At 69.7% G+C, this 57671-nt stretch carries 50 protein-coding genes (2 of these 50 only partly in view); 26 read left to right on the top strand and 24 right to left on the bottom strand.

The features are described 5' to 3' along the window. The 5 genes from HNR30_RS43080 to HNR30_RS43060 form a co-directional block, all read left to right on the top strand. Positions 1–368: the end of a xanthine dehydrogenase family protein molybdopterin-binding subunit gene (locus HNR30_RS43080; protein WP_181615984.1), read on the top strand. It extends 2014 nt beyond the left edge of the window; the window shows 368 of its 2382 coding nt (coding positions 2015–2382); the start codon falls outside the window, past its left edge; its stop codon occupies positions 366–368. Beyond that, positions 365–1207 carry an FAD binding domain-containing protein gene (locus HNR30_RS43075; protein ID WP_181615983.1) on the top strand — a complete coding sequence of 281 codons (843 nt, stop codon included), beginning with the start codon at positions 365–367 and terminating at the stop codon, positions 1205–1207. The genes HNR30_RS43080 and HNR30_RS43075 overlap by 4 nt, the downstream gene beginning before the upstream one ends. Positions 1208–1291: 84 nt before the next feature. Further along, on the top strand, positions 1292–1981 hold the full coding sequence (locus tag HNR30_RS43070) for an SRPBCC family protein (protein WP_181615982.1): 690 nt from the start codon (positions 1292–1294) through the stop codon (positions 1979–1981). Between the two features lie 92 nt (positions 1982–2073). Beyond that, positions 2074–4746 carry a bifunctional glycosyltransferase/CDP-glycerol:glycerophosphate glycerophosphotransferase gene (locus tag HNR30_RS43065; RefSeq protein ID WP_181615981.1) on the top strand — a complete coding sequence of 891 codons (2673 nt, stop codon included), beginning with the start codon at positions 2074–2076 and terminating at the stop codon, positions 4744–4746. After that, positions 4743–5753 carry a glycosyltransferase gene (locus HNR30_RS43060; protein ID WP_181615980.1) on the top strand — a complete coding sequence of 337 codons (1011 nt, stop codon included), beginning with the start codon at positions 4743–4745 and terminating at the stop codon, positions 5751–5753. The genes HNR30_RS43065 and HNR30_RS43060 overlap by 4 nt, the downstream gene beginning before the upstream one ends. Here the strand turns inward: HNR30_RS43060 and HNR30_RS43055 are convergent. Genes HNR30_RS43055 through HNR30_RS43040 form a run of 4 tightly spaced genes read right to left on the bottom strand, consistent with a single transcriptional unit; the run spans position 5738 to position 9305 of the window. Then, positions 5738–6784 (bottom strand): sulfotransferase family protein, encoded by a 1047-nt coding sequence (locus HNR30_RS43055; protein ID WP_181615979.1) that lies wholly within the window; start codon positions 6782–6784, stop codon positions 5738–5740. The genes HNR30_RS43060 and HNR30_RS43055 overlap by 16 nt on opposite strands. 4 nt (positions 6785–6788) lie before the next feature. Next, positions 6789–7574, bottom strand: coding sequence for a CDP-alcohol phosphatidyltransferase family protein (locus tag HNR30_RS43050; protein WP_181615978.1), 786 nt, complete (start codon positions 7572–7574; stop codon positions 6789–6791). Continuing rightward, the gene (locus HNR30_RS43045; protein ID WP_181615977.1) at positions 7574–8581 is read right to left on the bottom strand and encodes a sulfotransferase family protein; all 1008 of its coding nucleotides are present in this window, start codon (positions 8579–8581) and stop codon (positions 7574–7576) included. The genes HNR30_RS43050 and HNR30_RS43045 overlap by 1 nt, the downstream gene beginning before the upstream one ends. 4 nt (positions 8582–8585) lie before the next feature. After that, the gene (locus tag HNR30_RS43040; protein WP_220134646.1) at positions 8586–9305 is read right to left on the bottom strand and encodes a CDP-alcohol phosphatidyltransferase family protein; all 720 of its coding nucleotides are present in this window, start codon (positions 9303–9305) and stop codon (positions 8586–8588) included. Between the two features lie 322 nt (positions 9306–9627). On the opposite strand from HNR30_RS43040, the gene HNR30_RS43035 reads away from it, so the two are divergent. Together HNR30_RS43035 and HNR30_RS43030 are read left to right on the top strand one after the other, a co-directional pair. Then, positions 9628–11295, top strand: a complete 1668-nt coding sequence (locus HNR30_RS43035; protein WP_181615976.1) for a CDP-glycerol glycerophosphotransferase family protein — start codon at positions 9628–9630, stop codon at positions 11293–11295. Between the two features lie 109 nt (positions 11296–11404). Then, on the top strand, positions 11405–12829 hold the full coding sequence (locus tag HNR30_RS43030) for an SDR family NAD(P)-dependent oxidoreductase (RefSeq protein WP_312895044.1): 1425 nt from the start codon (positions 11405–11407) through the stop codon (positions 12827–12829). 54 nt (positions 12830–12883) lie between these two features. On the opposite strand, the gene HNR30_RS43025 is transcribed toward HNR30_RS43030, so the two are convergent. Then, on the bottom strand, positions 12884–14737 hold the full coding sequence (locus HNR30_RS43025; protein ID WP_181615974.1) for a glycosyltransferase family 2 protein: 1854 nt from the start codon (positions 14735–14737) through the stop codon (positions 12884–12886). Positions 14738–14819: 82 nt separating this feature from the next. Between HNR30_RS43025 and HNR30_RS43020 the strand changes: the two genes are divergently transcribed. From HNR30_RS43020 to rfbD, 3 genes are read left to right on the top strand one after another with little or no spacing between them, the layout of a single operon-like run. Beyond that, positions 14820–15887 (top strand): glucose-1-phosphate thymidylyltransferase, encoded by a 1068-nt coding sequence (locus HNR30_RS43020; RefSeq protein WP_181615973.1) that lies wholly within the window; start codon positions 14820–14822, stop codon positions 15885–15887. Beyond that, a complete protein-coding gene (gene rfbB, locus HNR30_RS43015) occupies positions 15884–16864 on the top strand; it encodes a dTDP-glucose 4,6-dehydratase (RefSeq protein ID WP_181615972.1) in 981 nt (326 codons plus the stop codon). Before HNR30_RS43020 ends, rfbB begins: the two co-directional genes overlap by 4 nt. Beyond that, positions 16861–17739, top strand: coding sequence for a dTDP-4-dehydrorhamnose reductase (rfbD, locus tag HNR30_RS43010; protein WP_181615971.1), 879 nt, complete (start codon positions 16861–16863; stop codon positions 17737–17739). The genes rfbB and rfbD overlap by 4 nt, the downstream gene beginning before the upstream one ends. On the opposite strand, the gene rfbC is transcribed toward rfbD, so the two are convergent. From rfbC to HNR30_RS42995, 3 genes are all read right to left on the bottom strand, one after another. Next, positions 17625–18290 carry a dTDP-4-dehydrorhamnose 3,5-epimerase gene (gene rfbC / locus HNR30_RS43005; protein WP_181615970.1) on the bottom strand — a complete coding sequence of 222 codons (666 nt, stop codon included), beginning with the start codon at positions 18288–18290 and terminating at the stop codon, positions 17625–17627. The genes rfbD and rfbC overlap by 115 nt on opposite strands. 6 nt (positions 18291–18296) lie before the next feature. Beyond that, positions 18297–20246, bottom strand: coding sequence for a glycosyltransferase family 2 protein (locus tag HNR30_RS43000; RefSeq protein WP_181616028.1), 1950 nt, complete (start codon positions 20244–20246; stop codon positions 18297–18299). Between the two features lie 170 nt (positions 20247–20416). Further along, entirely contained in the window at positions 20417–21481 is a 1065-nt protein-coding gene (locus HNR30_RS42995; protein WP_181615969.1) for a class I SAM-dependent methyltransferase, read from the bottom strand. A gap of 91 nt (positions 21482–21572) precedes the next feature. Between HNR30_RS42995 and HNR30_RS42990 the strand changes: the two genes are divergently transcribed. From HNR30_RS42990 to HNR30_RS42970, 5 genes are read left to right on the top strand one after another with little or no spacing between them, the layout of a single operon-like run. Further along, positions 21573–22637, top strand: a complete 1065-nt coding sequence (locus HNR30_RS42990) for a DegT/DnrJ/EryC1/StrS family aminotransferase (RefSeq protein WP_181616027.1) — start codon at positions 21573–21575, stop codon at positions 22635–22637. Next, a complete protein-coding gene (locus HNR30_RS42985) occupies positions 22634–23644 on the top strand; it encodes a Gfo/Idh/MocA family protein (RefSeq protein ID WP_181615968.1) in 1011 nt (336 codons plus the stop codon). Before HNR30_RS42990 ends, HNR30_RS42985 begins: the two co-directional genes overlap by 4 nt. Next, complete coding sequence (locus tag HNR30_RS42980; protein WP_220134643.1) at positions 23637–25172, top strand: glycosyltransferase family 4 protein; 1536 nt, start codon at positions 23637–23639, stop codon at positions 25170–25172. The genes HNR30_RS42985 and HNR30_RS42980 overlap by 8 nt, the downstream gene beginning before the upstream one ends. After that, the gene (locus tag HNR30_RS42975) at positions 25169–26671 is read left to right on the top strand and encodes a glycosyltransferase family 2 protein (RefSeq protein ID WP_181615967.1); all 1503 of its coding nucleotides are present in this window, start codon (positions 25169–25171) and stop codon (positions 26669–26671) included. The genes HNR30_RS42980 and HNR30_RS42975 overlap by 4 nt, the downstream gene beginning before the upstream one ends. After that, positions 26668–27951: a nucleotide sugar dehydrogenase gene (locus HNR30_RS42970; protein ID WP_181615966.1), complete on the top strand. Its 1284-nt coding sequence runs from the start codon at positions 26668–26670 to the stop codon at positions 27949–27951. The genes HNR30_RS42975 and HNR30_RS42970 overlap by 4 nt, the downstream gene beginning before the upstream one ends. Positions 27952–27996: 45 nt before the next feature. Here HNR30_RS42970 and HNR30_RS42965 read toward each other — a convergent pair whose 3' ends face one another. After that, a complete protein-coding gene (locus HNR30_RS42965; protein WP_181615965.1) occupies positions 27997–28587 on the bottom strand; it encodes an acyltransferase in 591 nt (196 codons plus the stop codon). A gap of 144 nt (positions 28588–28731) precedes the next feature. On the opposite strand from HNR30_RS42965, the gene HNR30_RS42960 reads away from it, so the two are divergent. Genes HNR30_RS42960 through HNR30_RS42945 form a run of 4 tightly spaced genes read left to right on the top strand, consistent with a single transcriptional unit; the run spans position 28732 to position 32564 of the window. Then, positions 28732–29418, top strand: coding sequence for a class I SAM-dependent methyltransferase (locus HNR30_RS42960; protein ID WP_181615964.1), 687 nt, complete (start codon positions 28732–28734; stop codon positions 29416–29418). Continuing rightward, positions 29418–30110: a class I SAM-dependent methyltransferase gene (locus tag HNR30_RS42955; protein ID WP_181615963.1), complete on the top strand. Its 693-nt coding sequence runs from the start codon at positions 29418–29420 to the stop codon at positions 30108–30110. The genes HNR30_RS42960 and HNR30_RS42955 overlap by 1 nt, the downstream gene beginning before the upstream one ends. Positions 30111–30145: 35 nt before the next feature. After that, a complete protein-coding gene (locus tag HNR30_RS42950; protein ID WP_181615962.1) occupies positions 30146–30820 on the top strand; it encodes a polysaccharide deacetylase family protein in 675 nt (224 codons plus the stop codon). A 43-nt stretch (positions 30821–30863) separates the two neighbouring features. Then, the gene (locus tag HNR30_RS42945; protein ID WP_181615961.1) at positions 30864–32564 is read left to right on the top strand and encodes a hypothetical protein; all 1701 of its coding nucleotides are present in this window, start codon (positions 30864–30866) and stop codon (positions 32562–32564) included. On the opposite strand, the gene HNR30_RS42940 is transcribed toward HNR30_RS42945, so the two are convergent. Then, positions 32491–32910, bottom strand: a complete 420-nt coding sequence (locus HNR30_RS42940; RefSeq protein ID WP_181615960.1) for a winged helix-turn-helix transcriptional regulator — start codon at positions 32908–32910, stop codon at positions 32491–32493. The two genes, HNR30_RS42945 and HNR30_RS42940, sit on opposite strands and share 74 nt — an antisense overlap. A gap of 77 nt (positions 32911–32987) precedes the next feature. Between HNR30_RS42940 and HNR30_RS42935 the strand changes: the two genes are divergently transcribed. Beyond that, positions 32988–34376: an MFS transporter gene (locus HNR30_RS42935; RefSeq protein ID WP_181615959.1), complete on the top strand. Its 1389-nt coding sequence runs from the start codon at positions 32988–32990 to the stop codon at positions 34374–34376. A gap of 12 nt (positions 34377–34388) precedes the next feature. On the opposite strand, the gene HNR30_RS42930 is transcribed toward HNR30_RS42935, so the two are convergent. The 6 genes from HNR30_RS42930 to HNR30_RS42905 form a co-directional block, all read right to left on the bottom strand. After that, entirely contained in the window at positions 34389–34568 is a 180-nt protein-coding gene (locus HNR30_RS42930) for a hypothetical protein (RefSeq protein ID WP_181615958.1), read from the bottom strand. 87 nt (positions 34569–34655) lie between these two features. After that, the gene (gene guaA, locus HNR30_RS42925) at positions 34656–36203 is read right to left on the bottom strand and encodes a glutamine-hydrolyzing GMP synthase (protein ID WP_376771784.1); all 1548 of its coding nucleotides are present in this window, start codon (positions 36201–36203) and stop codon (positions 34656–34658) included. A gap of 51 nt (positions 36204–36254) precedes the next feature. Next, a complete protein-coding gene (locus HNR30_RS42920) occupies positions 36255–37085 on the bottom strand; it encodes an SDR family NAD(P)-dependent oxidoreductase (RefSeq protein ID WP_181615956.1) in 831 nt (276 codons plus the stop codon). Positions 37086–37118: 33 nt separating this feature from the next. After that, positions 37119–38594, bottom strand: coding sequence for a DUF885 family protein (locus tag HNR30_RS42915; RefSeq protein WP_181615955.1), 1476 nt, complete (start codon positions 38592–38594; stop codon positions 37119–37121). Between the two features lie 38 nt (positions 38595–38632). Beyond that, complete coding sequence (locus tag HNR30_RS42910) at positions 38633–39883, bottom strand: MFS transporter (protein WP_181615954.1); 1251 nt, start codon at positions 39881–39883, stop codon at positions 38633–38635. 158 nt (positions 39884–40041) lie between these two features. Next, positions 40042–41040, bottom strand: coding sequence for a LacI family DNA-binding transcriptional regulator (locus tag HNR30_RS42905; protein ID WP_181615953.1), 999 nt, complete (start codon positions 41038–41040; stop codon positions 40042–40044). A gap of 49 nt (positions 41041–41089) precedes the next feature. Between HNR30_RS42905 and HNR30_RS42900 the strand changes: the two genes are divergently transcribed. Next, positions 41090–41788, top strand: a complete 699-nt coding sequence (locus tag HNR30_RS42900) for an alpha/beta fold hydrolase (protein ID WP_181615952.1) — start codon at positions 41090–41092, stop codon at positions 41786–41788. On the opposite strand, the gene HNR30_RS42895 is transcribed toward HNR30_RS42900, so the two are convergent. Both HNR30_RS42895 and HNR30_RS42890 read right to left on the bottom strand, forming a co-directional pair. Continuing rightward, complete coding sequence (locus HNR30_RS42895) at positions 41785–42624, bottom strand: NAD-dependent protein deacetylase (protein ID WP_312895042.1); 840 nt, start codon at positions 42622–42624, stop codon at positions 41785–41787. The two genes, HNR30_RS42900 and HNR30_RS42895, sit on opposite strands and share 4 nt — an antisense overlap. Further along, the gene (locus HNR30_RS42890; RefSeq protein WP_181615951.1) at positions 42621–43997 is read right to left on the bottom strand and encodes a pyridoxal phosphate-dependent decarboxylase family protein; all 1377 of its coding nucleotides are present in this window, start codon (positions 43995–43997) and stop codon (positions 42621–42623) included. The genes HNR30_RS42895 and HNR30_RS42890 overlap by 4 nt, the downstream gene beginning before the upstream one ends. A gap of 91 nt (positions 43998–44088) precedes the next feature. Here HNR30_RS42890 and HNR30_RS42885 point away from each other — a divergent pair, with 91 nt between their 5' ends. Continuing rightward, a complete protein-coding gene (locus HNR30_RS42885) occupies positions 44089–44835 on the top strand; it encodes an N-acetyltransferase (protein ID WP_181615950.1) in 747 nt (248 codons plus the stop codon). Here the strand turns inward: HNR30_RS42885 and HNR30_RS42880 are convergent. Together HNR30_RS42880 and HNR30_RS42875 are read right to left on the bottom strand one after the other, a co-directional pair. Next, entirely contained in the window at positions 44790–45110 is a 321-nt protein-coding gene (locus HNR30_RS42880; RefSeq protein WP_220134641.1) for a hypothetical protein, read from the bottom strand. The genes HNR30_RS42885 and HNR30_RS42880 overlap by 46 nt on opposite strands. Further along, positions 45107–45541, bottom strand: a complete 435-nt coding sequence (locus HNR30_RS42875; protein ID WP_181615949.1) for a VOC family protein — start codon at positions 45539–45541, stop codon at positions 45107–45109. The genes HNR30_RS42880 and HNR30_RS42875 overlap by 4 nt, the downstream gene beginning before the upstream one ends. Before the next feature lie 70 nt (positions 45542–45611). Between HNR30_RS42875 and HNR30_RS47085 the strand changes: the two genes are divergently transcribed. Beyond that, on the top strand, positions 45612–47654 hold the full coding sequence (locus HNR30_RS47085; RefSeq protein WP_220134640.1) for a serine/threonine protein kinase: 2043 nt from the start codon (positions 45612–45614) through the stop codon (positions 47652–47654). Between the two features lie 15 nt (positions 47655–47669). After that, positions 47670–49616, top strand: a complete 1947-nt coding sequence (locus HNR30_RS42865) for a beta-propeller domain-containing protein (protein WP_181615948.1) — start codon at positions 47670–47672, stop codon at positions 49614–49616. Here the strand turns inward: HNR30_RS42865 and HNR30_RS42860 are convergent. Next, positions 49600–50811 (bottom strand): MFS transporter, encoded by a 1212-nt coding sequence (locus HNR30_RS42860; protein ID WP_312895041.1) that lies wholly within the window; start codon positions 50809–50811, stop codon positions 49600–49602. The genes HNR30_RS42865 and HNR30_RS42860 overlap by 17 nt on opposite strands. A 111-nt stretch (positions 50812–50922) precedes the next feature. On the opposite strand from HNR30_RS42860, the gene HNR30_RS49775 reads away from it, so the two are divergent. Next, positions 50923–53820: a M36 family metallopeptidase gene (locus HNR30_RS49775; protein ID WP_181615946.1), complete on the top strand. Its 2898-nt coding sequence runs from the start codon at positions 50923–50925 to the stop codon at positions 53818–53820. Positions 53821–54230: 410 nt separating this feature from the next. Here HNR30_RS49775 and HNR30_RS42850 read toward each other — a convergent pair whose 3' ends face one another. Then, positions 54231–55517 (bottom strand): aspartate aminotransferase family protein, encoded by a 1287-nt coding sequence (locus HNR30_RS42850; protein WP_181615945.1) that lies wholly within the window; start codon positions 55515–55517, stop codon positions 54231–54233. A gap of 86 nt (positions 55518–55603) precedes the next feature. On the opposite strand from HNR30_RS42850, the gene HNR30_RS42845 reads away from it, so the two are divergent. Next, positions 55604–56551, top strand: coding sequence for a GntR family transcriptional regulator (locus HNR30_RS42845; RefSeq protein ID WP_181615944.1), 948 nt, complete (start codon positions 55604–55606; stop codon positions 56549–56551). Positions 56552–56570: 19 nt separating this feature from the next. On the opposite strand, the gene HNR30_RS42840 is transcribed toward HNR30_RS42845, so the two are convergent. Together HNR30_RS42840 and HNR30_RS42835 are read right to left on the bottom strand one after the other, a co-directional pair. Next, on the bottom strand, positions 56571–57041 hold the full coding sequence (locus HNR30_RS42840; protein ID WP_246380201.1) for a GNAT family N-acetyltransferase: 471 nt from the start codon (positions 57039–57041) through the stop codon (positions 56571–56573). 55 nt (positions 57042–57096) lie between these two features. Then, positions 57097–57671, bottom strand: partial view of a glycerol-3-phosphate dehydrogenase/oxidase gene (locus HNR30_RS42835; RefSeq protein WP_181615943.1) — the final stretch only. 1168 nt of this gene lie beyond the right edge of the window; 575 of the gene's 1743 nt are visible here — the last part of the coding sequence; its start codon lies beyond the right edge, outside the window — the gene reads right to left on this strand; its stop codon occupies positions 57097–57099.

Genomic DNA, 57671 nt, shown 5'->3' with positions numbered 1-57671 from the left:
CCGTGGACGACGTCGGCCGGGTGGTCAACCCGCTGATCGTCGAGGGTCAGGTGCACGGCGGCATCGCGCAGGGCATCGCTCAGGCCCTGTTCGAGGAGGCCGTCTACGACGCCGAGGGCAACCTGCTGACCAGCACGATGGCCGACTACCTGCTCCCGAGCGCGGCGGACCTGCCCACCTTCGTCACCGACAGGACCGAGACCCCTGCCACCAGCAACCCGCTGGGCGTCAAGGGTGTCGGCGAGGCGGGCACGATCGCCTCCACTCCCGCCGTCGTGAACGCCGTCGTGGACGCGCTGCGCCCGCAGGGTGTGCACGACATCCAGATGCCGTGCACACCCGAGCGAGTCTGGAGGGCCCTGCAGTGATCCCGGCCCAGTTCGACTACGTGAGACCGACCAGCGTGCAGGAGGCGAGCCAGGCGCTGGCAGGCGACGACGACGCCAAGGTCATCGCCGGCGGCCAGTCGCTGCTGCCGCTGCTGCGCCTGCGCCTGACCTATCCGACCCTGCTGGTGGACGTCGGCAGGCTGAGCGAGTTGCAGGGGGTGCACGACCGGGGTGACCACGTCTTCATCGGCGCCGCGGTCACCCACGACGAGGTCGTGCGCTCGGGCGTGATCCGTGACGCGTGCCCGCTCGTGGCTCTGGCCGCCGCCACCGTGGCCGACCCCGCCGTACGGCACCGCGGCACGTTCGGCGGCTCCCTGGCGCATGCCGACCCGGCGGGAGACCTTCCCGCGGTGGCACTCGCCCTGGACGCGATCCTGGTCACCTCGGAACGCGAGATCCCGGCCTCGGAGTTCTTCGTCGACTACCTGGAGTCGGCGATGCACCCGGGCGAGATCCTGGTCGGGATCAAGGTGCCCAAGCTCGGTCCTGGCTGGGGGTTCCACTACGAGAAGTTCCACCGTACGGCCCAGGCCTGGGCGATCGTCGGCGTGGCGGCGGCCGTACGCCGCTCCAACGGATCGATCGCCGAGGCGCGCATCGGGCTGACGAACATGGGCTCGGTCCCGGTCCGCGCCCGAGAGACCGAGGCCCGCCTGCGGGACCTCGACCTGGGCGAGGCGGTGCGGCAGGCGTGCGCGCACGCGGCCGAGGACACCTCGCCCCCGTCCGACCTGCACGCGCAGGCGGACTACCGGCGCCATCTGGCCCAGGTGCTGACCCACCGGGCGGTCCGTGCCGCCGCCGGGTCGCCCTGATCGCGGGAAGGGGCATCCGGGCGGGCATCCCTCCCGGATGCCCCTTCCACAGCGTAATGTCGCACTTAGGCAGAAGGAGCGGTCATGGCGATGAGGTTCGAGCACGAGTTCTCGGTCCCGGTTCCTGTCGAGCAGGCCTGGGCGGTGCTGCTGGACGTCGAGCGGGTGGCGCCCTGCCTGCCCGGCGCGGCACTCGACATCGTCGAGGGCGACGAGTTCACCGGCAGGATGAAGGTCAAGGTCGGGCCGATCACCGTGACCTACCGGGGGTCGGCGCGCTTCGAGGAGATCGACAAGGACTCCTACAGCATCCGGCTCAAGGCCGGGGGCAAGGAGGCCAGGGGTTCGGGTACGGCCGAGGCCACCGTCAACGCCCGGCTGGCCCCCGACGGCGACCGGACGGCCGTCAAGGTCGAGACCATGTTCAACGTCACCGGCCGCCCCGCTCAGTTCGGCCGCGGCGTGATGCAGGAGGTCGGGTCGAAGCTGATCGACCGCTTCGCCGCCAACCTGGCCGACCTGCTGGCGGGCAACCAGGAGAACGACGTCGAGGCCCTCGCGGCCGAGCCGCAACCCACAGCGACGGCCGACGAGGGCGAGCGGCACCTGACGGCGGTCCCTGGCACGCTGCGCACCTCGCGCACCCCCGACGAGGAGGCGCTCGACCTGCTGGAGATCGCCGGAGCCCCGCTGATCAAGCGGGTGGCGCCGGTGGTCGGCGCGCTGGCGGTCGTGGCGTTGCTCATCTGGGTCATCAGGCGGCTTTTCCGGTAAAAGTCCCGGCAAGTCGCGGCAAGTCCGGACACTTCGCCCGACGTACGGGAATGCCTTTCCTCGAAGAGTGAACGATTCGGGGGGAATCAGGCATGCCGGACTGCAGCGTTGTCGTGATCGCCCACAACGACGCGGCCCGCCTGCCCAGGGCCGTGCGTTCCGTCCTCGACCAGTCGTTGCGCAACCTCGAAGTGATCATCGCCGACGACGCGAGCACCGACGGCACCGAGCAGGTGGCGCGGCAGCTCATGGCCGAGGACAACCGCGTGCGCTACCTGCGCAGGAAGGTCAACAGCGGCGGCTGCGGAGCCCCGCGCAACGACGGGATCGACGCGGCGCTCTCGCCGTACATCATGTTCCTCGACAGCGACGACCGGCTGACCAGGCACGCGTGCAAGAGCCTGCTCACCGAGATCGAGCGCACCGGCGCCGAGTTCGTCTCCGGACAGATCTCGCGCTTCTACGAGGCGACCGGCAAGCAGCAGCGCTACTACCCCTCGCTGTTCGCCCCGCGCCGCGTCGTCGAGGGCATCGAGGCCGAGCCCGAGCTGTTCGTCGACAGCTTCACCACCAACAAGCTCTACGACGTCGCCTTCCTGCGCTCCAAGGCCCTGCGCTTCCCCGAGGGCGTGCACTTCGAGGACCACGTCTTCGCCGCCGAGCTGTACAGCGTGGCCACCCGCTTCGCCGTCGTCCCATGGGTCATCTATCTGTGGCACCGGGCGGCCGACGACAGCTCGATCTCGCTCAGCCACCACGAGATGGCCAACGTGCGCCAGCGGATCGACGCGGCCTTCGCCGCCGACCGCATCCTGGCCGACCACGGCCTCAGCCACCTGGTCCCCGAGCGCCAGCACCGCTTCCTGCGCCAGGACCTGCCCGTCTACCTGCACCCGATCCCCTCGCGCGAGGAGGTCTGGGTCAAGGAGTTCGCCGCGGTGGTGCGCCCGTACCTGGCCACCGTCCCGCAGGAGGTCCTCGACCGCACCGACCCCATGGTCAAGGTCTGCGCCCAGCTGATCCTCGACGAGCGCGTCGAGGACCTCACGGTCGCCGCCCGCTCGCTCACCGGCCCCAAGGCGCCGCCGCGCCAGGCCACCCAGCAGAACGGGCGCACCTACTGGGGCACCTCCGTCGGGCCCGGCACCGACATCACGGCGCTGCGCCTGGCCGAACTGCCCTACACCGCCTCCCGGCTGCGCCACGAGGTCACCGACCTGGCCACCGACGGCCGGCGGGTCACCATGACCGTGCGCACCTACGACCCCTTCGGGGCGCTGCCCACCGGATGGAAGGCCTTCCTCCAGCTCGGCGGCACCAAGGTGCCGATCGAGCCCCGGCACTCCGGCGACGGGTGCTACATCAGCGAGATCTCGTTCGTGCCCAGCAAGAGCGGCGACCCGCGCATCGGCTTCACCCGCCTGGCCGACGGGCGCACCACCACCGACCGGCTGCTGATCGACCCGCGGGCCGAACCGGTACGGGTGGGCGAGGTCACCGTGCGGCCGGAGGGGCGCTCGGCGTTCCTGCGCGTGCACGCGCCGAAGCCGCGGCCGTCGCTGCTGCGCCGTACCGCCAGGAAGCTGCTCAAACGCTGGAGCACCCCGGCGATGAAACTCAAGGTCTACAAGGTGCTGATCCGGGTAGTCCCTCGCAAGAAGGACCTCGCGCTGTTCGAGTCCGACTGCGGAAAGGGATACACCGGCAGCCCGCGCGCCCTGTACGAGGAGCTGCGGCGACGCGGGCTGCCGGTGGCAGTCGTCTGGTCGGCCGCGCGCAACAAGGAGAACTTCCCCAAGGACGCGGCCATCGTACGGCGCAGCAGCTGGCGCTACATCTGGACGATGGCCAGGGCCGCCTACTGGGTCGACAGCCACGGCTTCCCGCTCGACTATCCCAAACCGCGCGGCACCCGCTACCTGCAGACCTGGCACGGCCAGGGCATCAAGTCGATCGGCTTCGACGCCCCTGACCTGCGCGCCGACTTCGCCCAGCCGCGCGACCAGTGGCGCGACGCGATCGCGCGCTGGGACGCGCTGGTCTCCCCCGGCGCCGAGTTCGAGCGCATCTTCGTCACCGCCAACCGTTACGCCGGACCGCTCCTGAGGTACGGCACGCCCCGCTGCGACGCGCTGGTGCGCGGCGAGACTCCGCAGGGCGTGCGGGAACGGCTGGAGATCCCGCCGGGCAAGAAGGTGCTGCTCTACGCGCCCACCTACCGCGACGCCGCCAAGTTCTCCGGCCGATCGGTCAGGGTCGACCTGGACCTGCTGGCCGAGGAGCTGGCCGACGAGTGGGTGCTGGTGCTGCGCACGCACCCCGTGGAGAAGTACAAGGTGCCGCAGCGGGTGAGGCACTTCGTCCGGCCGGCGGGCTCGTACCCGGAGATCAACGACCTGATGCTGATCTCCGACGCGCTGCTGACCGACTACTCCTCTGTCAGCAGCGACTACGCCGTGACGGGCAAGCCGATGCTGTTCTACATCGACGACTGGGACGACTACCGGCGCAACGAGCGCGGCGTCTACCACGACCTGCCCTCGATCGCCCCAGGACCGTGCCTCTTCACCACCGAGGAGCTGGTCGCCGCCCTGCGTGACCTGCCCGCCGTCCACCGCGCCCACGCCCAGCGGTACGCGGCCTGGCGGCAGCTGTGGTGCGCCGACGAGCGGGGCAACGCGGCGGCCAGGGTCGTCGACGACTTCTTCGCCGGGCCGCTCGCGCAGCCCGCGGTCGGCGGCGGCTTCCTGTGGGGGACCCGATGAGCGTGACGTTCGCCTGCATCGACGCCGACACCCTGGGCGGCATCCAGCAGATCACCCACACCCTGGCCCAGGGCCTGGCCGAGCGCGGCTACGACGTGCGGGTCATCGGGCTGCAGCGCACCGAGGCGCCCTTCCGCTACGTCGAGCACCCGCTCTACACCCGCCACCTGGTGGCCAAGGACGGCAAGCTGGACAAGATCCTGCCCTCCGACGGCTTCCTGGTGATGACCTCGCCGGGCGTGGTGACGCGGCTGGCCGGCCACGGCTCGGGGCTCAGGCGCATCGGGCAGTACCACGGCTCGTACGAGCACGCGCGCGGCACCTGGCACCTGGGATCGATCCGCAGGCACTACGGCCAGCTCGACCAGGCGGTCTTCCTCAGCGAGGCCGACGCCTGGCAGTTCGCCGAGCACACCCTGCTGCCCAACACCTGGGCCATGCCCAACCCGCTGCGCGAGTGGCCGGCGCGCGTCTCGACGCTGACGACGCCGCGCGTCCTGGGCGTGGGGCGGCTGGCGGGGGTCAAACGGTTCGACCGCCTCATCACCGCCTTCGCCAGGGCGAGCGCGCCGCCGTGGGAACTGCATCTCATCGGCGACGGGCCCGAGGAGGAGCGGCTGCGCGCGCACGCCCGGCACGAGGGCGTCGCGGACCGGGTGATCTTCCGCGGCCGGGTGCACGCCGCCGACATGCCCGCGGAGTACGACGACGCCGCGCTGCTCGGACTGTCGAGCGAGCACGAGGGGCTGCCGCTGGTGCTGCTGGAGGCGGCCGCCCACGGGGTGCCCGCGGTGGCCTTCGACGTCTCGGGAGGGGTGCGCTCCGTCGCGCCCGCGCTCGTCGCGCCCGGTGACGTGGACGGCTTCGCCGTACGGCTCGGCGCGTTGATGGCCTCCTACGACGAACGGCGGCGCCTGGGCGCCGCCGTTCGGTCACAAGCGGCGGGATTCCGGCTCGACCGGGTCCTGGACCGCTGGGAGGTGCTCTTCTCTCACATCACGCGCTGAGGCATCTCCGCCTCGGCACGCTGCTGCGGGATGCCCGCCAGCGCGCACTGCTCCTCGGTCAGCAGCGCCGCCACCGGACCGGGCTCGCGCAGGCGCATGAACCGGTCGCGCAAGGCCTTGCGGCTGCGGTTGGAGCGACGCTTGGCCATCGTCCGCTGCAGCGAGGCGATGTGCTCCTTGGCCGGTCCCGGCGCGCCCGACAGCTCGTAGCCCTTGTCCTGGAGGCGGGCGCCGAGCATGTCCTCGCAGAGCGAGATCTCCCAGTCCTCCAGCCGGTGGCCCCAGCTGCCCACGCGGGCCTTGGTCACCTCGCCGTGGGTGTTGGTGTGCCAGACCTTGTGCAGCGGGACGACCGTGTCGGCGGCCTGCTTGGGCGAGACCACCGACGGGTCGAACTCCTCGCCCAGGTAGGCGCAGAGCTTCTGCATCTCGGCGCCCGGATCGTCGGTCAGATCCTCGTAGCGCAGCTCGTAGTAGCTGTCGGCCGGCAGGGTCTTGGCCAGCTTGTTGCCGTAGTCGATCGCCTCGGCCCAGGTCGACATCGCGTGGAAGGAGTCCAGCGTGAACCAGGGCATCTCCTTCAGCGACGAGACGCAGTCGCGCCCGTCCCTGATCAGGTGGATGAACTGGGCATCGGGGAAGATGCGCCTGAGGATGTCGACCTGCTTGACGTAGCTGGGCCGCTTGTCGCCCCACCGGGCCTTGCCGAAACGATCGGCGTACATGCGGAAGGCCGTGCCCAGCACCGAGCCCAGCGAGCCGGGCGCCTTGGTCGCCTCCTGGACGAAGGCGTCCCTGGCGAGGCCGAGCTCCTTGAACTTGGTGCTCTTGTCGGTGGCGATCCACTCGGCCAGCGCCTGGCGGCAGGCCGCGTCGCGCATGTCGCCGAAGGCACGACGCCGCGTGTAGGTCGGGATCACGAACCGGGTCTCGGGCGCCACCGCGATCCTCGGGTGCGAGTGCAGCATGAGCTGCAGCATCGTCGTCCCGGAACGCGGGCAGCCGATGACGAACACCGGACGGTCTGACATTGGGTTATCCCCCGATCAACGCGTGCTCACGGCTCTCCCGGGGCGTCGCCGCGCGACGGGTGAAGAGCCACATTCGGTACACAATGAAGACTTCGTTGGCCAGCAGCAGCAGGCTGGCGCCGGTCGAGACGGGCAGCAGGGCGGCCGCCCCGATGAGCGGGGCGACGACGAACACGGCCGCGTGGAACTCGATGCCACTGATCAGGTGCGAGCGCACCCGGTGACGGGCCAGCAGCCGGTTGACCCTGGGCATCAGCCGCTTGCTCGGCACCCGCTCGACCTGCCCACCCGGAGCCGCGGCCTCGGCGTTCAGATGGACGGCCTCGCGCACCCGCTTCATCTGCGGCGCGTTGACGTAGCGGAACAGGTCGAGCACCGCCAGCACCGCGCCGAGCACGATGTAGACCACGTCCCCGGTCAGGACGTACTGCCCGTAGGCCAGTCCCGCCGCGCAGAACACCACCCGGATCCGGTCACCCACGTAGTCCAGCCACAGGCCGAACGGCGAGCCCGTGCCCTTGAGCCTGGCGATCTTCCCGTCGACGCAGTCGACCAGGAAACTCACGTAGAACAACAGCGCGCCCACCGCGAGCTGGTTCACCGCGAAGCTCACCGCCGAGCCGAGCCCGATCACCAGCGAGGTGACCGTCAGCGCGTTCGGCGTGATCCGCGTGCGGTTGGCGATCAGCTTGGTGAGCGGGCAGGCCAGCGGGTCGACGAAGTAGACCGTCCACCACGAGTCGCGGTTCTTCAGCGTGGAGCGCACATCGGCGATGCTGTAACGCCTCATCAGGCCACCCGCTGGGGCTCGCGCTGCCCGCTGGTCAGCAGGGCCGCCACCGGACCGGGCTCGCGCAGCCGGTTCACCCGGTCGCGCAGGTCCTTGCGCATCCGGCTCGCCCGGCGCTTGGCCATGGTCTGGCGGAAGGCCGCCACGTGCGCCTTGGCCGCACTGGGCGCGCCGCTCAGCTCGTAGCCGTGCTCCCGCAGCCGCTCGCCCAGCACGTCCTCGCACAACGCGATCTCCCAGCCGGTCAGGCGCGTCGCCCAGCTGCCCACGCGTTCCCTGGTGACCTCGCCGTGCGTGTTGTTGTGCCACGTCTTGTTCTTGGGCACGGCCACGCCCGCCAGCATGTGCGGCTCGCACATCGCCGGGTCGAAGTCCTCCTCCAAGAACTGGCAGAGCTTCTTCAGCTCCGTCGCCGGGTCATCGGTCAGGTCCTCGTAGCGCAGCTCGTAGTAGGTGTCGGCGGGCAGCTTCCTGCGCAGCTTCGCCCCGGCGTCCATCGCCTCCGCCCAGTTGGCGATGGCGTGGAAGGAGTCGAGGCTGTACCACGGCATCTCCTTCAGGCTCGCCGAGCAGTCACGGCCGTCCCTGATCAGGTGGATGAACTGGGCGTCGGGGAAGAGCCTGCGCAGCACGTCGACCTTGCGCACGTAGCTGGGACGCTTGTCGCCCCAGCGCGGCTTGCCGAACCGCTCGCCGTACATGCTGAACGCCCGGCCGATCACCGAGCCCAGCGAACCGGGGCCCTGCGCGGCCTGGCGGATGTAGTCCTCCCTGCCGATGTGCAGGTCGTGGAACTTGGTGCCCTTGTCGTTGGCGATCCACTCGGCCAGGTTCTGACGATTCCTGACATCGCGCATGTCCCCGTAGGCGCGCCGCCGGTAGTAGGCGGCCTCCAGGAACCTCGTCTCCGGCGGCACCGCGATCCTCGGGTGCGCGTGCAACATCAGCTGCAGCATTGTCGTGCCTGAGCGGGCACAGCCAATGACGAACACCGGCCGATCGGACATGTGGTCAAACCCCCCGTTGTATCGCTGCCTGCCTGGTTGTGACCCACAACCGGTAGACCAGATTCGCCTCGAACCCCAGCAGCAGCGCCCCCGCCACCGCCGTCATCGGCACCAGCGCCGCCGCACCCGCGAGGGGCGCCACGACGAACACGGCCGCGTGGAACTCGATCCCGCTGAACAGGTGCCTGCGCACCCGCCTCCTGGCCATCGCCCGCTGCCACCGGGTTTTCGGCGGGCGGACACTGCCGGGCAGCTCCTCACGGACCCGGCGCATCTGCGGGCCGTTCACGTAGCGGAACAGATCCAGGACGGCGATCGCCGCACCCATGATCACGAAAGCCACGTCCCCGGTCGCCGCGTACTGCCCGAAGGCCAGACCGGCCGCGCAGCTCAGCTCGCGCACCCGGTCGCCGATGAAGTCCAGCCACAACCCGAACGGCGTCCCGGTGCCCTTGAGCCGGGCGATCTTCCCGTCGACGCAGTCGACGAGGAAGCTCACGTAGAACAGGACCGCCCCCGCGGTGAGCCTGTTCGCCGCGAACGCCGCCGCCGCGGCGAGCCCCAGGACCATCGAGACGCCTGTGATCGTGTTGGGTGTCAGCCTTGTTCTGTTGGCCACCACCAGGGCCAGGCGACACGCCAACGGGTCGACCGCGAAGACGGTCCACCAGGCGTCTTTTCGCTTCAGTGCGGCTTGCACGTCAGCGAGCGAATAGGTCCGCATGAAGTCCAGCATGACCACGCTCTGCTGTTTGACGATTACTCTCTGGAACTACTGGAGGATGTCCATGCCGCTTCTTGACCATTCGGCGGGTACAGAGGTGAGCGTCGGGGGCGTCCCCGTGGTCCCAGGCCGGAGCGTTCGCCCCTATGCCTGGCCTTGACCTTACGGCCGCCGCGGTTCTCGGAATCGCAAGCATTCATGCAAGAGCTCCGAGACGGTCGCCGCCCCGCGGCTAGCGTCGGCCCGACTCCAACCACTGATGAGTAGGGGGATGCTGGTGACTCGCGCGCTCGCCGTGCTGTTGGTCCTCACCTTTCCGGGAATGTTGATCACGGCCCTCTGGCCGCAACCCGTGTTGTTCGCCGCCATGCTGGCGCTGAGCTACCTCGGCGAACTGGGACAGCGCCGGCAACCCTCAGCGCTGCTGTCCATGATCCACCTCAAGCGGCGGGTGCGCCCGCGGCTGCGGGAACTCGCCGCGCTGTGCCTGCTGATCAGGACCGACGAGGTGGCCGGCTGGGCGGCGATCCTGATGGTCGTGGCCCTGTGGGCGGCGCACTGGATCTGGATCGCGGGGATCGACCAGTCCGTGGTACTGGCGAGGCGGCAGGCCGAGTCACCCTTGATCGAGACGCGCAACCTGCTTCCCGCCGCCAAGAAGAAGGACGCCGCCAAGCCGTCCAGGGCCGTGTCGGCCCCCAAGGTGGTGCCGGAAACGGTCCTGGTGGCAGCCGCGACCCTGTGCGCCCTGACCGGACTGATCGAGTTCCTGGCCCTGGCCGCCGCGGTCCACCTGGTCCTGGCCGTCGTGCTCACCCTCCGGATCCGCCGCAACATGCGCCGCGTGCCGGTGATCGACAACGAGAGCCTGATGGGAAGCGCCGACGAGCGGCTCGCCGCCTACGACCCGCAGGCCATCCTGTACTTCTCCGGTTCTCCCGCCTCCGCCTACCAGGTCAACATGTGGCTGAGCACGATGGAGAAGATGGACGCGCGGGTGGTCGTCCTCCTGCGAGAGCGCAAGGTTCTCAACGAGCTGGCCCCCACCAGCCTGCCGGTCGTCTGCATCCCCGACTCCGTCGCCATGATGAACTTCACCGCGCTGAGGTCGGCCAAGGTCGCGTTCTTCCCCTCCAACGTCGGCAAGAACATCCACATGCTCCGATCGACGAAGGTCAAGAGCGTCTTCATCGGGCACGGCGACAGCGACAAGGAAGCGTCCTTCAACCCGTTCTCGAAGGTGTACGACGAGATCTGGGTGGCGGGGCAGGCGGGCCGCGACCGGTATCTGCGGGCGGACGTCGGAGTTCAGCACGCCCAGATCGTCGAGGTGGGACGGCCCCAGCTGGCGGCGATCCAGACCGACCGGAGGATCACCACGAGGCCGACGGTGCTGTACGCCCCCACCTGGGAGGGCTGGAGCGACGACCTCCATCACACGTCGATCATCTCGATGGGCCCCAGGCTCGTCCGGGCTCTGGTGAAGCTGGGCGTACGGGTCGTCTACAAGCCACATCCGCTGACCGGCAACCGCAACGCGGACGCCGGCACGGCTCACCGGAAGATCGTCAGAATCCTCACCGAGGCCGGCGCGGACCACGAGATCGTCACCGGGCCGACGCCGCACCTGTACGACTGCTTCAACGCGGCCGACGTCCTCATCAGCGACATCTCCAGCGTCATCAGCGACTTCATCGCCAGCGGCAAGCCGTACGCCGTCACCAACGTCACCGCCATGCCGTGCGCCGACTTCCGCGAGCGCTACCCGAGTACGGCGGCCGCCTACCTGCTGACCCCCGAGCTGAGCGAGCTCGGCGAGGTCGTCGGCGCGTGCTCCCGGCTGGACGATCCCATGGCGGAGGAACGGCGCAGGCTCCGCACCTACCTCCTGGGATCGGACAGCCCGGACGCCCTGACCCGGTTCAACGACGCGCTGAACTCCCTGCTCCACCGGGAGAGCGACGACCTGCTGGAACTGTCGGCCCGCTGAGCAAGCACCGCTCGGCATGGTTTCGGCAAAGACCTCCATGCCCCCGGCTGACGCGCGATTAGAGTCGCGCAGAACTCGCCGTGAGCGAAACAGGGGGCCAATGATGACCGTGGAAAACACGCGTAACGTCGCAGTGGTGCTGGCCGGTGGCGTGGGTCAGCGGGTGGGACTGAACACGCCCAAGCAGCTGTTGAAGATCGCCGGCCAGACCGTCCTCGAGCACACACTGAGAGTGTTCGAGTCCCACGCGGACATCCACGAGATCGTCCTGATGATGGCGCCCGGTTTCCTCGACGAGGCCACCGTGCTGGTGGACAGGAACCGGTTCGGCAAGGTCCGCGCCATTCTGGAGGGCGGCGCCAGCAGGGCTGAGACCACCTGGCGCGCCATCCAGGCGATCGAGGGCGACGGCTGCCGCCTGCTGTTCCACGACGCCGTCCGTCCGCTCGTCGAGTCGCGCATCATCAGCGAGTGCGTCACGGCCCTCGACTCCTACGGTGCCGTCGATGTCGCCATTCCCAGCTCCGACACCATCGTGGTGGCCGCCTCGTCGCCCCGTGGCGAGATCGTCCGCGACATCCCCGACCGGACGCGCCTGCGTCGCGGCCAGACACCCCAGTGTTTCCGCCTGGAGGTGATCCGTGAGGCCTACCGGCGGGCTCTGGCCGACCCGGAATTCTCCCGGCAGCCGCCCACCGACGACTGCGGCGTCGTGCTCCGTTACCTGCCCGACGTCCCGATCTACATCGTTCCCGGCAGCGAGCGGAACCTGAAGATCACCTATCCCGTCGACATCGACATCGCCGACAAGCTGTTCAGGCTGGGAGCGGCCACCGTCCCGGCGCCCGGTCCCGACGTCCACGCCGCGCGGCTCGCCGGACGCTGCATGGTCGTCTTCGGCGGCAGCTACGGCATCGGCGCCGACGTCTCCCGGATGGCCAGGGAGCACGGCGCCGAGGTGTTCTCCTTCTCACGCTCCACGACCGGGACCGACATCCAGCGAGCCGAGTCGGTGGAGGAGGCGCTCGGCCAGGTCTACGCGCGCACGGGAGCCATCGACTACGTCGTCAACACCGCGGCCGTGCTCCACATGGGCAGGCTCGCCGTCACCGAGCAGAGCACCATCGCCGAGACGGTCGGCATCAACCTGCTCGGCCCGATCAACATCGCCAGGGCGGCCCATCAGTATCTGGCCAAGACCGGGGGGCATCTGCTGTTCTACACGTCCTCGTCCTACACGCGCGGGCGGGCCGACTACAGCCTCTACTCGTCGACCAAGGCCGCGGCGGTCAACCTGACGCAGGCGCTGGCCGACGAGTGGGCGCTCGACGGCATCCAGGTCAACTGCGTGAACCCGGAGCGGACGGCCACCCCGATGAGGTCGCGGGCGTTCGGCGAGGAGCCTCCTGGGACGCTGCTGTCGTCGGAGGCGGTCGCGCGGTACAGCCTCGACGTGCTCGTGTCAGACCTGACCGGGCAGATCATCGACGTCCGGCTCGACCGTGACCAGCCGTTGCCGGTCCCGGCCGGGTAACCGAACCGCGAAGGGGCGGTTCGCGATGACGTCGCGGACCGCCCCTTGCCGTCGTCACCCCATCTTCGACAGGCGGAGGACCCGCCCGGCGCAGACGGTGGCCATCGCGACCTGGTACTTCGGACCGCGACCCGAGCCGAACTGAATGGTCACGGGGTGGCGCCCTGTCGGCAGCTTCACCCGCCCTCCGAAGCGGAGCTCGGTGCCGTCGCCCGTGCCGACGATCGTGCCGGAGGTCTGCGCGCCGCCGATCCACACCGTGGCCTTCCTCCGCCGTCTGCCTCCCATGACCATGCGGACCGGCAGGGCCACGCCCTTGCGCGGACGCCACCACACCGATTCCGACGAGGTCCAGCGGATGAGCCTCCTGGCCAGGGGGTGGCGCGTCGCACCGATGTCGAGGGCCAGCTGCCCGCTCGCCGTCCAGTAGGGATGGGCCACCTTGCCGGGACCGCCGACGAGGCAGGTCCCGGCCTTGACCTTGCGCGACGTCAGCGCCTCGAGGCCGATGAGGCGCGGGCGGCGGCCGAGTCCGAGCATGGAGGCGCCCAGCCAGACGTCGTGGACTCCGCGTCGCAGCGGCCCTCCCCCGGCCGCCGTCAGCGGGTCGATGGCCATCGTCGCCTTGATGACCACGCGGACGCCTCCCTCGACCTCCTCCAGCTCCGGGCGGAACTCGGTGGGAGGGAACCAGCCGACGTTGCGCCGCCGGTCCTTGAGCACCACCTCGGCGTGGGCGTGGGCAAGCGGATCGCGCACCTCCCATTCGTCGACGCCCGTCACGTCGCGCAGCAACGCCGGGTCGAGCAGGAGCCGGTCGCCGTCGCGCACCAGGAGCAACGGGGTCCCGTCACCCTTGACGAGGGAAACCCGGACGTCTGCGCACAACGTGCCGTCGCGCCAGATCGGGGTGGACACCTCCGGGACGGCTCGGACCTGCCTGGTCTGCAGGGCGAGCGCCTTGAGCGAATCGAGGTCTCCCCGTTCGAGGAGGGTCGCCCGCAGCCGCGCCACCTCAGGCAGGCCGTCGCGCACGCTCTCCGGGAACTCCTCCAGGACGATGCTGCGGACCTTCTCCATACGGGCGCGCACGCGCGCGGGATCGCCGAACACGGCGGGCTCGCATACCTGGTGGATGATCTCCACGCGGTAGGAGCGCCGCAGCAGGCTGTCGCGCAGGGCTCCCGGCTCGGTGCCCGCCTTCACGGCCCGGACGACTTCTCGCAGCCAGTGGAAGTAGACGTCGATGTCGAAGAGATTGGAGGTGCTGTTGTTCCCGCCGTCGCCCCTGCGGATCCAGTAGTAGCAGGAATAGTCGCCCACGACCGAGACCCTGCGCGTGGCGGTGTAGGCCTGGGCCATGTAGAGCTGGTCCTCGAGCCTGCAGTACCCCTCGGGAAAGCGAATGTCGTTGTCGAGCAAGAATGCGCGACGGAACATCTTGTGCGGTGTGAGACTTTCGATGAGATTGTGATCCTCGATCGAGCAGACCGGTATGTTCCGATTGAACACGTTGCTCGGTCCCGCCATTGTTCCGGCGACCTTGCCGAGCACGATGTCGGCGGAATTCGCGCTGCCGAGACCGTACATTCGTTCCAGGGCTTCCAGGCCCAGCCGATCATCCTGGTCGACGTACTGCACGTACTCGCCGCGCGCGTTCTGGACACCGACGTTGCGCGGCTTTCCCGGCCAGCCGGAGTTCTCCTGGGTGAACACGCGGACGTGGTCGTGAGCGGCCTCGATACGGCGGAGCCTGGCGAGGCTGTCGTCCGTGGAGCCGTCGTCGACATAGATCACCTCGTAGGAGTCGCTGCCGATGCTCTGCCCCACGAGAAAGGGAGCGTTTGCGTCGATATGCTGCCCGGCGTTATAGACGGGCACCACCACGCTGACCTTGAGCTTAGCCATCTCGAATTTTGCCCTTCTTTTACCGTCATACATTTTACGCAATCGCTGATTGTAGCCAGACTCAGGCCGCCACAATGGCACTGTGAAAGCACTTGTTCTAGCCGGAGGATCCGGCACCCGATTGCGCCCGATCACCTACACCTCGGCCAAGCAATTGGTCCCGGTGGCCAACAAGCCGGTCCTGTTCTACGGGCTGGAGGCCATCGCGGAGGCCGGCATCGTGGAGGTCGGCATCGTCGTGGGTGACACGGCGGAGGAGATCAAGGAGGCGGTGGGCGACGGTTCGCGCTTCGGCCTAGAGGTCACCTACCTCCAGCAGGACAGCCCCCGCGGGCTGGCGCATGCCGTGCTCATCGCCCGGGAGTTCCTCGCCGACGACGACTTCGTCATGTACCTCGGCGACAACTTCATCCTCGGCGGCATCAACCAGATCGTCGCCGACTTCCAGACGCACCGTCCCGCCGCCCAGATCCTGCTCACCCGGGTCGGCGATCCCACCTCGTTCGGCGTGGCGGAACTCGACTCCCTGGGGCGGGTGGTCGGCCTGGAGGAGAAGCCCAAGCAGCCCAAGAGCGACCTCGCGCTGGTGGGCGTCTACCTGTTCACGCCCGCCATCCACGAGGCTGTGCGCGGGATCAAGCCCTCCTGGCGCAACGAGCTCGAGATCACCGACGCGATCCAGTGGCTGATCGACGAGAGCAGGACCGTGCGCTCCTCGACGATCACCGGGTACTGGAAGGACACCGGCAACGTCGCCGACATGCTGGAGGTCAACAGGACCGTGCTGGAGTCGATCGACGGCCGATGCGACGGAGTCGCCGACTCCGGCTGCGAGATCATCGGACGGGTCCAGATCGAGGAGGGCGCCGAGATCCGCAACTCACGGATCGTCGGGCCGGTGATCATCGGCGCGGGAAGCGTGATCTCCGACTCCTACGTCGGACCCTTCACCTCCATCTCGGCCGACTGCCTCATCCAGCACAGCGAGATCGAGTTCTCCATCGTGCTGCGCGGCTCGTCCATCCGCGGGGTCAGCAGGATCGAGGCGTCGCTGATCGGCCGCAACGCACGGGTGACACCCGCGCCCGCGGTTCCGCAGGCCCACCGGTTCGTGCTCGGCGACCACAGCGAGGTGCAGATCTCACGATGAGCACCTCCATCCTCGTCACGGGCGGCGCCGGCTTCATCGGCTCGCACTACGTTCGCACCCTGCTGGCCGGTGACAACGACGTACGGATCACCGTCCTCGACAAGCTGACCTACGCCGGCAACCCCGCCAACCTGGACCCCGTGCGCCACGACGAGCGGTTCGGTTTCGTCTGGGGCGACATCTGCGACGCCTCGCTCGTCGACAAGCTCATGGCCGATCACGACCAGGTCGTGCACTTCGCCGCCGAATCCCATGTCGACCGCTCCATCCTGGGCGCGGCGGAGTTCGTGCAGACCAACGTCGTCGGCACGCAGACCCTGCTCGACGCGGCGCTGCGCCACGGCCTGCAGACCTTCGTCCACATCTCCACCGACGAGGTGTACGGCTCCATCGAGCACGGATCGTGGCCGGAGAGCCATCCGCTCCTCCCGAGCTCGCCGTACTCCGCGGCGAAGGCCGCCAGCGACCTGCTGGCTCTGGCCTACCAGCACACCCACGGGCTCGACGTGCGCGTGACGCGCTGCTCCAACAACTACGGCCACCACCACTTCCCCGAGAAGATGATCCCGCTGTTCATCACCAACCTGCTCGACGGCAGGAAGGTGCCGCTGTACGGCGACGGCCTCAACATCCGCGACTGGCTGCACATCGACGACCACGTGCAGGGGATCGAGCTCGTCAGGACCGCGGGCCGCAGCGGCGAGATCTACAACATCGGCGGTGGCACGGAACTGACCAACAAGGAGCTGACCCAGCTCCTGCTCGACGCCTGCGGCGCGGGCTGGGACATGGTCGACTACGTCGAGGACCGCAAGGGCCACGATCGGCGCTACTCCGTCGACTGCACCAAGATCCGCACTGAGCTCGGTTACCTGCCGCGCAAGGACTTCGCGGAGGGCCTGGCCGAGACGGTCGTCTGGTACCGGGAGAACCGGAGCTGGTGGGAGCCGCTCAAGCAGCGGGCGGCGTTGTCATGACCGGACGCTGGCTGGTCACGGGCGCCGGCGGCATGGTGGCCGGCGACCTGCTGCGCCTGCTCGGCGACAGGGGCGTCGGCCTCGACCGGCGCGCCCTCGACATCTGCCAGGCCGACCAGGTCGAGCAGGTGATCGGCGACCACCGTCCTGAGGTGGTGGTCAACTGCGCCGCGTGGACCGCCGTCGACGACGCCGAGCTTCACGAGGAGCAGGCCAGGGCGGTCAACGCCGACGGCGTGCGCCATCTCGCGGAGGCCTGCTCCCGGACGGGGAGCAGGCTCATCCACCTCTCCACCGACTACGTCTTCCCCGGCGACGCCACGAGCCCTTACGCCGAGGACGCGCCCACCGGCCCGCGCTCGGCCTACGGCCGGACGAAGCTGGCGGGCGAGCAGGCGGTTCTGGAGGTGCTCCCGGGGACGGGTTACGTGGTCCGTACGGCCTGGCTCTACGGCACGACCGGGCGCGACTTCGTCCGGACGATGATGAAGCTGGAGTCGGAGCGCGAGTACCTCGACGTGGTGTACGACCAGGTCGGGCAGCCGACCTGGTCAGCCGATCTCGCCGCGCTCCTGGTCCGGTTGGGCGAGAGCGGGGCCGAGCCCGGGATCTACCACGGGACGAGCTCGGGGCAGTGCAGCTGGCACGCCCTGGCTTCCGAGGTCTTCCGCCTGCTGGGGGCCGACCCTTCCCGGGTGCGCCCGGTGGGCAGCGCGGCCTTCCCGCGGCCTGCCCCCCGGCCCGCGTACAGCGTTCTCGGTCACGCCCGCTGGGCGGGCACGGGCGTCGCGCCCATCGGGGACTGGAACGAGGCGTTGTCCCGGGCGTTCCCCGAGGTGCGCAGGTCGTTGTACAACGCCGCGCACGCCTCGTAGCCGGGAAGGATTCCCTGCCGAGCGGCCTCGGCCAGTGTCGGGGCCGCGGCATCCTTCGGCGACAGCAGGGGCTCGATCTCCTTCGGCCAAGCGATGGCCAGATCCTCGTCCAGCGGGTTGATCCCGTGCTCCCGCCCGGGGGCGTACCCCTGTGAGCACAGGTAGACCACGGTCGCGTCGTCGGTCAGCGCCATGAACGCGTGCCCCAGCCCTTCGGCCAGGTACACGGCCCTACGCTCCTGCTCATCGAGCACGACCGACTCCCACCGGCCGAACTGGGGCGAGCCGACCCGGATGTCGACGATCACGTCCAGAACCGAGCCGCGCACGCACGTGACGTACTTGGCCTGGCTCGGAGGCACGTCCGCGAAGTGAATGCCGCGGATCGTGCCCCGCCGCGACACCGAGCAGTTCGCCTGCGCCAGGTCGAGCCGCTGGCCCGTGGCGGCATGGAAGTCGGGGCCTCGGAACCACTCGTGGAAGCTGCCTCGATCGTCGGGGAAGACCGTGGGCTCGTGGACGAGAGCACCTTCGATGGACAGCCGGCGCATCCCGGCTCACCTCCTTCTGAGCAGTGACATGAAGCCGGAACGAGCCTTGGGCTTGGCCGGCTGCAGTTCTTCCAGCGCCTGCGTGACGGCCTGGACGAACGGCTCGCCCTCACCCTCGGGGCAGACGAGCACGATCGGCAGCACCACGAATCGGCCCGCCGACGAGCCTTCCTTCGGCAGCGCGATCGAGACGCGCCAGCGACCGGCGTCGAAGCACGCGTCTGGGATCTCGACACGCAGCACCGAGTCGAGCGTGCCCGTGGCGTCGATGCGCCCGGCGGTCCTGGAGACGAAGCGAACCGCCACGGGTGTGGCGGGAGCGTACGGATGCAGCGGCAGCGTGATCTCCAGGCGTCCGTCGCGTATCCGGCCGTGCTCCGCGCCGATGCCCTCTTGCAGGTCGTAATCGACGCGCTGCGTGACCTGGCCGACGTCGAGCGAAAGATTGCCGTGAGGATCGGTCCAGTACGGCAGCACCAACCGGCCCGGGTCGCCCACCAACGCGCCGGTGCGTCCCTTGGTCACCGATTCCGAGCGGATCGACCCCAGCCGGGTCTCCTTCGTCCACCCGCACCCGGACTGCCGGACGATCACGTCCCAGATGCCCGGCTCCAGCGGCGCTCCGGCGCCCGCGGTCTGGGGATCGATCGCGGCGGCCCCCCGCAGGACGAAGCGGACGAGCCCGGGTTCGGCCATCGGCACGTGCTCGGGTTCGAAGCTGACCGGCTGGTAGAACTCGCCCGCTGTCTTGCGCGCTCGCACCACCAGGTCCATCCGGGCCCTGTCGGTCTTGACCGAGGCGTTCGCGTCGAGCAGCGCCACCGCCTCGCCGCCGCCAGAGCCGAGAGGCGGACGCAGGACGATCTGGTCGCCGTCGTCCGTGAAGGCGAGCGGCTGCTCGTTGGCGGTGAACTCGGACGAGAACGTCAGGTGCAGGGCGCCGGCGCGCCAGTCGAGGCTCTCCAGCGAGGTGGAGAGCCTGATGCCCGCCTCCCACTCGGCGAGCTTCAGTACCTCCTCGTACTGCCCCGCCACCACCAGTCCTGCGACGAGCTGCTGGATGGGCTCCATCCCGGCCGCCACTCCGGGCCCGAAACGGGCCGAGGCGACCTTGTGGATCTCCGTGAACATCTTCTCGCGGAAGTCGGCGGGCATCGCCAGCAGGCGCTTACCCCGCAGCCGCTCGACCATCTCGTTGCGCAGCCAGCGCCGGAAGATCCGGTCCCGCATGGGTCCCGGCTGGGTGTGCCGCTCCACGATGTCCAGGGCTTCGCTCAGATTCGCGAAGTAGCCGACCGGGTCGAACGGCTGGAATCCGGCGTTCGTCGCGTCCTCGCGCTTGATGTGGTGATAGCACAGATAGTCGCTCAGGACCGCGACATTACGCGCGAGGAGATAGGCCTCGGTCACGAAGACGTGGTCTTCGAGGCGCCTGCGTCCTTCCGGGAATCGCACGCCGTGTTTGTTCAGGAACTCCTTCCTGAACATCTTGTGCGGCGTGAGGCTGTCCATGAGCGGAGCATTCGCGAGATTGGCCTGGGGCCGATTGACGCGGAACAGTTCAAGAGGGACCGAGCGTCCTTTTCCGGCCATTTTCCCAATGATGACGTCGGCCTCGTTGGCCACGCCGTACTGGTACATACGCTCCAGCGCCTCGTCACCCAGCCAGTCGTCGTTGTCGACGAACATGACGAACTCGCCACGAGCTTCTTCGATGCCGACATTGCGCGGCTTTCCCGACCAGCCGGAGTTCTCCTGGTGGATCACCCGGATGTGGTCATGCTCGGCCGCGAGCACGTCCAGGCGTGCTGGCGTTTCGTCCGTCGAGCCGTCGTCCACGAAGATGACCTCGAACTCCTCTGCCGGCAGGCTCTGCCGGAGCATCGAGGCGACACAGTCCTCGATATAGGGGCCCGGATTGTAAACGGGGACGATCACGCTGACCTTCATGGGCATGGGTTTTCTCCCATCTAGCGCGATTTTCTTTTCGAGTCGCCCCTCATCGTGGCAGCAGCCCATCACCACCGGCTGGTTTCCGGGTAAAGAAATGACCAGCCTTACCCGTGCCCGGACCGGGAAACCGCGGAACGGAACACTCGGTCCGAGCCGGGCGGCGTCCCCGCAGGTCAAACCTTGGCGTAACGCGCCTTCAGGATGTTCCGCCTGTTCGTGCCCTCGGCGTTCTTGCCCTTCTCGAGAATCACGAGATTGTGGTAATAGTGCGCGCCCACGACATTGAGGTCGGTATACGACGGCCGGTACTCCTCGTCGACGAATTCCTCGTAATTGAGGCCGTCGACCAGACCCTTCAGCATTCCCATGGTGGTGTTCGGGTCGTTCAGGTCCTCGCTGCCGAGCCATTCCGGCCAGTACGAGGTCTGGGTGTCCTCCACGGCGTAGATGCCGCCGTCACGCAGCAACGGGAAGAGGGTCTCGAAGGTCGTGATGACGTGCGGGCTGCGGTGGCTCCCGTCGTCGATGATCACGTCGAGGGTGCCGATCCTGCCCGCGATGTCCAGCAGCGACGTGGGATCGGACTGGTCGCCGATGAAGGTCGTGATGCGTTTCTCGTCGACGAAGGACTTGTCCTGGATGTCGATGCCGAAGATCTGGGCGTTCGGGAAGAAGTGCTTCCACATGCGCAGTGAGGCCCCGCCCTGGCCCGCGCGGTTGTAGCCCCCGATGCCGATCTCCACGAGATTGAAGGACTCGTTCTTCAGGTGCTGCAGGTGGCGCTGGTAGTGCTGGGTGTAGCGGTGACCACCCCACTTGTCGGTCTTGAAGTACACCGCCAGCTCGTTCAGGTCGTGAGAGATCGCGGCGATCTCGGCTGCGCGATCCAGCTTGCGCTGCCGCGCAGCGGCCTTCGCGGTGAGCTTCGGCGCGGGCTTGCGCCTGAGCCGGCGCAGGTGCTCCCAGTTCTTCTGACCGACCAGGGGCTTGATGGTCTTGGCTACCGCCGAGTACACGGGCATGTCGTCGGAGTCTCCTTTGATTGGGGGCATGCAGGATGAGGGGGTCTCCCGTCCACCTCCGGAAGGTTTCACTTCTTGACCGGGGCACTCGGGAAGTTGGCCGAAGGCCAGTGAAGTGATGACTTTCGCCTTACCCCAGCTGGAAACGCGAGTGGCCGGGTGCCGCTGCGGGCGGTCGTCCGCGCGAACTTCCGAGGCAAACCTTTCCTCAAGCACGCGGAGGCGTCTCAGCTCCGCCCTATTGCAGCACCTACTGTCCATTGCGGACTTCAACATCCGGCGTCGCGAGGAGGCCGTCGTGGGCGAGATGATTCCTCCTGCCGCGCCTGTCATCGGGGAGGCGGAGATCGAGGCCGCGGTTCGCGTCCTGCGCAGCGGCAACGTGGTCCAAGGCCCTGAGGTCGCCGCCTTCGAGGCGGAGTTCTCGCAATGGGTCGACGGCCGCCACTGCGTCGCGGTCAACTCCGGCACCTCCGCGCTCCAGCTCAGCCTGATGGCTCTGGGCATCGGCCCGCCCGACGAGGTCATCGTCCCCGCCTTCTCCTTCGCGGCCACCGCCAACGTCGTGCGACTGGTCGGCGCGACGCCGGTCTTCGCCGACATCGACCCGCTCACCTACTGCCTGTCTCCCGATGCGGTGGCGGCGGCGATCACGCCACGCACCGTCGCGATCGTCCCGGTCCACCTGTACGGTCACCCCGCCGCCATGCACGAGTTGCGCACGATCGCCGCCGGCCACGGCCTGGCCGTGGTCGAGGACGCCTGCCAGGCCCACGGCGCCACGCTGCACGGCCGGCCGGTGGGCGCCTTCGGCGTCGCCAGCTGCTTCAGCTTCTACCCCACCAAGAACATGCACGCCCTGGAAGGCGGCATGATCTGCACCCCGGACCCCGACCTGGCCCGCACCCTGCGGCTCCTGCGCAACCAGGGCATGGAGCAGCGCTACGCCAACGAGATCGTGGGCGCCAACCTGCGCATGACCGACGTGGAGGCGGCGGTCGGCAGGGTGCAACTCGGGCGGCTTGGCGAAGGCAACGCCCGGCGGCAGGCCAACGCCAAGACGCTGGACGCCCTCATCAGCCGGGTGGCCACGCCGTACGTCGCCGACGGGGCGGGGCACGTCTACCACCAGTACACCGTGCGGATCGACGGCGACCGCGAAGCGGCACGGGCGCACCTGGCCGCCAGGCGCGTGGGCAGCGCCGTCTACTACCCGACCCCGATCCACCGGCTGCGCCCCTTCGCCGGGCCGCGGCGCTGGGACCTGCCGGAGACCGAGCGGGCCGCCGCCGAGGTGCTCTCGCTGCCGGTCCACCCGTCGCTGACCGAGAGTGAACTGGCCAGGATCTCCGAGGCCGTGAACGAGCTGTGAGGACACTGCGCGCGGGGCTGATCGGCCTGGGGGCGATGGGCCGCAACCACGCAAGGGTGCTCTCGGCACTACCGGGCGTGGAGTTCGCCGGCGTCGCCGATCCCCTGGGCGACCCACTCAGGGCCGCCCATGGGACGCCGGTCGTGCGCGACCTGCCGTCGCTGCTGTCGCTGGGGCTCGACTACGCCGTTGTCGCCTGCCCGACCGCACTGCACGAGGAGGTCGGCCTCGAATTGGCGCGCAGCGGTGTGGCCGCGCTGATCGAGAAGCCGCTCGCGCACTCGGTCGAGGCCGCCACGCGCCTGGTCGACGCCTTCGAGGAAGCGGACGTGGTGGCCGCGGTCGGGCACATCGAGCGTTTCAACCCGGCCCTGCAGAACCTGCGGCCACGCCTCGCCGAACTCGGCGAGATCTTCCAGGTGGCGACCCGCCGCCAGGGTCCCTTCCCACACCGCATCGCCGACGTCGGCGTGGTCAAGGATCTGGCCACTCACGACATCGACCTGACCGTGTGGGTCACCGGCCAGGACTACCGCTCCGTCTCGGCGTGCATGACCTCCAAAAGCGGGCGCCCGCACGAGGACATGGTGGCCGTCGTCGCCCAGCTCGACGGCGGGACGATGGCCAACCACCTGGTCAACTGGCTCAGCCCGTTCAAGGAGCGGTCCGTCGTGGTCACCGGCGAGCGCGGCTGCTTCGTCGCCAACACCCTCACCGCCGACCTGACCTTCTACGCCAACGGTGCGGCCGGCAACGATTGGGACGCCCTGCGCGCCTTCCCCGGGGTCTGCGAGGGCGACATGGTCCGCTACGCCATCGCCAAGCGCGAACCGCTGCTGGTCGAGCACGAACAGTTCCGCGACGCGGTGCTCGGCCGACCGAGCAAGATCGTGACGCTTCGCCAGGGGCTGCGGACCGTCCAGGTGTCCGCGGCGGTGCTGGAGTCGGCCGCGTCCGGCGCCACGACGCCCGTCGACCACGATCGAGAGGTGCTCTCCATTGCGTAAGACCGACAACGGCCTGCCTCAGGGCTCCAGAGGGCGCATCGTCATGCTCGTCGACAACGGCGTGCACGGCGATTCGCGGGTACAGAAGGTCGCCAGGTCCGCGGCCCAGATGGGATGGGACGTCATCCTGCTGGGCCGCTCTCCCGACGGCAAGCCGCGCCGGTGGCGGCTTGGCGACGCGCGGGTAAGGCTGCTGACTGTCCCTCTGACGACCAAGGCCCGATATCAGGTGCGGCGCGCCCCGCTGAGACGCCCGCTCGCCTATCCTCCCGGCCCCGTCATCGCGCAGCGCAAGCGTGAGGTCGAACTGCGGCGCCTCAAGCTGACCACTCTGCGCGCGAAGCTGGCGGCCGCCGACCGGAGCAGGCTCGTGTCACGCGGCACAGTGCTCGTGACGAAGGTCGTCTACGGCGTCGCCAACCGCTGGGTCCGCGTACGGCTCAGCCAGACCGAGTCGCTCGCCGAGGCCAGAAAGAACCTGGCGGGGCCGATCGACCGGTTCGCCGTGGCCTTCTGGGAGAAGGCCATGGGCAAGCGGAGCTGGCGCCAGCTGGATCCGATGCTCTGGGACTACGAGCTGAGCTTCGGCCCGGTCATCGACAAGCTCCGCCCGGCGATCATCCACGCTCACGACTCCCGCATGATCGCCGTCGGGGCCCGCGCCAAGCTCCGCGCCCAGGCCAGAGGACGCGACGTCAAGCTCGTGTGGGACGCGCACGAATACCGTCCGGGGGTGGGCCACTCCAACCCACGCAGGCACGTGGCGTACTGCGCCAACGAGCTCGAGTTCGTCCCCTACGCCGACTCGGTAATCACCGTCTCCGAGCCGCTCGCCGATCTGCTCATCGAACGGCACAAGCTGACCACGCGGCCCAGCATCGTCCTCAATGCCCCCGACGTGGCCTGGCGCGACGACGCGGGCGAGGCTCCGCCGAAGCTGCGTGACCTGTGCGGAATCACCGACGACACGCCTCTGCTGGTCTACTGCGGTGTCGCCTCGGCGCCGCGAGGCCTGGACATCATGGTCGAGGCACTGCCCATGATTCCTGCGGCGCATGTCGCCCTCGTGATCAACAATCACGGCACGCCCTATGTGCGCAAGCTCGTGGCCCGGGCGAAGGCTCTTCAGGCAGGGCATCGGCTGCACATCCTGCCGTACGTCGATCCCTACCAGATCGTCCCGTTCCTGTCGCAGGCCGACGCCGGGGTACACCCCCTTCACCACACGCTCAACCACGAGATCGGGGTGAGCACCAAGTTCTACGAGTACGCCCACGCTGGCCTGCCCATTGTGGTCAGCGACGTGAAGCTGATGACCGAGACGATCCAGCAGGTCGGCAACGGCGTGGTGTTCAAGGCCAAGAATCTGGCCGACTACATCAGGGCCGTTTACAACGTGCTGGACGACCCGCGGCGGTATAGGGCCGCCTACGAAGCCCCCGGCCTCCTGGATGCATGGACGTGGGCCAGGCAGGCGCGGATCCTGGGCGAGTTGTACGACGAGCTGAAGCCGCGGACGCTCGCTTGACCGTCACTCGTCCGCCGGACGTCAGCGTGGTCGTCGCCGTCCACGACACCATGCCCTACCTCACGGCCTGCCTGCGCTCCCTCGTCGACCAGACGATCGGCGCAGGCAGGTTCGAGGTCATCGCCGTGGACGACGGCTCCACCGACGGCGGCGGCGCGGAGCTCGACCGGTTCGCTGCCGAGCACCCCGGCCTGTTCACCGTGGTGCACCAGCCCCATTCGGGCGGCCCCGCGGTGCCCAGCAACCGGGGGCTCGATCTGGCCACCGGCCGCTACGTCTTCTTCCTCGGCGCGGACGACCTGCTGGCGCCGCACGCGCTGGAGCGGCTGGTCGACGCGGCCGACCATTACGGCTCCGACGTGGTGCTGGGCAAGATGGTCGGGATCAACGGCCGGTACGTGCGGCAGGACGTCTACGCCCGCACCGACCCCGACCTCGACCTGTACGGCTCGGCGCTGCCGTACGCGATGTCGAACACCAAGCTCTTCCGCAGGCGGCTCCTGGACCGGTACCGGCTGCGGTTCCCCGTGGACATGCCGGTCGGCAGCGACCAGCCCTTCACCATCGAGGCCTGCGTGCGCGCCGAGCGGATCTCGGTGCTGGCCGACGCGGTCTACTACTACGCGGTGCGCCGCCACGATCGCGGCAACATCACCTACCGGTCGTCGCCCGCTCAACGGCTCGACACGGCGCGGCGGCTCATCGAGTTCACCGCCGGCCTGCTGCCCGCGGGCGCCAGGCGCGACGCCGTCCTGGCGCGGCACTTCGACTGGGAGCTGTCCAAACTGGTCGGCAAGGACTTCGCCAGGTTCGACCCCGAGACCCGGTCGGCCGTGTGCGCCGCCGTGAAGAGCCTCTCGGCGGCCTACCTGACCGGCAGGATCCTCGACAGGCTCAGCCCCGCGCAGCGTTACCGCCTCGCCCTCGCGGCGCGCGGGCGGATCGACCTGCTCATCCAGCCCGCCCTGCACTCGGGCAGCGCACCGCTGGTGCTGGAGAAGGAGCGGGTGCTGGTGCACCTGCCGGGATTCGACGAGATGGAGCGCGAGCACTTCGTCTTCAACGGCGCCTTCGACAGCCGCATGGCAAGCGGCATCCGGGTCCTGGAGGCAGCCTGGTCGTCTGACCGCCTGGTCCTGTGGATCCGGGCTCCCGTCCTGGGCGACGGCGCCGCCGAACCCGCCCCGCTGGGCATCTCGGGCGTTCCCGCCGAGGTGACCACCGAGTTGGCCGTCGACGGGTCGGGGACGACTTTGTGCGCCCGCATCCCGATGCGGGCGTTGCTGGGCGGGCGGCGCCATGACATCCGGCTGGCCGTGACGGCGGCCGGTGAGCTTTACGAATTCCCTCTTCCTGCACTGGGGCGGCGGCTCCGCCAGCGGCGCTGGCACCGTGGCCGGCCGTACCGGATCTCCGTGATCCCAGGCAGGGACGAGCAGATGGTCGTCCGCGTGTCGCGTGTTCCCTGGCGACGCGCCCTTCTCTGGAGGAAACAGTGAGAATCTGCGTGGTCGGTCTGGGCAAGATCGGCCTGCCCCTGGCCGTCCAGTACGCGTCGAAGGGGCATGAGGTCATCGGCGCCGACATCGACGCACGCGTGGTCGACATGGTGAACCGGGGCCTCGAGCCGTTCCCCGGCGAGCACGACCTGGACCTCATGCTCAAGCGGGCGGTCGGTGACGAGCTGCTCTCCGCGACCACCAGCACCCGGGACGCCGTGGCCTCGGCGGACGTGGTCGTGGTGGTGGTACCGCTCTACGTCGACGCCTCCGGGGTGCCCGACTTCTCCTCGATGGACGCCGCCACCGAGGAGATCGCCGCGACGCTGCGGCTCGGCACGCTGGTCTGCTACGAGACGACCCTGCCCGTCGGCACCACGAGGCAGCGCTGGGCTCCCCTGCTGGAACTGGGATCGGGGCTCACCCTGGGCTCGGGCTTCCACCTGGCCTTCAGCCCCGAGCGGGTGCTCACCGGGCGGGTCTTCGCCGACCTGTGCCGCTACCCCAAGCTGGTCGGCGGTGTCGACGAGGAGTCGGCGCGGCGAGCGTGCGCCTTCTACGAGGCGGTGCTCGACTTCGACGAGCGCGACGACCTGCCGCGTGCCAACGGGGTGTGGGACCTGGGTTCCTCCGAAGCGGCCGAGCTGGCCAAGCTGGCCGAGACGACCTACCGCGACGTGAACATCGCCCTGGCCAACCAGTTCGCGCTGCACGCGGGGAGGCTGGGCGTGGACGTCATGCGGGTGATCGAGGCGTGCAACAGCCAGCCGTACAGCCACATCCACCAGCCGGGGATCGCGGTCGGCGGGCACTGCATCCCGGTCTATCCGCAGATGTACCTGTGGAACGACCCGTCGGCGAGCGTCGTGCGTGCCGCCAGGGCGGCCAACGCCGCGATGCCCGGTCACACCGTGGACCTGCTGTGCGCGGCGTACGGCGACCTGTCAGGGGCCGAGGTGCTGGTGCTGGGCGCCTCGTATCGGGGCGGGGTCAAGGAAACCGCGTTCTCGGGTGTCTTCGGCGTCGTGGGCGCGTTGCTGGAGCGCGGGGCGGTGCCGTACGTCTCCGACCCTCTGTACAACGCGGCCGAGCTCAGGGCGCTGGGGCTGGTGCCGTACGGCGGGCAGCCCGTGGAGGCGGCGATCGTGCAGGCCGACCACGCCGACTACCACCTGCTGGCGGCGAGCGACCTCCCGTCGGTGAGGGTGCTCGTCGATGGGCGGCGTGTCACCGACCCGGCGTTGTGGAGGGGCGTGCGGCGCGTGGTCATCGGCGGTTGACAACGCGGGGCGCTCGGTCGACATGGCCCCGGCGCGCCGACGACTTCACGGGGCTTCCGCCATCACGCCGTCGTGCTCCAGGTAGCGCTCGCCCGTGACCGGGCAGAGCCACGTGCCGGGTTCCTTCTCGACCAGTCGTTCGCCGTGTCGGCCGACCCAGCCGACCCGTTTGGCCGGAACTCCCATGACCAGGGCGAAGTCGGGCACGTCGCGGGTGACCACGGCACCGGCGGCGACCATGGCCCATCGGCCGATCCGCACGGGCGCCACGCACACGGACCTGGCGCCGAGCGAGGCGCCCTCGGCCACCTCGACGCCCTCGGGGCGCCAGTCGTGGCGTTGTTTCAGCTCACCGTCCGGGTCGACGGCGCGCGGGACACGGTCGTTGGTGAGCACCGCGGCCGGGCCGACGAAGACGCCGTCGGCCAGGGTCGCGGGCTCGTAGACGAGCGCGTAGTTCTGGATCTTGACGTGGCGGCCGATCGTCACCCCCGTGCCGACGTAGGCGCCGCGTCCCACGATGCAGCCGTCGCCCAGGACGGCGTCTTCGCGGATCTGGGCCAGCTCCCAGACCCGCACATCCCTGCCCAACGTGGCGGTATCAGCCACCTGGGCGTTCTCCATGATCACGGCCATCACCAGCCTCCCCCGAATCGCATCGTAGAACACGGGCCGCGCACGACCGTGCTCCCAGCGCATCGGCGCTCCACATTGGTCCTGACGCCGGTCAGGCGGTAGCGTCTCGTCACGCGCGCGCACCCGCCACCAAGGAGTACTGTCGTGTCCGCAGACCCCATCCCGTTGGGCACCGAGGTGTTCGACAGGAAGCTCCTCATCCAGGACGCCTGGAACCTCTACATCGACGCTCCCAAGGCCCTGCGACTCAAACAACGCCTACGCGTCCTGGTCTGCCCCTTCGAAGAAGTCGTCGGCTTCGTCCCCCAAGGCGCCACCGTCCTCGACATCGGCTGCGGCTCCGGCCTGTCCCTCGGCCTCATGGCCGCCCGCGGACGCCAGATCACCGGACACGGCTTCGACCCCAGCGACGTCGCCATCGGCCTGGCCCAGAAAATGACCACCCACACCGCCCACACCGGCTCCACCCTCACCTACGAACGCCGCGACGCCCGCACCGAGTGGCCCACCGGCACCTACGACGTCGTCTCCATGCAAGACGTCATCCACCACGTCCCCGTCCCCCACCAACGCGACGTCTTCGCCAAAGCCTGCGCCTCCGTCCGACCCGGCGGCATCTTCATCTACAAAGACATGAGCCTGCGCCCCCGCTGGCGCAACTTCTTCTGCCGCCTGCACGACCTCATCATCGCCCGCGAATGGATCTACCCCATCCCCGTCGCCACCATCGAGACCTGGGCAGCCGAACACGGCCTCACCGTCGAGATCGCCAAAACCGCCCACCGCGTCGTCTACGGCAACGACCTGCGAGTCTTCCGCAAGAAGAGCTGATGGAGAGCACGGAGATCAGGCGCCTGGTCGAGCTCGAGGACACGCACTGGTGGTATCGGGAGCGGCGGGCGATCCTGCGCAAGGAGCTGAGGTCGCTCGAACCCGGGCGGGCCCTCGACATCGGCGCGGCGGGCGGCGGCAACACGCGGGTGCTGCTGGCGGCGGGCTGGCAGGCGACCGCCACCGACTTCTCCGAGGTGGCCGTCGAGGTGGCCAGGGAGCGCGGCATCGACGCGGTCTGGGCCGACGCCCGCGAGCTGCCGTTCGACGACGCGAGCAAGGACCTGGTGACCGCTTTCGACGTGCTGGAGCACATCGAGGAGGACGACCGGGCGGCGGCGGAGATCGTTCGTGTCCTGCGGCCGGGCGGCACGGCGCTGATCGCGGTGCCGTGCGACATGAGGTTGTGGTCGCAGCACGACGTCGCGGTGGGTCATGTCCGGCGTTACACCAGGCGAGAGCTGGTCGATGTGGCCGCGCGAGCCGGACTCGTTATCGAACGGGTATGGAGCTGGAACGTTCTGCTGCGGCCGGTGGTCGCCGTCCGGCGCAGACGCTCCACGGGCAGCGATCTCGAAGAGCTGTCGCCGCTGGTCAACACCGGTCTGAGCATGATCGTCGCGGTGGAGCGCCACCTGCCGGTGAAGTCTCTTCCCGGCGTCACCCTCTTCCTCAGGGCGCACAAGCCCTAGCCGCACAGCGGTAAAAGAGTTGGAAGAATGGCGATGTGCTCGTAAACGGACTGATGGCGCTCGCTCTGGCCATGACCCCGGTTCAGGCCGCCCCGGCCAAGGTCGACTGCGCGAAGGTCAAGTGCCTGGCGCTGACCTTCGACGACGGCCCCGGCCCCTACACCACGACGTTGCTCAAGACCCTGAAGAAGGGCAAGGCGAAGGCGACCTTCTACCTGGTCGGCAAGTCGGTGGAGAAACGGCCGGAGGTGGCCGCGCAGATCGTCAAGGCGGGGCACGAGGTGGGCAACCACACCTGGTCGCATCCGAGTCTGCCGGCGATGCCCGACGAGCACATCCTGGGTGAGCTCGACTCCACCCAGCAGGTGATCGAGCAGGCGACGGGGGTGCGGCCCAAGACCTTCCGCCCGCCGTACGGCCACAGCGACGAGCGGGTGCTGCTCCTGGCCCAGGAGCTGGGGCTGGCGCAGGTGAAGTGGACCGACACCACGCTCGACTGGAGCCTGCGCGACAAGGACCGGATCCGTAACAAGGTGCTCAAGCTGGCCAGGCCGGGCGGGGTGATCCTCATGCACGATCCGGTGCCGGCCACGGTCAAGGCGATGCCCGAGGTGATCAAGGAGCTGAAGAAGCGCGGTTACCACCTGGTGACCGTTTCGACGCTGCTGGGCAAGAGGAAGCTCGCGCCGGGCGAGGCATACCCTTCGTAATCCGGATAAGTCCTGATAAGTGAGTGACGCCGTGCGCCGGATCGTGAGAACGCCGCTTGCGACGTTCGGCGCGATCCAGGCGATACTCCTCGTCTGGTGGGCCGCCTTCTACCCCGGCCTGTTCAGCCGCGACTCCGTCCTGTACCTCAGCCACACCATGGCCGGCCCGTGGGTCGGCGACCACTCGGTGCTCTACGACGCGCTGATGTGGCTCAGCTTCACCCGCACCGGCGACCTGGGCGCGCTCACGCTCGTCCAGACCACGGCGATGGCGGGCGCGCTCACCTTCCTCGCCCGGTCGCTCACCCGCATCGGCGCTCCGCCGCGGACCACGACGGCCGTCGCGATCCTCCTGCCGGTCCTGCCGCCGGTCGGCGCGTTCACCGTGGCGTTGTGGAAGGACGTGCCCTTCACGATCTGCGCCATCACCGTCGCGGCCGTCGCCTGCCGTGGCATGAACGGGCGCACGCTGCTCGGGCTCGCCGCCCTCTTCGCCGGGCTCGGGCTCTTCCGCGCCAACGGCTTCCTCGTCGTGGCCGTCGCCGTCGTCGTGCTGCTCCTGGTGATCAAGACCATGAGGGTACGGCTCGCGCTGGTCGGCGCCGTGGCCGCCGCCGTTCCGCTGCTGCTGAACAACCTGGTCTTCCCCTCGGCCGGCATCCAGGCGCCCAGCGCGACCTACGTCTACCACACCGCCTTCGGCGACCTGGCCTACGCCTACCGGCAGCACCCAGAACGTTTCGGCCACCAGGATGTGAGCGTGCTCGGCCGCGTCGCGCCCCTGTCGCGCTGGTGGGAGGGCGGCGGCAGCTGCGCGTCGATCAACGATCTCATCTGGCGGCGCGACTTCAGCTGGGAGCAGGCCGAGGCCAACTCCGCCGCCCTGCTCGACATGTGGCGGCGGCTGCTGCTGGAGCGCACCGGCGAGGTGATCGACGCCCGGCTGTGCCGCGGCGCGATCGCCTGGCGCGTGACCGCCGACCTGGCGCAGAAGGACGGCTGGACCTACATGTTCTCCAGGCGCGCCAACGCCGACGACTACGTCGGGCCGTACCAGGTCACCGACTTCCCGGGACGCGCCGAGGTCTTCACGCTGCGGCCGGCCGCGCAGTGGCTCAACCACGCGGTCAACGTGTGGCTGGAGACCACCTACCCGGTCGACTGGCTGATGTGGCGCGGGGCGCTGTGGGCCTACGTCACCTACCTGGCGGCCGCGCTGGCCGCCTGGGCCGCCCGCCGCAAGGCGGTGATCGCCGTGGCGGCCATCGTGGCGGGGCAGCAACTGGCGGTGCTGGCCAACATCTCGGCGCAGGACTTCCGCTACATGGCCTCGCCGATCGTGGTGGGGGCGCTGGTGCTGCCGCTGCTCGTGGCCAGCGTCCTGCGGCTGGTACGGCAGGCGGCGGCCTCCGCTGGAGCGGCGGTACGGCGAAACACTGTGTCTCGGGACGGGGAGCAGCCCACGCTGGCGCCCATTCCGCGACCGGCACCCGAGAGGGAAGTGGCGCCCGTCGCGGTGGTAGCGGCGCCCCCGGACCCGGCACCGGCCCCCGCCGTCAGCCCGCATCGGTGGCAGCGGCTGCCCATCACCGGCGGCTTCGTGTGCGTGTGGCGCCCACCGGCCGCCGCTCGCGCGAGGCGCACCACGCCGGCGCCCCGCCTGCGCGTCGTCAGGAGGCTTGCCGTGCGTCGTAGTCCTCGCGCGAGCGAGCCACGCAGGCACTATGCCGCCGTGACCAGTTAGTCAGCACCAGCATCGCCTCGTAGAGCTCCAGCGCCATCGGCGTGGCTTCGTACTCCACCTTCGGCGGCACGGTCGGGTACACCGTGCGCTTGAGCAGCCCGTCTCGCTCCAGGTGCCGCAACGTCAGCGTCAGCATGCGCCGGCTGATGCCCTCGATGAGCCGTTCCAGCTCCGTGAAGCGCATGGGGCCGCGGGCGGAGGCGACGATGAGCTGGATCGCCCACTTGCCGCCGATGGTGTCGAGGATCTCGCGCGGCGGGATCGGGCAGTATCCGGCGTCGATCAGCGCGTCGGCGTCGGCACGGCTCCTGAGCTCGGCTGGTACAGCGGTGTGCCTCTGGGACATGAAAGTGCCTTCTTCCGGGAGACCTCGATGGTCACACATCATGGCCGCTGTTACAAAAGGTGTCCTTAGGAGTCCCCGTGAGAAGCAAGTGGAGCGCGCTGGCCCTGCTGGCGGCGACCCAGTTCGTCCTGATCCTCGATCTGACCATCATCGGCATCGCGTCGCCGCCCATGGGCCGGGAGCTGGGCCTGACCGCCCAGGACCTGTCGTGGATGACCACCGCCTACTCCCTCACGTTCGGCGGCCTGCTCCTGCTCGGCGGCCGGCTGGCCGACCAGCTGGGCAGGCGCCGCGTCTTCATGGCGGGCATGCTGCTGTTCGCGGCGGCGTCCCTGGCGGGCGGCCTGGCCGGCGACGGGGTGGTGCTGATCGCGGCGCGTGGCGTACAGGGGCTGGCGGGAGCGCTCGTCGCGCCCGCGGCGATGGCCCTGGTGATGACGACGTTCAAGGACGACCCGGCCCTGACCAAGGCGCTGGGAGTGTGGGGCGCGGTCGGCGGCGTGGGCGGCGCGGCGGGCGTGGTGCTCGGCGGCCTGCTCACCGACGGGTGGGGCTGGCGCTCGGTCTTCTTCGTCAACGTGCCGGTCGGTGTGATCGTCCCGGTGCTCGCGCTGGCGGTCCTGGCCGCCGATGTCCGTACGGCACGCGGCGGCGGGTTCGACGTGGCCGGGGCGGTCACCTCCACGCTCGGCCTCGGCCTGCTGATCTACGCCTTCTCGGAGTCGTCGCTCCCGGCCGGGGTCGTGGCGGTGATCCTGCTGGCCGCCTTCGTCGCGATCGAGGCGCGCTCGGCCGGCCCGCTCATGCCGCTCGGCATCTTCCGCAGGCCGCTCCTGCGCGCGGGCAACGCCGTGATGTTCCTGGTGGTCTTCGCGATGCAGGCGGTCTTCTTCGTCCTGACCCTCTACACGCAGCTGATCCTCGGCTACAGCGCCACCGAGTCGGGACTGTCGATGGTCGCCATCGCGGTCACCATCGCGCTGACCGCCTCCCTGCTCGGCGGCCGGTCCGTCGCCCGCTTCGGGCTGCGCGCCACCGCCTCGACCGGCATGGCCTTCATCCTGGCCGGCGTCGTCTGGTACACCACGCTCGGCCTCGACAGCACCTTCCTGACGGGCCTGCTCGGCCCCGAGGTGCTCACCGGCTTCGGCTTCGGCCTGCTGGTCGTCGCGGCCACGGTCGCCGCCACCGCCGAGGCCTCGCCATCGGAATCGGGGCTCGCGTCGGGCCTGTTCAACGTGACGCAGCAGGTGGGCATCTCGATCGGCATCGCCGTCCTGATCGCCATCGCCTCCGCCCGCACCGGCGGCTCGACGGCTCCCGCCGAGCTGATGGCCGGCTACCACGCCGCCTTCGTCGCGGCGGCTGTCGTGATCGCCATCGGCCTGGTGGTGTCGCTGACCCTGCTGCCGCGCAAGGGCGCGCAGGCGGCGCGGCCCGAGGACTCGTTGCCGGTCGGAGCCTGAACGCCCGGCCCCTCAGCTACCTCTGCTGCCCTTCATGGCGCCGATCAGGACGACGGCGGCGAAGGCCAGTAACGCCACCACGCTCACCGCCATCGCCCAGCGCACCGCCAGGTAGAGCCAGCCCAGCACGGCTCCCGCCACGGTGAGGGCGGCGGCGGCGAACAGCAGCAGCCAGGACAGGATGTTGCGCATGGCCCCTCCTTCGCCGGAGGTGTACCCGCTGCCCCGCCAGATATGGGGATCCCGGCCCGCGGACCTGTTTCGCCGGCCGGGCGGCCCCTACTCCCACTCGATGGTGCCCGGGGGCTTGCTGGTCACGTCGACGACGACGCGGTTGATCTCGCGGACCTCGTTGGTGATGCGCGTGGAGATGCGCGACAGCACGTCGTACGGCACGCGCGCCCAGTCGGCGGTCATCGCGTCCTCCGAGGTGACCGGCCGCAGCACCACGGGGTGGCCGTAGGTGCGCCCGTCGCCCTGCACGCCGACCGAGCGCACGTCGGCCAGCAGCACGACCGGGCACTGCCAGATGTGGCGGTCGAGCCCGGCGCGCGACAGCTCCTCGCGGGCGATCGCGTCGGCCTCGCGCAGGATCTCGAGACGGTCGCGGGTCACCGCGCCCACGATGCGGATGCCCAGGCCGGGGCCGGGGAAGGGCTGGCGCCACACCATGGCGGCGGGCAGGCCGAGCTCCTCGCCCGCGCGGCGCACCTCGTCCTTGAACAGGGTGCGCAGCGGCTCGACGAGGGAGAACTGCAGGTCGTCGGGGAGGCCGCCGACGTTGTGGTGGGACTTGATGTTGGCGGTGCCGGTGCCGCCGCCCGACTCCACCACGTCGGGGTAGAGCGTGCCCTGCACCAGGAACTCGACGGGGCCGTCGGCCATGATGGCGCGCTGCTCGTCCTCGAAGACGCGGATGAACTCACGACCGATGATCTTGCGCTTCTCCTCCGGGTCGGTCACCCCGTCGAGCGCCTTCAGGAAGCGGTCGGAGGCGTCGACCACGCGCAGCTTGACGCCGGTCACGGCGACGAAGTCGCGCTCGACCTGTTCGGCCTCGCCCTTGCGCAGGAGCCCGTGGTCGACGAAGACGCAGGTCAGCCGGTCGCCGATGGCGCGCTGCACGATCGCGGCGGCGACCGCCGAGTCGACGCCCCCGGACAGGGCGCAGATGGCCCGGCCGCCCTGGACCTGGTTGCGGACCGCCTCGACGGCGTCTTCGACGATGTTGAGCATGGTCCAGCTGGGCCGGCACCCGGCGGCCTCGAGGAAGTGCTTGAGCACCGCCTGGCCGTGGTCGGAGTGGAGGACCTCGGGGTGGAACTGCACGCCGTACAGACCCATCTCGGGGTGCTCGAAGGCGGCGACAGGGGTCTCGGGGGTGGAGGCGGTCACCGTGAAGCCGATGGGCGCGGCGGCGACGGCGTCGCCGTGGGACATCCACACCTTCTGCTTGGAGGGCAGCCCGGCGAACAGGACGCCCTCGCGGGTCACGTCGAGGTCGGTGCCGCCGAACTCGGCGGTGCCGGTGCGCTTGACCTCGCCGCCGAGCGCCTGGGCCATGACCTGGAAGCCGTAGCAGATGCCGAAGGTCGGCACCCCGGTGTCGAACAGGCCTTCAGGGGCGGCGGGCGCGCCCTCGGCGTAGACCGAGGAGGGTCCGCCGGACAGGATGATCGCCTTGGGCTTCTTGGCGAGCATCTCCTCGACCGGCATCGTCGAGGGGACGATCTCGGAGTAGACGTGGCACTCACGGACCCGCCTGGCGATCAGCTGCGCATACTGCGCGCCGAAGTCGACTACGAGCACCGTGTCAAATTCAGACACCGAGAAGACCCCCAAGCAAGGCGAATGCGGTGCCCCAAGTGTATCGGCGCGCTATTCGTAGAGCGGCAACGGTGGCAACTTCCCCTCCAGCAGCGCCTCGGTCTGCTCGCGCAGCCCCTCGCCGTAGCCGGGATGGGTGAAGACCAGGAACCTCTCCTCGCGCACCGCTTCGACCGCGATGGCGGCCACTGTGGCGGGGTCCATGCCTCTCTCCACGATGCCGTCGATGATCTTCAGCGAGTCGCCTTCGTCCTGGGTACGGCTGGTGGACAGGTCCGCCGGCCGTACCCGGTCCGACCTGTTGATCCCGGTCTGCACCCCGCCGGGGCACAACGCCGTCACCTTCAGCTTGGAGCCGACCATCGCCAGGTCCTGCGCCAGCGACTGGGAGGCGGCGAAGGCGGCGTACTTGGTCACCGAGTAGGCCCCGCTGTACGGCGCGGCGAACAGGCCCGAGATCGACACGGTGTTGACGATATGCCCCTCGGTGTCCTGCTCGATCATGCGCGGCACGAAGGCGTGGATGCCGTGGAGCACGCCCCACAGGTTCACGCCCAGCAGCCAGGCGAAGTCGTCGGGGTCGCGCGTCCACATGTGACCGCCCTGGAAGACCCCGGCGTTGTTGCACAGCAGGTGCACCGCCCCCAGCTCGCCGAACGTGCGGTCGGCCAGATGGTGCACCGCCGCGCGGTCGGAGACGTCGGTCACCTGGGTGAGCACCTTGGCGCCCTCGGCCATGGCCTGTGTCCGGGCCAGCCCGGACGGTTCCACGTCGGCGAGCATGAGGGTCATGCCCTCGGCGGCCAGGCGGAGCGCGAGAGCCCTGCCGATCCCGCTCGCCGCGCCGGTGACGACGGCGACCTTGCCGGAGAGCTCTCGCATCCATGCCTCCCAAGCGCACGCTTGGGATCGACGTTAGAGGATCCCGTCGAGCAAGCCAAGCGGCGGTGATCCCAGATCGAGCATCGCCTTGTGGAACTGCTGCAGCGATCCGGGGTACCGGTCACGCAGATCCATGATGACCAGCTTGCCCCAGGTGTAGCGGCCGTAGGTCGGGTCGAAGCTGGCACGCCTGGCCTCCGACAGCGCCGCCGGTCCCGCCAGATGCGTGTCGCTCTCGAACCGGCGCGCGCCGTCCTCGACCGTCATCTGGCCGGTGTGCACGCCGATCGCGCAGGCCAGCCTGGTCACCCGCAGCAGGGCCTCCAGCCAGACGCCGATCTCGAAGCGCGGGTCATCGGCCTCGAAGCCCTGCTCGACGCAGAGCTCCTCCGCGTAGTGTGCCCAGCCCTCGGCGAACGACATGGAGTGCAGCAGCCTGCGCACGTCGGAGCGCGCGTGCCGCAGCGCCCTGCCGTGCGAGAAGTGCCCCGGCGCGACCTCGTGCACGTTGATCGCGGGCAGGGTGGTGTCGCTGAAGACCTCCAGCCACTCCTCCTGCTCGTGCCGCGGCCAGCTCGGGTCGGGCGGGGTGATGTGGTACCACGACGGGCCGTCGGGCTCGCCCGGCGCGTTCCAGCTCATCATCGCCATGCCCCACCTGCGCGACTCGGGCGCCAGGCCGACGAGGCACTCGCCGTCGTGGTAGGGCACCAGATCCTTCTCGCGGGTGAAGGCGATGGCCTTCTCCGTGCCGATCCTGGCCGCCTCGATCACGCCGTCGGCGTCGGGATGCCGCTTGACCAGCTCGCGGGCGACGTCGAGCGGGTTCTCGCCCTTCCTGCCGAGCTTCTCGCACCCTTCGGCCAGCCTGGCCATCAGCCGGTCGCGCTCGGCGTCGGCGCGCTCGGCCAGCCTGCCCAGGTCGACCTCCAGGCCTTCGCTCGCTCCCATCAGCCTGGCCAGGGCCGGTCCGCCGAGGGCCGCGTCGGGCGAGCCCTCGGTGGTGGCCCGCTCGACGTGCTCGACCAGCTCGCGGTGGGCCTGGAGGGCCTTGTCGTCGGTGATCCCGGCGCCGAGCCCCTTGACCCCGGCGAGCAGGGAGGTGGCGACCGGGGCGCTCAGCTGGTCGAGCGACTCGATCGCGTGCCGTACGGCCTCGGGCCACAACGCCAGGTGCCGGGCCCTGGCCTGCTCGCGCTCCTGTGCCGGGGCGTAGTCGCGGTCGTAGCAGGCCAGGTCCAGGTTGCTCACGTGGATGAGCGGGTTCTTACGGTGCAGCTCCAGCTCACCCAGCTGGACCCGCAGCGCCTCCTCGAAGACCTTCAGATGGGCGGCGTCGTGCGCGTCGTCGGGCTCGTCGCCCTGGCCCAGCCCGGCCAGGCCCGCTCTCACTCCTGACGGGGACAGGTCCTGGATCTTCCCGTCGTATTCGTGCCGGCCGCCGTACTCCCTGGCGTCGGAGGCGATCAGATCCACCACGGCCCGCAGACGGGCGTCGAGTTCGGTCATGGTTCCTTTGTACGACACGCGCGGGATGATCCAAGGAGCTACCGCACGCCCTTGATCTTGACGACGGCGAACGACGCGATGAGCGAGACCGCGATGCCGACATAGAAGAGCGTCGTGTAGCCGCCCAGGTTGAGCACCAGGAACGCGGCGATGGAGGGCGCGAGGATCTGGGGACCGGCGTTGGCGATGTTGATGACGCCCATGTCCTTGCCCGCCTCGGCGTGGTTGGGCAGGACCTTGGTGATCAGCGCCAGGTCGACGGCCATGAAGACGCCCAGGGCCATGCCGTGCAGGATGTTGTAGATGATCATGCCGTTGAAGGTCGGCATGAACAGCGGGACCGCCAGGGTGACCGCCGCGGCCAGGCCGGAGATCAGGGCGAAGAGCTTGAAGCGGTTGACCCGGTCCGAGATCGGGCCGATCACCATGACGGCCACGATGGTGGCGACCTGCCCGATGAGGGCGAGGATGCCCATCTTCGAGATGACCTCTTCGCGCGGGATCTTGATGTAGTCCTCGAGCAGGAAGAGGTTGAAGGTGAAGATGACCATGTAGCCGAACATGATGCCGAAGCGGCCGATGAAGGCCCAGCGGAAGTCGGCGCTCTTCATCGGCCGGACGAATCCGGCCATGAACTCGCCGAGATCGAACGGCTCGCGCGGCAGGCCGGCCGACGACTTGTCGGGGCTGGCGAAGACGATGAGCAGCGCCGCCACGGCCAGGACCGCCATGATCAGGTAGTACGCGCCCCCGGCCGCGAGCTGCGGGAAGGCGATGAACAGGCTCGACATGACGACGGTGCCGATGGGCACGCCGAAACCGACCAGGGCGGAGAAGGTGCCGTAGCGGTTGGCGGGCACCCGGTCCGGCATGATCGCGGTGATCGCCGCCTGGTAGCCGTTCATGATCATCTGGACCACGGCCCAGCTGACGCCCAGCATCAGCACGGTGCTCGCACTGGCCTGCACGGCCAGGGCGATGATGCCCACCGCCACGCAGGCGAGGATCCAGGGGCTTCGGCGGCCGAAACGGGAGCGGGTGCGGTCGGAGATCTGACCGAAGATCGGGTTGGCGATCGTGGCCATCAGCGGGCCGATCGTGTTGGCCAGTCCCAGTGCGGCGACGCTGTTCTCACCGGTGATCCGCTGGACGTGCACGGGGAGCACGAATCCTCCGATGCCCATCCACAGCATGAAGAGCGCGATGTTCGCCAGGGGCAGCGTCAGGTACAGCGGGCCGAGCCGGTAGCCGGCCTCGGCGGAGGGGGTTGCACCCTGCACTTGGGTCATAGGGGTGACCTTTCCTGATCAAACGTGTGGTGATACGTATCACCCGACGATTGCTCTGGACTGTAGGTCGCTGTGAAGGGGCTGACAAGACGCGCGGCCAAGTTGTTACCGCACAGCGGTTCGCCTGCCGTACACGGAAAACGCCTTCCCGGACCAGGTCAGGCGCTGTCGCGCACCACCAGGCGCGGCGCGAACAGGTCGACGACGGTGCCGTCCGCGGCCTCGCGCTCGCCCCGCACGATCTCGTCGAGCAAGGTCACCAGCTCGACGGGGTTGGCGGTCGGGTCGAAGTGCACGCTGGTCAGCCGGGGCCGCATCAGCGAGGCGATCGGCAGGTCGTCGGCGCCCACGACGGCCACGTCGTCGGGCACCCGCAGCCCGGCGTCGTGCAGGGCGCTGATCAGCAGCATGGCGTACTCGTCGTTGTAGGCGAAGACGCCGTCGGGCAGGTCTCCCCCGGCCACCAGCTCACGCGCCTCGTCCTCGGAGAAGGCCAGGTCGAGCCGGGCGGCGTCGGGCGCGACCCGGCACACACCACGCCAGCGGTTGGCGCCCATCACGTCGATGCCCGCCTCGCGCGGCACGATCGCGCCCAGCCGCCGGCAGCCGCGCTCGACCAGGTGACGGGCTGCCAGCTCGCCCACCTGCCTGTGGTCGAGGACCATCGAGGGCACCAGGGGCGACGGCTCGGAGCCGATCCCGAAGACGGCGCGGGTGCCCGACGACTTCAGCAACTCCACCGAGGCCTTGGTGAGCCGTTCGGAGTCGACGATGATCGAGACCGGACGCAGCGCCGCCCAGTCGCGCGCGGCGGCGATGCCCTTCAGCTTGCGCTCGCCGTAGTAGACCAGGGTGTATCCGGCGTCGTTCAGCGCGTCGCCCAGCGCGTCGAGCCACTCCTGGGCCAGCCGCCCGGTCCTGGCCATCGGCAGCGGGAGGAGCACGAGGCCGCTGTGCCCGGTGCGCAGCGCGCGCGCACTGGCGTGCGGCACGTAGCCGAGGCGTTCGGCCGCCTCGCGCACACGCTCGCGCGTCTTCTCGCTGACCCGGGCGTTGGGGTTGTCGTTGAGCACGTAGGAGACCGTCGCCTGCGAGACCCCTGCGGCCCGGGCAACGTCGACACTGGTCGGAGGCCGACGTTGAATGTCCTCAGTCACTCCTGTCATGCTATCAAGTGCTTATACGTATAAACGTTGGAGGCGTTCCGTGAAGCTCAACACTCGCGAATGGGGCCGGGGCGACCGGCTCGCCATCCTCATCCACGGCATCATGGCCGACTCGCAGTGCTGGTGGCGGGTGGGGCCCGCGCTGGCCGAACGCGGCTACCGCGTCATCGCCGTCGACCTGCCCGGCCACGGCCTGAGCCCGCGCGCCGCCGGCTACCCGCCCGAGCTGTTCGCCTCCTCCGTCGTCGAGACCCTGCCCGCCGCCCCCGACCTGGCCATCGGCCACTCCCTCGGCGGCCTGACCCTCGGCCTGGCGGTCGAGCGGCTGCGGCCCGGCCGGGCGATCTACTCCGACCCCGCCTGGCGCCTGCCGATCATGGAGGGCGGCGTGCCGCTCACCGACATGATGGCCGCGGCCGCCGCGCTGACCGGCGAGCAGATCGCCGCCATGCACCCCGGCTTCTCCGCCGACGAGGTCGCCGTCGAGGTGGAGATGCTCAAGCACTGGGACCCGCAGACCGCGCTGTCACTGAGCGAGGTCGCCGGATCCGACTTCACCCCCGCGCCCGTGGTGCCCTCGCTCGTCCAGCTCGCCGACCCGAGCTTCCTGGTCGCGCCGGACTACGCCGCCGAGCTCGCCGAGAAGGGCTTCGAGGTCCGTACGGTCACCGGCGCGGAGCACACCATCCACCGCCACCTGTTCGACGACTTCATGACGGGCCTCGACGGCTGGATCTAGGCGACTTCCCGCAACAGCCGGGTGAGCGTGGCGCCGAGCGGCGCGTCGAGCGAGAGCAACGCGTCGCCGTCGCCACGGGTCGGGCCCTGATTGATGATCGCGACCGGGATGTCGTGCTCGGCCGCCCGCCTGACGAACCGGTAGCCCGACATCACCGTCAGCGAGGAGCCCAGCACCAGCAGGGTGCCCGCGCACTCGGTCAGCTCGAAGCACTCCTGCACGCGCGGGCGCGGCACATTCTCGCCGAAGAAGATCACATCCGGCTTGAGCAGGCCGCCGCAGCTCTCGCAGTCGACCACCCGGAAGCTCGCGACCAGGGAATCCTCGACGGCCGCGTCACCGTCGGGGTTGACACCCGCGTCGCCGTCGGGAGCGCCCAGCATCGCCGTCCACGCCGGATTGGCCGCGCGCAGCCGCTCGTCGAGGCGCTCACGCCTCGAACGCTCCCCGCACGACAGGCACCGCACCCGGTGCAGGCTGCCGTGCAGCTCGACCACCTGCTTGGCGCCCGCCGCCTGGTGCAGCCCGTCGACGTTCTGCGTGATCACAGCCGAGACCAGGCCCCTCGCCTGCAGCTCGGCCACCACCCGATGGCCGTCGTTGCTGGCCGCCCGCGCGATGTGCTGCCATCCCAGATGGCTGCGCGCCCAGTAACGCTGACGGGCCGCGGCGCTGCCCACGAAGGTCTGGTAGGTCATCGGCTCGCCCTTGCGAGCGCGGCCCGTCTCACCCCGGTAGTCGGGGATGCCCGACTCGGTCGACAGGCCCGCGCCGCTCAGCACGACGACACCGCCGTCGGCGACCAGATCCACCAGCATGGCGAAGGCATGACTCACGCCTCCATGCTGCCACCAGGCGAGCCATGCTCCGCCACCGCGTCCAGCAGCGCTTCCAGGGTCTTGTCGTCGGTCGCCGGAGCCATCACCGTGATCCTCAGGTGCCTGACGCCGCCGAGCTCGGCCGAGGTCAGGTGGAAGCGGCCCGAGTCCATGAGGCGCTCCCGCAGCAGAGCCTGGTCGCCGGTGCCGTACCTGAAGCAGACGATGTTGCTCTCCGGCTCGTACGGGAAGACGAAACCGGGCCGGTCGCGGCCGAGCTCCCAGAACCGGTGCGCCGTGCCGTACTGCGCGGCCACGTAGTCGCCCAGGCCACGCTCGCCGCGCCAGGCCAGGTTGAGGAAGATCTTCAGGCCGAGCTCGGCCTTGGTGCACTCGACGGTGCGGTTGATGAGGTCGAAGCCCTGGTCTCCGTAGAACAGGTAGCTGGCCTCCTGCTGGAAGGCGGCATCCAGGTCGCCTTCACGCCGCACGAGCACCGCGGCGGCCAGCGCGGAGGTGCGCAACATCTTGTGGGCGTCCCAGATCACCGAGTCGGCCAGCTCGATGCCGTCGAGAAGGCCGCTGTGCTCCGGGCTAAGCAGGGCCGAGGCGCCGTGGGCGGCATCGACGTGGAACCAGATGTCACGCTCGCGGCACCACTGGCCGATCGTGCGCAGGTCGTCGTGCAGGCCGGTGCCGGTGGCGCACGCTCCGGCGACGAGCGCCATCACCCTCTTCCCCGAAACATCGGGGAGCCTGCCGGCGTCGATCCGGCCGAGCTCATCGGTCGCGAGCGGGACGATCGCCCGCTGCCCGAGCCCGAGGATGGACACCGCTCGCGACACCGAATAGTGCGCCGACGGCGGCGCCAGGACCACCAGATCCCCCGGCACCCCTTCGTCCCAGGCATCGGGTACGGCACGCGCCCTGGCAGCCAGCATCACCGTCAGATTGGCCAGCGAACCGCCGTGCGTGAGCACGCCTCCGCCCTCGGGGAAGCCCACCTTGCCCAGCATCCAGCGCAGCACCTCGAACTCGGCGGTGGCCGCCGCGGCGCCCATCTCGTAGATGGCCATCGGATTGTTCGTCGCCCCATGGACGAGGTCGGCCAGCGCGGCGGGAAAGTCGGGCGAGGCGGTCTGGTGCGCCAGGTAGGCCGGGTGATGCAGCCGCGTGCCCTCGCGCAGGAAACAGCGCAGGAACTCGCGGAAGGCGTCGGGCGTCATCCCGCCCTCCGCGATCCACTCGCGCAACCCGAGCAACCGGGCCAGCTCCCCCGGCGGGCGCCTGGCCAGCACCGGGACCGCTCCACGCTGGCTCTCGTCGACATAGGCGGCCAGTTCCTCCACCGCGATCCCGGCCGCTCCGACGAACTCCTCGATGTTCCACATAGCAAGCAATATGCGTGAAGGCCCGGATGATCGGTAGTGACGCCCTTCTACCGCGTTGCGCCGGCGTGATCGGTGCACGAAGATCACGCTCATGGCTCTCCGCGTCACCACCCTCGCCGAACGGCCCGAGCTCGCCGCGGGCCTCTGGACGATGGACAACATCTGGCCGGAGTTCATGATGCACGACCCGCTCGCCGACCTGTTCTACCCGTTCTGCGAGCGCCTCTACGCCGACTATGTGCTGGTCGCCGACGACGACACCGAACCAGGCAGGCTCGTCGCGCGCGGCTGTTCCATGCCGTTCACGATGAGCGGCGACGACCTGCCCGACGACGGGTGGGACGGCGTGATCAGGCGCGGCTGGCTGGCACGCGAACGAGGCGTCACCCCCGACCGGATCTCCGCGCTGGAGATCACCGTCCGGCAGGACCTGCTCGGCAGGGGCCTGTCGGGCCTGATGCTCGCCGCGATGCGCGACAACGCCGCCCGGCTCGGCTTCGGCGAGCTCGTCGCGCCCGTCCGGCCCAACCGCAAGCACCTGGAACCGCTGACACCCATGGCGGAGTACGCCTTCCGCACCCGGGACGACGGCCTGCCGTACGACGCGTGGCTGCGCGTCCACGTGCGCGCCGGCGGGCGGATCGTCAAGGTGGCGCCGCGCTCGATGACCGTGTCGGGCACCCTCGCCGAATGGCAGGGGTGGCGGGGAACGGGGTTCGAGCGCAGCGGGACGGTGACGGTCGACGGCGCCCTGGCGCCGGTGCACGTCGACCTCGACCACGACCACGCGGTCTACGTGGAGCCCAACGTGTGGGTGGCGCACCCGCTCACACCGTGACGGACTCGCCGGGCTCCAGCAGGTGCAGCGGCGATCCGCTTCACCACCTCGAGCGAGGCGTTGTCGCCGCTCACATCGACGACCGGCAGGCCCTCGCCGGAGAGCACGAAACCGGTCACCTCGCCGACCAGGTGCTCGGTGCCGTCGGGGCCGTGCTGGTCGTGGGAGAGCAGGATCACGTCGGCCCGCTCGGGCGCGAAGGCCGGGCCCGAGGTCCTGGTCAGGCCGCTGCCCACCGGGTAGTGGCCAGGCGTGACGAGCGCACGCCGGCTCACGTGATGCAGAGCTCGTTGCCCTCCGGGTCGGCGATCGTGACCCATTTGTGCACCGGCCCCTGCTGCCCTTCGTGCAGAACGGTCGCGCCGCGTGCGACGAGCCGCTCGACCTCCGCCTTGACGTTGTCGGCCCCGACCCTGACGTCGAGGTGGACGCGGTTCTTGACCGTCTTGTCCTCGGGCACGAGCTGGAAGAGCACCCGCGGCGCCCGCTCGATTCCCTCCGGGTGGCGGATGGCGGCGCCTTCCTTCCACACGAGCGCGCCCCTGTGCGTGATCGTGTCATCGTCCTTCGCATGACCCTGCTCGATCATGCTCCGGATGAACGCGGAGTCCTGCGCCTCCACCTCCCACCCCAGAGCCTCCGCCCACCAGTCGGCCAGAGCGTGGGGATCGTGCGAATCGACCGTCACCTGGAAGTCGTAAGCCATGCCGGGGACCCTACCCAGCCGCCCCGACAAAATTGTCCTCACGCAAATGGGCAGGTAAGAATGGGCCCCTATGACAGCGTTCGCCCCCCTCAGACCATCGGACCCGGAGCGGCTGGGAGATCACCGCATCCTCGGCCGCCTGGGCGAGGGCGGGCAGGGCGTCGTCTATCTCGCCGAGAACGCCGAGGGCCGGCGCGTGGCCATCAAGTGGCTGCGCGCGGAGCTGGCGGGCGACGAGGTGAGCGTCACCCGGTTCATGCGCGAGGTCCAGGTGGCCGAGCGGGTCGCGCCGTTCTGCACCGCCGCCGTGCTGGCCAAGGGGGTGGAGCAGGAACGCCCCTTCATCGTCAGTGAATACATCGAGGGCCCGTCGCTGCAGCGCATGGTCCTGGACGAGGGGCCGCGCTCGGGCAGCGCCCTGCACCGCCTGGCCGTCGGCACCGCCACCGCGCTGGCGGCGATCCACCAGGCCGGCATCGTGCACCGCGACTTCAAGCCGGCCAACGTGCTGCTGGCCGCCGACGGGCCCCGCGTCATCGACTTCGGCATCGCGCGGGCGCTGAACGCGAACGTGACGATCAGCAACATGCCGGTCGGCACCCCCTCCTACATGGCGCCGGAGCAGATCATGGGCGAGCAGGTGGGCGCCGCGGCGGACCTGTTCTCCTGGGCCAACACCATGGTGTTCGCCGCCACGAGCCAGGCGCCGTTCGGCAACGACACCATGCACGCCGTGATCAACCGGGTGCTCAACCAGGAACCCGACCTCGGCAACCTCGACGGGCCGCTGCGGGACGTGGTGGCGCAGTGCCTGAGCAAGAACCCGGCGATGCGCCCGACCGCCGAGCAGGTCATCATGCGCCTGCTGCAGCACCCGTCGGCGGCGCCCGTGGCGCTGCAGGACGCCGCCGCGGCGGCCGCAGGCCCTCCCTCGCCGATGACCGGGCCCGCACCGATGCCGGCCGCCCAGCCGTACCAAGGACCACCCGGGCCGCAGCAGGGGCCGCCGGGACCGCACCAGCAGGCACCACCGCCGCAGCGGGAGGCGCGACCCGCCGCACGGACACCCTCGCGGAGCGGCTCCAGGAAGGGCCTGCTCGTCGGCGCCGTCACCGCCTTCGTCGCCGTCCTGGTCGCGGGCCTGCTGATCCTGGCACCCTGGAAGCCGGCGTCGCAGACGACGCCACCCGTGGCGCAGCCCACCCAGACCGCGCGGCAGGAGCAGCAGGTCACCGCGGTCCGCCTGCCCGGCGGCGCCGCCACTCTCTACGAGTCGGCCAAGGACCCGGTCAGGCTCACCTCCTACGAGATCAGGAACGAGTCCGGGGAATGGGCCGACTACGCCCGTGCCTCGCTGACCGGCACTTTTGCCCCGCAGCCCAAGCACTGGGAGTCGCTTGTCTCCCCCAACGGCCGTTACCTGGCCGGCCGGGCGCGCAACTACACCGAAGACGGCTTCGACCCGGTGAACATCATCGACAGGAAGAGCGGCGAGACCTTCACCGTCAAGACCGTACGCGAACCCGCGGGAGCCCAGGTCAGGGGCTGGTCGCGTGATGGCACGAAGGTCCTGCTCAACGTGGAGCGCCAGATCGACGGCGCCTGGGCGCACCTCGGCTTCGCCGTGCTGGACGTGAAGACCAGAAAGGTCAAGATCACTCAGGTCGCCAAGAGCTCAGGGCTGGCTCCGTTCGGCTGGGACGGCACCGACGACGGCGTCGTCACCTGGGACGAGCGGGCCAGGGCGCTGGTCTTCTACGACCTCGACGGCAAGCGCACCCGCACGCTCAAGGACCTGGGCACCCTGCCCGCGGGCACCGACCGGCTCTTCTCCCCCAGCGGCTCCACGTTCGTCACCACCTGCCCCGGCGGCGAGGAGCACTGCGTCTGGGACACCGCCTCGGGGAAGAGGAAGCAGAGCTTCACCTCCGACTGCGACAAGGTCCTCGGCTGGTACGACGAGCACCACCTGTACTGCTGGGAGCTCAACAACGGCAAGCAGTACGAGGTCCAGGTCGTCGACTTCGAGGGCAAGGCCGTACGGCGGCTGCTGGAGAGCAGCAAGGCCCTGTCGATCAGTCCGGTCTTCACCGTGAACCCCCGGACCTCCTGATTCGTGTAGAGGGACATGAAGTTGATCCGTACGGCAGCAGCGGCCGCAGTCCTGGCGGCCGCCTGCGCCGCGTGCACCTCCTCGGCGCCTGCGGCCTCCCAGAAGCAGAGGCCCGCCGCCGTGGCGAACATCCGGCTGGTCTCCTACAGCAGCTGCGACGACATGCTGGCCGGCCTGCGCGAGAACGCCGTCAAGAGCGTCGGGCCGTACGGCTTCGGCGGCGGCATGATGTCCTACGGCGACATCGCGATGGCGGAGAACAGCGACGCCAGGGCGGCCAAGGACACCGGCGGCGGGGGCAACTCCCCCGAGCACTCCACGACTAACGTGCACGAGGCGGGCGCCGACGAGCCCGACCTGGTCAAGACCGACGGCAACCGCATCGTCACCGTCCACCAGGGCACCCTGCGGATCATCGACACGGCGAGCAGGCGGGTGACGGCCTCGCTCAAGCTCACCGACGACCAGAACGGCGGCTACGCCCCCGCCGACCTGCTGCTCCAGGGCGACCGTGCGCTCGTGTTGATGCAGAACTTCGAGCCGATGACCAAGGACAGGATGATCGCCGACTACGTCGGCGCGATGTCCTCGAAGTACATCCTGGTCGACCTGGCCGGCGGGCAGCCCAGGATCCTTTCCACCATCAAACCGCAGGGCTCCCACGTGGACGCCCGCATGGTCGGCTCGACCGTCCGCCTGGTGACACGCAACCAGCCGACGATCGTTTCCCCGCAGGCCCGCGGCGACGTCTCCGAGGAGGAGATGAAGAAGGTCAACCAGAACGTCGTACGGCAGGCGCCGATCGACGCCTGGTTGCCCAAGATCGAGATCACCGACGCGTCGGGCGCCACCAGAACCGACAGCCTCAAGTGCGAGCGGGTCAGCCACCCCGCCGACTACACCGGCACCTCCATGCTGACCGTGCACACCCTGGACCTGGCCCAGGGCGTCACCGCGAGCGGGACCGACCCGATCGGCGTGGCCGCCGACGGCGACACCGTCTACAGCAACGGCGCCGGTTTCTACGTGGCCAGCAATCCGCGCTGGTGGTTCCCCATCCCGTGGGGTCCCGCCGACGCGGGCAGGCCGCGCTCGTCGGCGACGCCTGCCGTACCGACGGAGGAGACCGAGGTCCACCGCTTCGACATCAGCCAGCCCGGGGCGCCGCGCTACGTCGCCTCGGGCAAGGTGCCGGGGCGCCTGCTGAACCAGTACTCCCTGTCGGAGCACGAGGGCAACCTGCGCGTGGCCACCACCCAGGCCACCGCCGAGACGAGCTCCAGCGGCGTCTACGTCCTCAAGGCCGACACCATGGCCAAGGTCGGCGAGGTCACGGGCCTGGGCAAGGGCGAGCGCATCTACTCCGTGCGCTTCATGGGCCCGAACGGCTACGTCGTCACCTTCAAGCAGGTCGACCCCCTCTACACCCTGGACCTGCGCGACGCCGCGGCGCCCAAGGTGACCGGCGAGCTGAAGATCACCGGCTACTCGGCCTACCTGCACCCCGCGGGCGACGGGCGCCTGATCGGGCTGGGCCAGGAGGCCAGCGAGAAGGGCCGCACGATGGGCACCCAGATCTCGCTCTTCGACGTCTCCGACCCGGCCAACCCCAACCGGCTGTCGCAGCTGTTCCAGAAGAACTCGGGCTCCGAGGCCGAGTGGGACCCGCACGCCTTCCTCTACTGGCCCAAGTCGGGCCTCACGGTGATCCCGCTCAGCTCGCACGACGTCGGCAACGGCACGTCGGAGAGCGGAGCGATGGTGCTCAACGTGAGCGACTCGGCGGTGACCAAGGTCGGCATGATCAAGCACCCGATGATCAAGCAGGACCAGTACTCCTACGAGCCCAGCATCCAGCGCACGATCGTCATCGGCGACTCGCTCTGGACCCTCTCGGAGAAGGGCTTCCAGGTCAACGACATCAACACGCTGGCCGAGCAGGCGTTCATCCCGCTGTCGTAGGCACCGCGAGTTTCCTGAGGTCGCTGCTGCTCACCGCGACCGCGCAGGCGAGCAGCAGCACCACGCCCAGCACGACCATCGCCCACGAACCGCCGAGCACCTGCGCCAGCACGCCGCCGACGAGCGGGCTGAACGGCACCAGCCCCATCGACGCGGCCTGCATGAGCGCGCCGACCCTGCCCATCATGTCGCCGGGGACGAGGGTGGCCAGGATGGTCTTGAGGGCGACGTTCAGGGCGGGTACGGCCAGCATGGCCAGCACCATGGGCACGACCGGCCAGTAGGAGCCGAGCGGCAGGGCCCCGGCCAGCATGCACAGCGCGAAGAGGGTCAGGACGTACAGGAACATCATGCCCGCGGGGGCCAGCCGGGTGACCCGCGGCGCGATCAGCGCGCCGAGCAGCCCGCCCACGCCCAGCGACCCGATCACCACGCCGCTGGCGACCGGATCTCCCGCCCTGACCATCAGCGGCAGCATCATGGCGTTGACGGTCAGGTTGGCCATCAGCCCCAGCCCGAGACCCGCCCTGATACCCCGGTGCCCCCACAACCACCGCAGGGCCTGGCCCGCCTCCTGGCGCATGCCCGGCCGCTCCGCCGACGGCCTGGGCGCCCGGTGCGGCAGCCTGACCGCGGCGAGGCAGGCCATCGCGACGAGGAAGCTGATCGTGTCGACGAGGAACGGCACGGCGCGGCCCACGGTGAACAGCACACCGCCCAGCGGAGGACCGCCCAGATTGGCGGCGTGGCTGCGGGCCTCGTCCTGGGCGTAGGCGCCGGGCAGCTGGACGGCGGGCACGACCTCCCTGATCGCCACCTGCTGCGCGGGCTCGAAGAAGGCGCCCGCCAGCGAGCCGATGATCGCCGCGGCGAAGACGTGCACCAGAGTGATCGAGCCGAGCAGGATCGCGACGGTCACCGACCCCCAGCAGACCATCTGCACGGCCAGCGAGGCCAGCATGACCTTCTTGAGCGGGTGCCTGTCGACCCAGACGCCGGCCGGGACCGAGATCAGCGTGCCCGCCGCCAGGCCGGCGAAGGCGACCGCTCCGGCGAACGCCGACGAACCCGTGATGGCGATCAGGAGCAGAGGGAGTGCCAGCCCGGTGATCGCCGAGCCGAGCGACGACACCGCGCCGCCGATCCACAACATCTGGTACGGAAGATTCCGCCTTAAAGGTGGATTGTCAGGCACTCGCCGATCATCGCCGCTGATCAAGGGCGGTTCAACCCTTCCCGCCCTTTTTGGACCTTTACGCGCTCTAGTCAGGGTGTTACTTCTGACGAATCAGAGAGGAGACCACCCATGTCCCCGCGATTACGCGTATTCGCCACCGCGATCGCAGCACTCACCCTCACCTTCACCCTCGTCAACACCGCGGAAAGCCAGACCACCGCAGCCGCGCAGCAGGTGCCACCCGCCCCACAGGGCGACCACCACGCCGACAAACCGGACCTGGACAACCGCAAGGGCCAGGTGGCCCCGCCAGGCCAGGCACGAAGGCCGGCCACCGCCACCATCCGCTGGAACAACCTCGGCACACCCGCCGTCGTCACCTCCGACCAGCCGCTCGCCGAAGGCCTGCCCGCCGACCCGAACCAGGCCGCCCGCGCCTACCTCAAGGCCAGCGAATCGCTCTTCGGCCTGCCCGCCGAAGCGGTCGACGCCCTGGAGACCGTCGCGGTCAACCCCATCGGCGACGGCCATGCCGTACTGCTGCGCCAGAAGTTCGGCAGCCTGCCCGCCGGCATCGACGGCATGGTCAGCGTCGGCGTCAACGGCGGCAAGGCCCTCTTCGCCTCCTCCAGCCTGTCCCGCGCGACCGGCGCCCCGCCCGCCGCGGCCATCACCGAGCAGCAGGCCCTGGAGATCGCCGCCCGAGACGCCGGCATCGACCCGGCCGCCGCCACGACCAAGCTCGTCACCGCGGTCGCCGTACCCGCCCCCGACGGCGTGCACAGCGCCTTCCAGGTCACCCTCATCGGCGGCGAGCAGGGCTTCACCACCCACGTCGACGCCGTCAGCGGCGCCATCCTGACCAGGGAAGGCCTCGCCGACCAGCACGCCGACCCCGACAACCCGTCCTGGCAGGCCTTCCCCGCCAACCCGCCCGCCGACTACTCCTCCACCGACACCCGCCAGAAGTGGTGCTTCACCGCCGGACCCGGCTGCGGCCTGGTCGTCGGCGGCGACCCCGCCACCGGCCTGGCCTGGGACGTCGACCACACCACCGGCACCCCGACCCTGACCAGCCTCGGCAACGCCGCCAAGACCTACGAGAACCGCGCCAACGGCGACCCGTTCTCCGTCGGCACGCGCACCAACGCCCCCTCCGCGACGCGCACCTACCACTACCCGTGGCAGAACACCTGGTACACCGCCAAGTGCAACCCCGCGGTCTTCGACACCGCCGGCGAGAACGACCTCGAAGCGGCCATCTCCAACCTGTTCGCGATGCACAACCGCATGCACGACTGGTCCTACCGGCTCGGCTTCACCGAGACCGCGTGGAACATGCAGGTCAGCAACGGCGACCGCGGCGGGCTCGGCAACGACCCCGAGCAGGGCAACGCCCAGGCCGGCGCCCGCGTGCTGTCCGTACGCGACAACGCCAACCAGATCACCGGACCCGACGGGGTCGCCCCGATCACCAACATGTACCTGTGGCAGCCCATCGCGGGCGCCTTCTACGCACCCTGCGTCGACGGCGACTACGACATGTCGGTCATCGGGCACGAGTACACCCACGCCATCTCCAACCGCATGGTCGCCGGCCCCAACGCGGGCCTGTCCGGCGCCCAGGCAGGCGCCATGGGCGAGAGCATCAGCGACCTGTTCGCCATGGAGTACCTCTTCGAGAACGGCTACCGCCCCCGCGGCAACACCCCGTACGTCACCGGCGGCTACGTCACCGGCGACGCCGAACGCGGCATCCGCAACTACGACATGTCCAAATCGCCGCTGAACTACAGCGACATCGCCTACGACATCGTCGGCCAGCAGGTCCACGCCGACGGCGAGATCTGGTCGGCCACCCAGTTCGACGTACGGCAGGCCTTCATCGACAGGTACGGCGACGCCAACGCGTGGGTGCAGCGCGCCTGCGCCAACGGCCAGCGGCCCGTCACCCAGTGCCCCGGCAACCGGCGCTGGGTCCAGCTCCACTTCGACGCCTTCCTACTGACCGCGGTCGGCACACTCAGCATGGTCGACATGCGCGACGCCATGCTCGCCGCCGACCAGATCCGCTTCGGCGGCGCCAACCAGGACATCATGTGGAACGCCTTCGCCCAGCACGGCCTCGGCTCCGGCGCCTCCAGCAACGGCCAGTCCGACCCCAACCCCGTCCCCAGCTTCGTCTCGCCCTCCAGCTCCAACGCCACGCTCACCCTCAAGGGCACCGGCGAGGCGTCCGCCGCCCCCATCCGCCTGTACGTCGGTGACTACGAAGCCCGCGTCGTCCCCATCGCCGACACCGACCCCGCCACCGACCTGCCGGCCACCTTCCAGATGACGCCCGGCCACTACACCTTCGTCGCCGTCGCCCCCGGCTTCGGCCACCGCCGCCTCGACCTCACCGTCCGCCGCGGCCAGACCCGCGACCTGCCCGTCGGCATGTCGCGCAACCACGCCGCCTCGGCACTCGGCGCCACCGCCACCGGCGACGGCGTCAACCACGCCGCCCTCATCGACGAGACCGAGGCCACCAACTGGGCCTCCCTCACCGCCCCGGTCGCCGGCCGCACCATCTCCGTCGACCTCGCCGGCGACACCGCCGTCCAGGTCAGACGCGTCCAGGTGTCGGCCATGCTCAGGACCGCCAACCCCGCCGACCCTGCCGACCCGGCAGGCCAGAACCGGTTCTCCGCACTCCGCTCGTTCGAGGTGCTCGCGTGCGACGCCTCCACCGGCAAGGACTGCGGGAACATCGCCAACTACCGCCGCATCTACGTCAGCCGGTCGAACGCCTTCTCGACGTCACTGCCCCGGCCCCGAGGAGCCGACCTGATCATCAAGTCGTTCGACGTGCCCAGGACCAAGGCGACACACCTCGCCCTTCGCACCCTGACCAGCCAGTGCACGGGCAACCCGCTGTACCTGGGTGAGCAGGACCTGGACCCGAACTCGGCGACCGACTGCGCCACCGCCAGCCCCGCCGCCCCGCACATCCGGGCAGCGGAGTTCCAGGCGTTCTCGCACTAGGAGGTTCCTTCCCCCCGCCCGACCGGACGGCTAGGTCCCTCCGGTCGGGCGCTTCGCGCCAGGCGGGTCGGGTCTGTGACACCGGGGCTCCGCCCCGGACCCCGCACGGGGGGGCCTCCGGCCCCCCGGCACCCCCCGGCCCACCCGTGACGCGCTTCCTGGGTCACCCGCCTGGATCCCACCCGGGTCAGCTGTCCTCGCGCTCCGCGCTCGGGCGTCTCGGCCATGGCCCGGGCTTCGCCCGGGCAACCCATGGTGAGGCACGTCCCTGGCACTGGCCCTCTCCTTCGTCGGTCTTGACCAGGCTCGCTCGGCCATCGAGGAGAAGGGTTTGGGCCGTGGCCTCGCGATGCTTGCCGATCGCAGCGATTCGGCCGTCGGCGACGTCGCGCCGGTCAACCACATCTAGCTCAAGCGCACTCCCCCAGCGCCTTGTCGAGAATGTCGAGCCCCCGCTCCAGGTCCGGCTCGCCGATCGTCAGCGGCGGCGCCATGCGGAACACCCCGCCCATGCCGGGCAACTGGACGATGTTCATGTGCAGCCCCCGCCGCAGGCAGGCTTCGGTGACCTGGTGCCCGAGCCGGTCGGCCGGTTCCTTCGTCTTGCGGTCGACGACCAGTTCGATGCCCTGCAGCAGCCCTCGCCCCCGCACGTCTCCGATGACGGTGTGCCGTTCGCGTAGTTCGGCCAGGCGGGCCGCCATGAGGGTCCCGAGCCGTCGCGCCCGTTCGACGAGGCCGTCGCGCTCGATCACGTCGAGGACCGTGCCAGCGACCATGGCGGCCAGCGGGTCCGACACGTGGGTGGTGAAGAACAGGAAGCCGCGTTCGTGGCAGACCTGTTCGATCTCTGGTGTGGTGATGACGGCGGCGACGGGCAGTCCGGCGCCGAGTGTCTTGGACAGGGTGAGGATGTCGGGCACGACGCCGTCGCGTTGGAAGGCGTACAGGTCGCCTGTCCTGCCGAGTCCGGTCTGGGCCTCGTCGAGGATGAGGAGCATGCCGCGTTCCCGGCACTTCTCCTTGAGCGCGGCGAGGTAGCCGGGAGGGGGTTCGATGATGCCGCCCGACGACAGGATCGGCTCGACCAGGCAGGCGGCCAGGCTGCCCGACGACTGCTGGTCGATGAGGGCGAAGCCGTAGTCGAGCTCGGCCCGCCAGTCGTGGGTGCCGTCGGGGTGGCGGAAGGGCGAGCGGTAGGCGTTGGGGGTCGGCAGGGTGAGGTTGCCGGGTACGGCCGGGCCGTACCCTCTGCGTCCTGCGGAGTACGTCGCGGCGGCCGCTGCCGAGGTCATGCCGTGCCACGACCGGTCGAACGACACGATCTCGTAGCGGCCGGTGTGGAGCTTGGCGAGTTTGAGCGCCGCCTCGTTGGCCTCGGCTCCGGTGGTGAGGAGCATCACCTTCTGGAGCGGGTCGGGCAGGGTTGCGGCCAGGCGCCTGGACACGTCCACGACGGGCCGGGACAGCATGCCGCTGAAGAGGTGGCTGAGTTCCTTGACGCCGCGCGTGACCGTCGCGACGACGTCGGGGTGGCCGTGGCCGAGCACGGCGCTCATCTGGCCTGAGGTGAAGTCGAGGATCGCCGTGCCGTCCTCGTCGAACACGTACGAGCCTTCGGCCCTGCCGATGATGCGGGGGGTGAACCGCGCGCCGTAGCGGAGCACGTGACGGTCCACGTCGGTCCAGAAGTCCATGTCCTGCAAAATAGCCCAATGCCATAGGACAATCCAGGGCGCTAAAATGACTCACCTTCGATGAGACAAAGTCAGGCGGCCAGACGGTGCAGCGCATCACCCTCAACCGGGCCTCGGGCGTGCCGGTTTTTCGCCAGGTCATCGACCAGATCGTGTTCATGATCGAGGCCGGTGAGCTCGCCGACGGCGACCGCCTGCCGAGCAGCCGGCTGCTGGCGGCCAACCTCGGGGTCAACCGCAACACCACCGCGCGCGCCTACGCGGAGCTGCAGCAGTCGGGCTACCTGCGCTCGCACGGCCGCGGGGGGATGACGGTGCGCCGTTCCGCGCAGGCGCGGGAGCACCGGGCCGCTTACGAGGCCGCAGCCGCCGAGCTGACCGGCGCGGTGCGGCGCTGCCTTGAGATGGGGCTGTCGGCCGACGAGATCGCCATGATCGCCTACCAGCAGAGTGTGCACGCCAGGACCACCCACCTGCGGGTGGTCTTCGTCGAGTGCAACGAGGAGCGCGCGAAGTTCTTCGCGGGCGAGCTGTCGGCCGAGGTGAACGCGATGGTGCAGCCCCTGCTCCTGAGCGATCTGGGAACCGGCGACGTCTCCGGCGCCGACCTGGTCGTCACCACGTTCTTCCACCACGCGGAGGTACGGCGGCGCGTACGGGCGATGCAGTTGCCCGGCCCGCCCGAGGTCCTGGCGATCGTGGCCGCCCCGCACATCAGGACCCTGGCGCGCCTGGCCCGCATCCCGAAGGGCCACCGGGTCGGGATCCTCTACTCCACCGACGACCAGGCCGAGGCGATCAGGCAGTCGCTGACGGACACGGGACTCGGCGACGTGCGGGTCCTGCGCGGCGTCGACGATCCCGGGCTCGACGACTGCGACCTGGTGATCGTGCCCAGCGAGAACCCCGATCTCGGGGAGCGGGTCCGCGATCGCGCCACGGTCATCGAGTTCGGGAACGTCCTCGACGCGGCCTCGCGGCGCATGGTCTCCGAGATCGTCGACGAGATCAGGGAGAGCAAGGCGGAGTCCTGACGATTTTTGTCCTATGGCATCAGGCCAGAAGGTCCCGGGTCATGAAGACGCTGTTCGGATCCGGCCGGTAACCCGCGAACGGCTCGCAGTAGACGAACCCGAACTTGGAGTACAGCGCTCGTGCGGGAGCGAAGAACTCGGCCGACCCGGTCTCCAGGCTGACCCGCTCGAACCCGCTGCGCCGGGCCTCGCCGAGGATGTGCTCCAGCAACGCCGAGGCCACCCCGCTGCGCTTCCTGGCCGGCCTGGTGCGCATCGACTTGAGCTCCGCGTGCCGTACGCCTATCCGCTTGAGGGCACCGCATCCCACCAGCTCGCCGCGGTCGTGGACGGTCCAGAACACGACCTCGGGCGAGCGCAGCCCGTCGAGGTCGAGGGCGTGCTTGCTCTCGGGCGGCGAGGTGGCCCGCATGTCCTGGAGGTGTTCGTCCAGGAAGGCGGCGATGTCGGGGCCGCTGAGGTCGTCGACGGCGATGGTCAGGGTGCTCATGGACGTCATTGTTCACAAGGGCGATTTCGCCGGTGTTACCCCCCTGTGAAGAGGATCATGCTCGTTCCGGCAGCACGACGGGGACGATCTCCGGAGCCCCCAGCCTGATCGCGTCGGCCTCCTGGTCGCTGTCCTGCTCCTGCGACAACCGCTCGGCCTCCACCCTCTTGGTGAAGTACTCCACCTCCCTCTTGACCTGCTCGCTGTCCCACTCCAGCGCCCCCGCCATCAGCTCGGCCGCCTCCGCCGCGACGGCGACGCCGCGGTGGAAGGTCTCGATGGAGATGTGGGTGCGCCTGGTGAGCGCGTCGTTCAGGTGCCGGGCGCCCTCGTGGGAGGCCGCGTAGACGATCTCGGCGCGCAGGTAGTCGTCGGCTCCGGACAGGGGCCGTCCCAGCGACGGGTCCTCGGCGATGAGCTCCAGCACCTCCTCGATGAGCGAGCCGTACCTCTGCAGCAGGTGCTCGATGCGGGCGACGTGCAGCCCCGAGGTGTGCGCCAGCCGGTGGCGGGAGTTCCACAACGCCTGGTAGCCCTCGGCGCCGACGAGCGGGACGCGGTCGGTGCACGAGGAGGGCACCCGCTGGTCGAGCCCGTGGGCCACCGCGTCGACGGCGTCCTTGGCCATGA

This window comes from Nonomuraea soli (assembly GCF_013761175.1).
Lineage (GTDB): Bacteria > Actinomycetota > Actinomycetes > Streptosporangiales > Streptosporangiaceae > Nonomuraea > Nonomuraea soli.
Note: the sequence above shows the minus strand (reverse complement) of the source record. Positions and strands in the feature narration are given on the sequence as shown.

Bases quoted from the DNA above. Each gene is read 5' to 3' on its own strand.
- HNR30_RS42875 (WP_181615949.1), bottom strand. From the start codon at position 45,541: ATGGCTTACGACTTCCAGGTGACGGTCGATTCGCACGATCCCCACGCT.
- HNR30_RS42955 (WP_181615963.1), top strand. From the start codon at position 29,418: ATGGAGAGCACGGAGATCAGGCGCCTGGTCGAGCTCGAGGACACGCAC.
- rfbD (WP_181615971.1), top strand. From the start codon at position 16,861: ATGACCGGACGCTGGCTGGTCACGGGCGCCGGCGGCATGGTGGCCGGC.
- HNR30_RS42885 (WP_181615950.1), top strand. From the start codon at position 44,089: ATGGCTCTCCGCGTCACCACCCTCGCCGAACGGCCCGAGCTCGCCGCG.
- HNR30_RS43040 (WP_220134646.1), bottom strand. From the start codon at position 9,305: ATGCGGACCTATTCGCTCGCTGACGTGCAAGCCGCACTGAAGCGAAAA.
- HNR30_RS42990 (WP_181616027.1), top strand. From the start codon at position 21,573: ATGATTCCTCCTGCCGCGCCTGTCATCGGGGAGGCGGAGATCGAGGCC.
- HNR30_RS47085 (WP_220134640.1), top strand. From the start codon at position 45,612: ATGACAGCGTTCGCCCCCCTCAGACCATCGGACCCGGAGCGGCTGGGA.
- rfbC (WP_181615970.1), bottom strand. From the start codon at position 18,290: ATGCGCCGGCTGTCCATCGAAGGTGCTCTCGTCCACGAGCCCACGGTC.
- HNR30_RS43035 (WP_181615976.1), top strand. From the start codon at position 9,628: ATGTTGATCACGGCCCTCTGGCCGCAACCCGTGTTGTTCGCCGCCATG.
- HNR30_RS43025 (WP_181615974.1), bottom strand. From the start codon at position 14,737: ATGGCTAAGCTCAAGGTCAGCGTGGTGGTGCCCGTCTATAACGCCGGG.
- HNR30_RS42865 (WP_181615948.1), top strand. From the start codon at position 47,670: ATGAAGTTGATCCGTACGGCAGCAGCGGCCGCAGTCCTGGCGGCCGCC.
- rfbB (WP_181615972.1), top strand. From the start codon at position 15,884: ATGAGCACCTCCATCCTCGTCACGGGCGGCGCCGGCTTCATCGGCTCG.
- HNR30_RS42940 (WP_181615960.1), bottom strand. From the start codon at position 32,910: ATGTCCCAGAGGCACACCGCTGTACCAGCCGAGCTCAGGAGCCGTGCC.
- HNR30_RS42965 (WP_181615965.1), bottom strand. From the start codon at position 28,587: ATGGCCGTGATCATGGAGAACGCCCAGGTGGCTGATACCGCCACGTTG.
- HNR30_RS42920 (WP_181615956.1), bottom strand. From the start codon at position 37,085: ATGCGAGAGCTCTCCGGCAAGGTCGCCGTCGTCACCGGCGCGGCGAGC.
- HNR30_RS43050 (WP_181615978.1), bottom strand. From the start codon at position 7,574: ATGAGGCGTTACAGCATCGCCGATGTGCGCTCCACGCTGAAGAACCGC.
- HNR30_RS42840 (WP_246380201.1), bottom strand. From the start codon at position 57,041: ATGAGCACCCTGACCATCGCCGTCGACGACCTCAGCGGCCCCGACATC.
- HNR30_RS43060 (WP_181615980.1), top strand. From the start codon at position 4,743: ATGAGCGTGACGTTCGCCTGCATCGACGCCGACACCCTGGGCGGCATC.
- HNR30_RS42890 (WP_181615951.1), bottom strand. From the start codon at position 43,997: ATGTGGAACATCGAGGAGTTCGTCGGAGCGGCCGGGATCGCGGTGGAG.
- HNR30_RS43045 (WP_181615977.1), bottom strand. From the start codon at position 8,581: ATGTCCGATCGGCCGGTGTTCGTCATTGGCTGTGCCCGCTCAGGCACG.
- HNR30_RS49775 (WP_181615946.1), top strand. From the start codon at position 50,923: ATGTCCCCGCGATTACGCGTATTCGCCACCGCGATCGCAGCACTCACC.
- HNR30_RS42910 (WP_181615954.1), bottom strand. From the start codon at position 39,883: ATGACCCAAGTGCAGGGTGCAACCCCCTCCGCCGAGGCCGGCTACCGG.
- HNR30_RS42915 (WP_181615955.1), bottom strand. From the start codon at position 38,594: ATGACCGAACTCGACGCCCGTCTGCGGGCCGTGGTGGATCTGATCGCC.
- HNR30_RS43065 (WP_181615981.1), top strand. From the start codon at position 2,074: ATGCCGGACTGCAGCGTTGTCGTGATCGCCCACAACGACGCGGCCCGC.
- HNR30_RS43055 (WP_181615979.1), bottom strand. From the start codon at position 6,784: ATGTCAGACCGTCCGGTGTTCGTCATCGGCTGCCCGCGTTCCGGGACG.
- HNR30_RS43000 (WP_181616028.1), bottom strand. From the start codon at position 20,246: ATGCCCATGAAGGTCAGCGTGATCGTCCCCGTTTACAATCCGGGCCCC.
- HNR30_RS42930 (WP_181615958.1), bottom strand. From the start codon at position 34,568: ATGCGCAACATCCTGTCCTGGCTGCTGCTGTTCGCCGCCGCCGCCCTC.
- HNR30_RS43070 (WP_181615982.1), top strand. From the start codon at position 1,292: ATGGCGATGAGGTTCGAGCACGAGTTCTCGGTCCCGGTTCCTGTCGAG.
- HNR30_RS42850 (WP_181615945.1), bottom strand. From the start codon at position 55,517: ATGGACTTCTGGACCGACGTGGACCGTCACGTGCTCCGCTACGGCGCG.